We start from the raw sequence: 56,625 nt of genomic DNA, 5'->3' as shown, positions 1-56,625 counted from the left end.
GGAAATAGCTTTTGGAAGGAGACCATTATGGATATGGACAAGCTGCGCCGGGCGGTGCGGGACATACTGGAGGCCGTGGGGGAGGACCCGGACAGGGAGGGCCTGAAGGAGACCCCGGACCGGGTGGCGAGGATGTACGGGGAGATATTCTCGGGGCTCAGCTCGGACCCCGGGGAGCACCTGAAGATTTTTAAGGAGACCGGCAAGCATGACGAGCTGGTGTTTGTGAAGGATATCCCCCTTTACTCCGTATGCGAGCACCACTTGCTGCCATTTATCGGGCGGGCCCATATAGCCTATATCCCCAGGGACGGCAGGATAATCGGCCTCTCGAAGTTTGCCCGGATAGTGGACTGCTTTGCAAGGCGGCCCCAGGTCCAGGAGCGGCTCACCGGGCAGATAGCGGATTTCCTCTATGAAAACCTTGAGCCCCAGGGGGTGGCGGTGTTCATACAGGCCGAGCATTTGTGCATGACCATGAGGGGGGCGAGGGCCGCCGGGACGGTGACGGAGACCTCTGCCCTGAGGGGCTGCATGAGGTCCGACGCCCGCACCAGGTCCGAGGTCACCGCCCTGCTGAGAGGCAGGTAGGTATGGAGTTTACTGCAAGGGGAAAGGTTTTCCCGCTGGATAAGACATATGTGATGGGCATACTGAACGTCACCCCCGACTCCTTCTCCGACGGCGGCAGGTATCTTGACCCTGAGAGGGCCCTTGAGAGAGCCCTTGAGATGGAGGCCCAGGGGGCCGGGATAATAGACATAGGGGGCCAGTCCACCCGCCCGGGCTATGAGGCCGTGGACGCCGCGGAGGAGTGGGGGAGAATAGGCCCGGTGCTGAAGGCTGTGCTGAAGGGCACGAAGGCCGCCGTCTCCGTGGACACCTTCTATCCCCAGGTGGCACAGCGGGCCCTTGAAGCGGGGGCCCATATTATAAACGACGTGTCCGGCTTCGGGGACGATATGCTCCGGGCCGTGTGGGGCTCGGGCTGCGGGTGTGTTATAATGCACCCCCGGGGCGCCGGGTCCGGGGATATCCTTGGGGAGGTGCGGGCCTTCTTTGAGGAGAGGCTGGAGCGGGCAGAAAGGTTCGGGGTGGGCCCCGGGCAAATCTGCTTCGACCCGGGGGTAGGCTTTGGCAAGACCTATGAGGACAACCTGCGGCTTATAGCCCATGTGGGCAGGACAAAGATACCCGGCTGCGCCTATTTAATGGCGGCCTCCAGAAAGCGGGTCACAGGGGAGCCCTGCGGGAATCCGCCCTTTGAGGAGAGGTTGGCGGCGACCATAGCCGCCCATACTGCCGCGGCTCTGGGCGGCGCGGACTTGCTTCGGGCCCACGATGTGAGGGAGGCCGTGCAGGCCGCGCGCATGACCGACGCGCTCAAGGGCGTAATAAATTAGTACAGGGGGACAGGAATGGATAAGCTATACATCAGGGGCCTTGAGATATTCGCCTATCACGGCGTAAACCCTGAGGAGAAGCAGGACGGGCAGCACTTTTTCATGGACGTGACCATGTGGGCGGACCTTAGCAGGCCAAGGCAGACGGACCGCCTTGAGGATACCGTGAACTATGCCGCGGTGCGAAAGACCATACACCGGGCGTTCACGGCTGAGAGCTACGACCTTATCGAGCGGGCCGCCCAGGCCGTATGTGAGGCGGTGCTTAGGGAGCACCCAAAGGTCGAGAAGATTGGCCTGGTGCTCAAGAAGCCGGAGGCCCCCATGAACGCCAGTTTCGACTATGTGGCTGTGGAGGTGGAGCTCTCCCGCCGGGAGAATGGGGGGACAGGGCAATGAGGGCGCTCTTGGGCATAGGCACAAACCTCGGGGACCGGGAGGAAAACCTGGCGGGGGCCTTCTCAGGCCTTGAGAAGCTGCCGGGGACAAGGCTGCTGGCTATCTCAAACATATATGAGACCGCCCCCTTTGACGTGCTCTCGGAGCAGGGGGACTACCTCAACTGCTGCGTGCTCATAGAGACCGGGCTCACCCCCATAGAGCTCCTGCATAGCTGCCTGGAGCTTGAGGCCGGGCTGGGCCGGGTGCGCGGGGAGTACCACGGGGCAAGGACGATGGACATAGACCTGCTGGTCTGCGAGGGGGCAGAGAGCTGCACAGAGGAGCTGACCCTGCCTCACCCGGGGATACTGGAGCGGGCCTTTGTGATGGTGCCCATGTCCGATATCTTCCCCGGGCGCAATGCTCTTGGGCTGGACTTTGCCGGGGCATATGAGGCGGTGGACAAGAGCGGGGTGCGGCTGTATAAATAGCCTTTCCACGTATAATAATATACCGGCAATAAATAAGCGGACAGAGTAGAGGGCTCTGTCCGCTTGTTGCTTGTTTTATTACTGTTTATCGTCTCCGTGGAGTATCTCCCGAAGGAGCTCCGTGGTGTCCATCTGGCTTGGGGGTATTTTCGACGCCGGCTGCGGGCCCCTTGAGAGGGGCTTGGGTTTGGGCTGAGGCTGCGGAGCGGGCCGGGGCTGGGGGCGGGGAGGCGCAGACATCTCCTCGGGGAGGGTGAACTCCTCGGTGTACATGGAGGCCGCCGCGGGCATGACAGGGCCGCCGGGGGCGGGAGCCTGCCTTATGGGCTCAAACTCCTCGGTATACACAGAGGCCTCTGCCGGGGCCGCGGGCCCCGGCTGGTAGCCTGCCTCCTCAGGGGGCAGCTCGAACTCCTCGGTGTACATGCTGCCGTTTATGGGCACAGCCAAATCCTCGGGCTCGGGGCGGTGGAGGGAGGGGGCGGGCGCGTCGTAGCCCCGGGCATAGCCCTGGCCCGGCTGGCTGTAGTCCTCCTGCTCATATTCATAATCCTGCCCGCGGTCGTACTGGGCGTAGGGGTCGTCCTCATAGGCGGCCTGCTGGGGGGCGGGCCTGCGCACCGGCTGGCGCATGGCCTGGGCCGACTGCTCTATCTCGGCAAATATCTCCTCCCGGCCGTCCGCCCGCCGGCCCCGGATGATTAGCACCGCCAGCACCCCAAGGCCCAGTACCCCCGCGCCTATACAGGCCGCGCCGCCGTAGAACAGGGCCCTGGACATGGAGTTGCTCTTTTGGGTGACCCGGGCAAAGGTCACGTACTGGGGGCCGTCCTCTATGGGCTCCTGAGAGCCGGAGCTGCCGGAGACTGAGCCGGAGGAGCCGCCCTGCGAGCCGCTTACCGGCCTGCGGGAGCTGTTGTTGGGCTGTCGTATGCCGCCGCCCAGGTTTACAGGGGGCCGCGTGGCGGAGCCCGGGCTGTCGTCACCGCCGCCGGTATTTCCGCCGTTGTCTATGGGCGGCGCGGGGGTAGGTTCCTCCGTGGGCTCAGAGGTGGGCTCTTCCGTAGGCCCGTCAGTGGGCTCCTCGGTGGGGCCGGGGCCATCTGTAGGGGTATCGGTAGGGCCGGGCTCGTCGGTGGGCGTGTCCGTAGGGGCGGGGGGCTCCGTGGGGTCAACTACAGGCGGCTCCGTAGGGTCCACCACAGGCGGGTCAGTGGGCTCCACCACAGGAGGCTGCTCCTCGTCCCCCCCGGGGGACACGTCCATGGTCCCCTCCCCCTCGTTGGCAAGGGCCGGGACCACAAGAAGCAGCACCATCAGGGCCATGAGAATTGCTGTTATCAACCGTGTTTTTTTCATATTGCCTCCATTTTTCTGTCTATTGCTTTTCCTGAACGCTCCTAACCATCTCCGCTATCTCTTCGCCGGAGAGCCGCCTGCCGTCCACAACGGCGGGTACGCTGTATTCGAGCCTCAGGGTATAAGGGCCCTCATTGTCCCCGGGGCCGGTTATCTGGTGCAGGGCGAGCTCGGTCACCTCTCCCGCCTTCCAGCGCTGGGTATCGGGGTAGGCGGGCTCGCCGTACAGCTCAGAAACCGCGCTTATAAGGGCTTCCCGGGCGGCCCCGGCCTCCTCCTGGGTGTCAAACGATGCCTGGAAATACATACCATACAGCCCCTCGGGGCTGCCCACAGAGGTCAGCAGTATCTGCCTGAAGTCCGTGCCGTCTATGCTCCGGGAGCTTTTCAGGGGATAGGCACCGGCGCTGGTTAAGAACTCATAGCCGTCCCCTTCCGTATCCAGGTCTTTCTCAGAAAAGCCCAGCCCTTTAAGGGCGGTATCCCTGTCCGAAAGGTACAGGCTCTCAAGCTTTCCTATCTCGTCCTCTGTGAGCAGGCCCTGGGCGGGCTTAGGCCCGCCGCAGGCCGCCAGCGCTGTCACTGCAAGGAGCAGTACCGCCATCAGGCTTTTCCTCAACATAACCTTCACACCTCTCTGATAATTTATAGTATAGAATAGTATAGACTGTCTCTATACATATAGTCGGCTAAAATAAGGCGGCGGTTACAGCTTTTGTGGGAATATTTCAGAACTCCCCTATTTTCTCCTTAACATACCTCTCCAGGCCCTCAATGGGCACCCGCTCCTGGGCCATGGTGTCACGCTCCCTTACGGTGACGCAGTTGTCGGCGGGCTTCTCGCTGTCGCCTACGGTCTCAAAGTCGACGGTGACGCACAGGGGCGTGCCTATCTCGTCCTGCCTGCGGTAGCGTTTGCCGATGGAGCCGGTCTCGTCAAAGTCGGCCATTATGTGCTTTGAGAGCTGGCTGTAGACCTCAAGGGCCTTGGGGGAGAGCTTCTTTGAAAGGGGCAGCACCGCCGCCTTATAGGGGGCGATACAGGGCTTCAGGTGGAGCACTACCCTGGAGTCGTTCTTCGCCTCGTCCAGGACCTCCACGTCGTAGGCCTCCGAGAGCACAGCCAGCACAGTGCGGTCCAGGCCGTAGGTGCTCTCTATAATATAGGGGATGAACTTCTCGTTTGTCTCCGGGTCCAGGTAGTCCAGCTTTTGGCCGCTGTACTCCTGGTGGCGGGTCAGGTCAAAGTCCGTGCGGTTATGGGTGCCGTTTATCTCACCCCAGCCGAAGGGGAACAGGTACTCTATATCGCAGGCGGCCTTGGCGTAGTGGGCCAGCTTCTCGTGGTCGTGGAAGCGAAGGCGCTCCGGGGAGAGGCCCAAATCCTCAAAGTATTTCCTGCCGTACTCCTTGAAGTAGGCATAAAGCTCCTCGTCGTCACCCTTTTTGCAGAAGGTCTGGAACTCCATCTGCTCGAACTCGATGGTGCGGAAGGTGAAGTTGCCGGGGGTTATCTCGTTTCTGAAGGCCTTGCCTATCTGCCCGATGGAGAAGGGGAGCTTCGCCCGCATGGTGCGCTGGACGTTCAAAAAGTTCACATACTCCCCCTGGGCGTTCTCGGGGCGCAGGTATATGACGGACTTATTGTCATTGGTGACGCCCCGGAAGGTCTGGAACATCAGGTTGAACTCCCTGATATCCGTGAAGTTGTGCTTGCCGCAGTTGGGGCAGGGGATGTGGTGGTCCTTGATATACTGGAACATCTCCTCCTTGGTCATGCCGTCGGCGTGGGCCTCGGGATTGAAATCGTCAATAAGGTTGTCGGCCCTATGGCGCATTTTGCACTCCTTGCAGTCTAAAAGGGGGTCGGAGAAGCTCTGCACGTGACCGCTGGCCTCCCAGACCCTGGGGTGCATGAGGATGTCCGCGTCCACCTCAAAGGAGCTGCGGCGCTCCTGGATAAAGCGCTTGCGCCAGGTGTCCTTAATGTTGTTCTTAAGCCTTGCCCCGAGGGGGCCGTAGTCCCAGGTGTTGGCGAGGCCGCCGTAAATATCGCTGCCGGGGAAGATAAACCCCCGGGTCTTGCACAGGCCGGTTATCATGTCCATGGTCTTCTCAGTATGCTGCATAGCTAATACGTCCTTTCTCTGCTTCATAGTTAACGCGGTTCAAAAGAGGTATTTCACCTCTTTTGAACTGGGCAGCTTTGCTGCCCAGCTTAAAAATCGGCATATACCGATTTTTAAGTGCGTTTACTATAACATACCAGTATTTTACCAAACTCCAGGCAGATTTGCAAGGAAAACGTGAGGATTTTGCGTTTTTCCCTTATGGGGCGCGGTTGACAGGCAAAGGGGAAGGGGTTATAATAAAAAGGCTCCCGGGGGTTCTGCCGTGTGAGGGGGCTGAAAATATAACAAATAAATTTTATATATATAATTTTATATATAATTATATAATAGAATATAGATAGAACCACTGCTAAGGAGGCCCGCAATGGTCCAGGCTATCCAAAAGGACGGCACGTCCATATACTGTGTGAGCTTCGGCTCCGGCAGCAGGCCCCTGGTCATGCTCCCCGGGCTCAGCCTTCAGAGGGTGAAGGGGGCGGCCCTGGGGCTCCGGCTTATGTACAGGGAGTTCGGCAGGAGCCATAGGGTCTATGTGATAGACAAGAAGGACCAGGTGCCGGAGGGGTACACTATAAGGGACACAGCGGAGGATACTGCCTATGTGATGGAGAGGCTGGGCATTTTTGGGGCCGATGTGTTCGGGGTGTCCCAGGGGGGCATGACGGCCCAGTACCTTGCCATATACCATCCGGAGCTTGTGCACAGGCTGGCCCTGGGGGTCACGGCCTCAAGGGTAAACCCGGTGATGGAGGAGAGCATAAACACCTGGATAAAAATGGCCGGTGCCGGGGACTACGGCGCGCTTGTGGGGGACATGCTGAAAAGGATGTACTCCCCCGCCTATATCAAAAGGTACGGCTGGCTGTTCCCGGCGGCCTCAAGGCTGGGTAGGCCCGGACAGCAGGATATAAGGCGCTTTATAAACCTTGCCAAGGCCTGCCTGGAGTGTAATTCCTACCCTGAGCTCCACAGGATAAAATGCCCAGCCCTGGTGCTGGGGGGCAGGGAGGACAGGGTGCTCACTGGGGAGGCCTCAGAGGAGATAGCAGAGGCCCTCTGCTGCGAGCTGCACATGTACGAGGGCCTGGGCCACGCCGCCTATGAGGAGGCAGGGGACTTTAACCGGAGGATAAGGCTGTTTCTCAGCTAAAGATATAGAAGGAGAGTATAGATAATGGACAAGAGCAGGATAAGGAACTTCAGCATAGTGGCCCATATAGACCACGGCAAGAGCACCCTTGCGGACAGGATTCTGGAGCAGACCAGCGCGGTCCCCCTTCGGGAGATGGAGGACCAGCTGCTGGATAATATGGACCTGGAGCGGGAGCGGGGCATTACAATCAAGGCCCACGCCGTCACCCTGGTGTATACCGCAAAGGACGGCTTGGACTATGTCTTTAACCTGATTGATACCCCCGGGCACGTGGACTTTAACTACGAGGTCTCAAGGTCCCTTGCGGCCTGCGAGGGGGCGGTGCTGGTGGTGGACTCCTCCCAGGGGATAGAGGCGCAGACCTTAGCCAACACATACCTTGCGGTGGACGCGGGGCTTGAGATAGTGCCGGTGGTGAATAAGATAGACCTTATCAGCGCGGACCCCGAGAGGGTCTGCCAGGAGATAGAGGACGTTATAGGGATACCGGCTATGGACGCTCCAAGAATATCCGCAAAGAACGGCATAAATATAGACGAGGTCATGGAGCGGGTGGTAAAGGACATACCGCCTCCCCAGGGGGACGAGGGGGCCCCACTAAAGGCCCTTATCTTCGACTCCTACTACGACCCGTACAGGGGAGTAATAGTCTACGTGCGCCTGAAGGACGGCACCGTGAGGACCGGGGACACCATACGGATGATGGCTACCGGCGGGGAGTTCCAGGTGGTGGAGTGCGGCTTTTTAAGGGCCACCTCCCTTGAGCCCGCCGAGGCCCTGTATGCCGGGGAGGTGGGCTATATAGCCGCCAGCATAAAGGACGTGCGCCAGGCAAGGGTGGGCGATACGGTGACCCTCTCGGAGCGCCCTGCCGAGGAGCCCCTGCCGGGATACCGGGCGGTGCAGCCCATGGTGTACTGTGGAATATACCCTGCCGACGGCGCCCACTATACGGACCTGAGGGACGCCCTTGAGAAGCTGCAGCTCAACGACGCCTCCCTCACCTTCGAGCCGGAGACCTCCGTGGCCCTGGGCTTCGGATTTAGGTGCGGCTTTTTGGGGCTTCTGCATATGGAGATAATCCAGGAGAGGCTGGAGCGGGAGTATAACCTGGACATTATCACCACCGCCCCAAGCGTTGTGTATAAGATAAAGAAGACCGACGGCGAGGAGCTGACTATAGACAACCCCACAAACTACCCCGACCCCGCCACTATCGCCGGGGCCCAGGAGCCCATTACCAACGCCCATATATATTCCCCTGCGGAATACGTGGGGAGCATTATGGAGCTCTGCCAGGAGCGGCGGGGGACCTTTATGGACATGAAGTACCTTGACACCGACCGGGTGGACATACACTATGAGCTGCCCTTAAACGAGATAATCTATGACTTCTTCGATGCATTAAAGTCCCGCACCAGGGGCTATGCCAGCTTTGACTATGAGCTTTTGGGCTATAGGGAGTCAAAGCTTGTGAAGCTGGACATACTCTTAAACGGAGACACTGTGGACGCGCTCTCCTTTATACTCCATGCGGACAAGGCCTACCCCAGGGCCAGAAAGATGACCGAGAAGCTGAAGGAGAATATACCCCGCCAGCTATTTGAGGTGCCCATACAGGCCTGTATAGGCGGGAAGATAATCGCAAGGGAGACCGTGAAGGCCATGCGCAAGGACGTGCTTGCAAAGTGCTACGGCGGGGATATAACCCGCAAGAAGAAGCTCCTTGAGAAGCAGAAGGAGGGCAAGAAGCGTATGCGCCAGCTGGGTACGGTGGAGGTGCCCCAGGAGGCGTTTATGGCTGTGCTCAAGCTGGAGGAATGATGGGGTTAGGGCTCTATATACACGTGCCCTTCTGCATGGGGAAATGCCCGTACTGTGACTTTTACTCCGTCACCCCCGGGGAGGAGGCGGTGGACGGCTATATTAAGCGCACCCTTGAGCTTATGGCTGAGTACGGCAGGGACTGTCCTTACGAGGTGGGCACGGTGTACTTCGGCGGCGGCACGCCCGGTTTACTGGGAGCAAAGCGCCTTGGGGAGCTCCTGGAGAGTGTACTCCGGAGCTTCCCTGTGGCCGGGGGCGCGGAGATAACCTGCGAGCTGAACCCCGCCGGGCTGGAGGCGGGGTTCTTCCGGGAGCTGAAAAGCGCCGGGTTTAACCGGCTCTCCATGGGCATGCAGTCGGCAGATGAGGGCGAGCTCCGTATGCTTGGAAGACGGCACGGGCCCGGGGATGTGGAGCGCTCGGTGGAGCTGGCGCGGGCCGCGGGCTTTGGGAATATCTCCCTTGACCTTATGCTGGCCCTGCCCGGGAGCAGCCCTGAGAGCCTGCAGGGGAGCATAGACTTTGCGGCAAGGCTTTCCCCGGAGCATATCTCGGCCTATATATTAAAAATAGAGCCGGGCACTCCCTTTGCCTCCCAAGGGCTACAGCTGCCCGACGACGACAGCGCCGCCGACCAGTACCTGCTGACTGTAGAGCGCCTGTCCCGGCTGGGATACAGCCAGTATGAGATAAGCAATTTCTCCCGCCCGGGGTATGAGAGCAGGCATAACCTCTGCTACTGGCAGTGCGGGGAGTACCTGGGCCTGGGACCGGCGGCCCACTCCTTTTATAAGGGGCGGCGCTTCCACTGGGAGCGGGACCTTAACGGCTACCTCAGGGGGGAGGCCCCCGAAGACGACGGCCCCGGGGGGAGTATGGGGGAGTTTGCCATGCTGAACCTGCGGCTCTCCAGGGGGCTTATTGAAAGGGAATGTGTCCTTCGCTTTGGAGGGGAGGGGGGCGAAATGTTCTCCCGGGTCCGGGAGAGGGCCCTCTCACTGCCGGGGGCCCTTATAGCCGCGGGCCCGGGGAAAGTCGCCTTTACCCCCGAAGGATTTTTAGTGTCAAACGCCCTGCTCTCAAGGCTTTTGGAGGGCATGATATGAACTCTACGGGCCGAAGACCCCTGATTTTGCGCGGGTCTACGGCCCATGGGTTTTCTTTTTTCAGGGCCTGCCCTATACTTTTGTGTGAAGGAGGCGGTGAAGATGGAAGGGCCTCAGATTGGCTCATTGGACCAGGCGCGCACCGGCAGGTTTATCCAGCAGCTTAGAAAGGAGCTGGGCCTGACACAGCGGCAGCTTGGGGAGAAGCTGATGATAAGCGACAAGACGGTGAGCAAGTGGGAGTGCGGCTCAGGGCTCCCTGAGATATCCCTTTTAATGCCCCTTTGCCGGGAGCTTGGGGTAAACGTCAACGAGCTCCTGTCCGGGCAGAGGCTTTCCGCCGCCGACTACCAAAGAAAAGCGGAGGAAAATATCATGTCACTTATGAAGGAGCGGGAGGAGAACGTAAAGAAGATTCGCCTCTCGGTGTTCACCGGAGTCAGCACCACGGCGACCCTGATAATCCTGGTGCTGCTGGTAGGGTTTTATGCCGGGGTGATGTCCCTGCCGGTGAAGCTGCTGGTGATAGGCTTTGCCTGCCTTCAGTTCGGGGCGGGGCTCTACGTCACCATGTCCATGGATAAGGAGGCGGGGTACTTCAAGTGCAAAGCCTGCGGGGAGACCTTCAAGCCCACATGGAGGGCGTATCTCTGGGCACCGCACACTATCACCCGCCGCTGGCTCAGGTGCCCCAAATGCGGGAGGGTCACGGCGTGCAGACATGTAATGAGCAGGGGGGAGCCGGATGGGCAGGAGAGGTAAGATACTGGCGTTTCTGGGAGTAGAGTATGCCCTGGTGATAATTTTCACCCTGCCCCTGTTCCTGCTGGACGCGGAGCCCCTGGGCCCGCTGATGATGGGGATATCCGTGGCGTTCATGTTCCTCCCGGCTGCTTCGGCGCTCATAGTGAGGGCGCTGGCCCGGGACAGGTCAGGACTGTACCTTCGGCCCAATATACGCGGGGCAAAAAAGCAGTACCTTATGGCGGCTTTCCTGCCCGGGGCGCTGGCTTTAGCCGGGGCGGCGCTGTATTTTGTCCTGTTCCCCGGGGACTTGGATTTGTCCATGGGGTATATGTCCGGGGTCTTAGAGCTCTCCGGCGTGGAGGCGGGGGTGCCGGAGGTGACCCTGCCCCAGGCCATAGGCGGGGGGATTCTTCTGGCGGCTATAGCGCCGCTGGTGGCGGTGAACCATATTGCGGCATTCGGGGAGGAGGTGGGCTGGCGGGGCTTTCTCCTGCCGCTGCTCATTGAGGAGCTGGGGGAGAGAAGGGCAGTGTTTGTAAACGGTGTGCTCTGGGGCATAGCCCACGCCCCGCTGGTCTGCTTCGGGCTGAACTATACCGGGGAGTACCCCGGCGCCCCCTGGTCGGGCATACTTATGATGGTGGTCTTCGCCACGGTCCTGGGCATATTCATGTCGTACCTTACACTGCGCTCGGGGAGCATATGGCCCGCCTGCATAGCCCACGGCGCCGTCAATGCCGTGAGGGAGGCCCCGCTGCTTATCTGCGGGGCGGGGTATAACGTCCTTTTAGGGCCAAAGCCCTCGGGAATCATAGGCATGGCGGGCTTCATTATCCTGGGCGCGGCCCTTATGCTCAGGCTGGGAACATCTGAAAAGAGGCTATGGGACTAGCTTACACAATAAAATAGCAGGACAGGCGCAACAGCCTGCCCTGCTATTTTGTTTATACTCACATGAGCCTGAAGCCGGTCTCCAGCACGTCCATTTCTTCCATGCACCGCAGTATGTCCTCGCGCCCGGCAATAGCCGGGATACCCCCTGGCTTTGAGGCGCACATGGACCCGGCGGCGTTGGCGAAGCGGCAGAAGCCCGCAAGCTCCTCCTGACCCAGGGACTCCAGCTTCTCCGGGGTGTCGTAGCCGTTCTGGATGAGCTGGGATAAAAACGCCCCCCAGAAGCTGTCCCCTGAGCCGGTGGTGTCCACTACCTTCACATCATAGGTGGGGTGGTGCCGGAGCTGGCCCTTCAGGGAGGACACGCAGCCGTCGGGCCCCAGGGTCACCAGGGCCAGTATAACGCCCTTTTGGTGCAGGGCCTTTGTGCCCTCGGCAATACTGTCCGTGCCGGTGAGCAGGGACAGCTCCTCCTCGGATATCTTCAGCACATGGCAGAGCTCAAGGCCTATGCCCATGGCGGCTATGCCCTCCTCTGCGTCCTTCCAGAGGGCGGGGCGCCAGTTGGGGTCGTAGGATATCATCCTGCCAAGGCCCCGGGCCTCCTTTACCAGGTTCAGAGTGGTGGTGCGGCTGGGCTCGGTGGTGAGGGAGAGGGAGCCGAAGTGCAGGAGCTTGCAGCCGCTTATCAGGGACTTGTCAACCTCATTTTCACGAAGCTGGGTGTCGGCGCCGGGGTCCCGGTAGAAGGTGAAGCTGCGGTCGCCCTTGCTGTTCAGGTGCACGAAGGCAAGGGTGGTGCGCACGTCCCTGTCCACCACCACATTGCCCACGTCCACGCCGTTTTCCTCAAGGCAGTCTTTAAGGGTGTGCCCGAAGCTGTCGTCGCCCACCTTGCCGATAAACCCCGCCGAGGCTCCCAGTCTTGAGAGCTGTACGGCAACATTGCCGGGGGCTCCCCCGGGATTTGGGCAGACGGCGTTCTCCACGCCCGGGGCCTTCACCGGGCTGAAATCTATCAGAAGCTCTCCGGTTGTAATAATGTCCGGCATAGTATCAGTTTCCTTTCAAAATATATTTTTATTATTTTATCAGGCTTATCCCAGCCCGGGCGTTCCCCTTTATATCTATACTGGTATAGGGCTCTGTGGGGTACAGAAGCTGGGTAAAGGCCCGGGTGCCCCTGTCCCCGAATAGCTCGCAGATGGAGCGGTCGAAGGTGAGCTCCAGGGTCCAGGGGCCGTCAAAGAAGCGCGGAGCGGATATCCTGCCGTACTCGGGCTTTGCAAACTCGGGGTCAAAGTCCCTTGCCCCGGAACAGCTACGGTCTATGTAGATATTCCCGGTGCCGTCTACTCCAAAGAGGAAGGCTTCACCCAGGCTGTTTGACAGGGATATCTCAGCCTCCCCCTCCCCTGAGACGGTGAGCTTATATACCTCGCCTGGGAGACTGCCCGAGACAGGCACCGGCTCCCCGAACAGCCTATCGCTTACAGGGGCGCCCGCAAGCCTCGGTCCCCCGAGGGGGGTGTCTACAAGGGAGAGGACCCGGGGCAGGGTCATCTGCCCGCAGAAATCCCCGGTGGGCAGATTGTTTGCATAGACCCAGTTTGCCGCCCAGCCTACGAGTATCCGCTCCTCTGTGCCAAAGAAGGTGACTCCGGCGTAGTTGTCGAAGCCGCTGTCGATAAACTCCGGCTTTGTGAAGCTGCCGTCTGATGTGAAGGTCCTGCCGTCAAAATTCCCCAGGAAATACTGGGTGCGGCTGCCCAGGTTCTCCGGGCAGGCCCCCATGCTCACTATCAGCACCCATACCTCCCTGCCCCCGAGAGTGAGGGGGAACAGGTCCGGGCACTCCCAGACCCCTTTTGAAAGGTTGCCCCCGGGCCCGAAGCTGCCGGTCTGCCGCCAGCTAATAAGGTCCTTTGAGGCGTAGAACTCCACGTGGTCCCCGGCAGCCAGCACCACGGTCCAGCCGCCGTTAGGATTTTTGAGCACCTTCGGGTCCCTGAAGTCGGGCTTTTCCCTGTTTGGTATCACCGGGTTGCCGGGGTACTTTGTGAAGGAGACCCCGTCCTGGCTCACGGCAAGGCTCTGCTGCTCGTGGTCGCCGTGGGAGGTGTACATGGCAACTATAGGGGCACGGCCCCCGGCCCCCAGGCCCGAGGTGTTCCCGCTGTCGTACACCGCGCTGCCGGAGAAGACCATACCAAGGCTGTCGGGGGCAAGGGCCAGGGGCAGGTCCTGCCAGTGTATAAGGTCGCTGCTTACGGCGTGGGACCAGTGGATATCCCCCCACTGGGGCTCTGGGCCGTACTGGGCAAAGAGATGGTATTTCCCTCCGGCATAGACAAGGCCGTTGGGGTCGTTTATCCAGCCGGATTTCGGGGTGTAGTGCAGGTCGGGGCGGAAGTTCCGCAAAGCTTTGGTGCTCATTGGACAGGCCTCCTTGTGTTTTTGCGTACATTTTATCACATAAAATGTGAAAAGTAAAGAAGCTGCGGGTACTTGATTGACTTTCCCTTTCCTTTGGTCTATAATACAGTTTAACAGTAAAATTTATTAAAAATCTATTTTTTTGAAAGGGACAGCAAAATGAATGACGTCTTCGTTGAACGTATGGTAAAGAAAAAGTTTGAGACCGTGGACCTGCTGGTAATCGTGGGCATTATAGCGGCTATAATCGTGCTCAGCTTCGCGGGCTTCCTGGTGGGGGTTGGGATACTCATGTTCCCCATGCTCTCCCTGCTTGTGATGGCGGGGGCCGTGTTCGGGGGATATAAGCTTATCTCCATGCGGATGCTCGAGTATGAATACAGCCTGACCAACGGCTTTGTCACCGTGGACAAGATAATGAACCGGGCCACAAGGAAGCGCATGACCTCCTTTGAGTGCAGCTCCTGCGAGGATTTGGGGGTATACTCCGAGGCCGAGGCAAGGCTTAAGACCCGGTCCTTTGACAACAGGATTTTCGCCACACAGTTTTCGGACCACCGGGATTCCTGGTACATGATAGTGCACAGCGGCAAGACCGGGAAAACCCTGGTCGTCTTCGACCCGGACGGGGACATGCAGGAGGCAATCAAGAAGTTTATCCCCCGCTCGCTGAAGTTTGAGAAGTTCGGCAGGGGCTGAGGCTTAAAGCTCCAGCCTGTCGTACTCCACGCCGTCAAGGGACTTCCAGGCGAACAGGCCACCTTCAAGGGTCATATAGCTATGTGCGCTCCCCTCCTTTGGTATGGACACGGAGCCGGGGTTTAAGTACCACCACCCGGCCGGAGTTTTGACCTTGGCGGGTATATGGGTGTGCCCGTGGAGCAGCAGGTCCCCGGGGGACAGGGCAGGGGGATTATCCGTGTTGTACACATGACCGTGGGTGGCGAAGACGAGCCTGTCCGCCGACTCTATCAGGCAGTATTCGCCCAGCACCGGGAAGGGCAGGACCATCTGGTCCACCTCGGCCTCACAGTTGCCCCGCACGCAGAATATCTTCTCCTTCATGGCGCTGAGCATAGAGATGACCTCCTTGGGCGCGTAGCCCTCCGGCAGGTCGTTGCGGGGGCCGTGGTACAAAAGGTCCCCAAGGAGCAGAAGCCGGCCGGCCCCCTCCCTATTGTACGCCTCAAGCAGGGCGCGGCAGTATGGGGCCGAGCCGTGTATGTCGGACGCGATTAGCCATTTCATATCAATCAGCCTTTCGTAATATTATATATTAAGTATAGCCGAAAAGCTCCCGGGACGCAAGCCAATAGGGGGAGAGGGGATAAATTTTCCTGACTGGAGGTTTCTATGACTGAGATAATCCGGCGCACCTGGGCCGAGATAGACCTGGACGCCCTTGCGAATAACTACCGCATAGTGCGCGGCAGCACGGACCCCAGGGCTATGGTCTGCTGTGTTGTAAAGGCCGACTGCTACGGCCATGGGGCATTGAGGACAGCCGCTGAGCTCCAGAGCCTTGGGGCCGACTGGTTTGCCGTATCGAATCTTGAGGAGGCCCTTCAGTTGCGCCGGGGCGGGATAGTAAGGCCTGTGCTGGTGCTGGGCTTCACCCCGCCTGAGGAGGCCGGGGCGCTGGCGAAGGGGGATATCTCCCAGTGCGTGTACTCTATGGACTACGGGGAGAAGCTCTCCCTGTGCGCGGCGGCAATGGGCGTGAAGGTGAAGGTGCATTTGAAGATAGACACCGGCATGAGCCGCTTGGGATTTTACTTCCAGGATATTTTCAGGGACGAGGGGGCCATAGGTGAGGTAATAAAGGCCTGCTCCCTGCCGGGGCTTCTGCCCGAGGGGGTCTTCTCCCACTTCGCCGTGTCCGACGAGGGAGAGGAGGGGGACGCCTTTACCATGCGGCAGTTCGGCTGCTTTAAGGAGCTCTCTGAGGCCCTGGTACGGGCGGGGGTTGAAGGCGGGCAGCCGCTGCTCAGGCACTGTGCCAACTCGGCGGCGGTGTTTGACTATCCCCTTTCACACCTGGACATGGTGCGGGCGGGGGTGGTGCTCTACGGCCTCTATCCCTCGGCAAAGCTGAGGGCCAGGCCGGAGCTCAGGCCTGTTCTGGCCCTGCGCTCGGTGGTGTCCCATGTGAAGACAGTGCAGCCCGGGGCGACCATAAGCTACGGCAGGAAATTTACGGCAGAGCGGGAAATGCGGGTGGCGACAGTGCCGGTGGGCTACGCCGACGGCTACCCCAGAGCCCTTGGGACCGGCGGTGCGGCGGTGCTCATCAGGGGCAGGCGCTGCCCGGTGCTGGGGCGCATATGTATGGACCAGCTCATGGCGGACGTGACCGGGCTGCCGGAGGCGAGCATGGGCGACCGGGTGACCCTCATAGGCCGGGACGGCGGGGAGGAGATATCCGCCGGGGAGGTGGCGGGCTGGGAGGACACCATCAGCTATGAGGTGGTCTGCGCCCTGTCAAAGCGCGTGCCGAGGGTGTACCTGAAGGACGGCAGGGTGGAGAGCATATATAATCAGCTGCTTTCAGAGTAAATATCAGCGCCTTCAAAGGGCATAATAGCCCTTGGGAGGTGCTGTTTTATGGAAAAGCCAAAGAGAAAGATAGACTATAGGGAGCACGAGGAGCCGGCGGGGGAGCAGTTTCCGGACATATCAAATGTGGCCTCTGCCAATGAGTGCACCGGGCTGATGTACAAGACCCCGAAGGACGGGGAGGAGTGGGAGAGCTACCAGGAGCTCTCCTCCATGGCGATACCGAAAAAGAAGCGCCGGGAAAAGTGAAAGGGGCGGGGCGACCCGCTTCTTTTTTGTGGAAAAAACAGGTTGCAATATGCCCGGGCCGGTGATATACTGGTAATGTTTAAAAGCTCACCGAGTTTACAAAGAAGGAAGTGTCAGAAGCTATGAAAAAGCGTGTTCTCTCCCTGCTCATGGCTGTGGCAATGCTGGTATCAGTGCTGCCGGCTATGAGCGCCTCTGCTGCCAAGGGGCAGAAATTCTCCGATGTGTACCGGGGGAAATGATTTGCAAAGTATGTCTATCCGGTGTCCGAGGCCGGGATTATCAACGGCGACGGCAAGGGCAAGTTCAACCCCGGCAGCAAGCTCAAGCGCTGTGACGTTATCACCATGCTGTCTCTCTCGGCAAAGACTCCCGAGGAGCTCAAGGAGTATGAGGATATGGAGCTGTGCCCGGACTCCAAGCAGGGCCAGTGGTACACAAAGTCTGTAAACTGGGCCGCCCAGGAGGGGATTATCCCGGCGGGCGAGAACTTCAGGCCCAAGGACGATATCACCCGCATGGAGACAGTTGAGCTGGTATATTCCATGCACAAGGCACACCCCGAGGTGGTGCCACTTACCCCTGTGAGGGACCCCCTGACGTTCCCTGACACCGCCGGCCTGTCCTCTGAACAGAAGGAGGCCCTTGACGCCTGCACCAGCGGCAACGTCATCGACGGCACAGGCTCCGGCGCCTTTGACCCTTCAGGCCTTCTGCAGAGGGACCAGGCCTCCAGGATAATCTGCGATATGCTGGAGCTTGAGACCTGGGAGGACTCAAGGATTCCCGAGAAGCCGAAGCCGCAGTTTGTGGCCCCCACAACAGGGTATAAAAACGGCGCTACATATGTGGAGTTCGACCCCCAGTTCTTTAACGGGAAAATAGCCCTGGCTAACGGCAGGCTCGACTCGGCGGCCTCCTACAGCAGCATCCTCAGCGGCCAGAACGCCTATATCGCCGTGAACGGAGCGATGTTCAACCACCTTAACGGCGCAAATACCACCTACGGCTCCTTTGTGAGCAATGGCAAGGTGCTGCGCATTATGAGGCCTGATACCGCGGGCGTAAAGCGCGAGGCCGCTTTCGTAATTGATTCCAACGGCAAGGCCAGTATTCAGTGGATGAATATAAACCAGAAGATAGACCGGGTTGACTCCGGTACCAAGGCCATTGAGAGCGTGGGACTGAACACGACTGTGGGGAACAACGACGGCTCCCGCATGGTGTATACCAGCGAGTTTGCCTCAAAGGTCAGCGGCAAGGTGGCATACGCCTTTGCCGTTGACAGTAGCAACACTATCACGAAGGTTTATACCTCGGCTTCCGACGTGCCGGTGCCCAAGGGCGGCTATGTGCTGTTCACAAGGATGGCCCGTGACCCCTGGCCCGACAGGTTTTTCACCCTGGCCAAGGCCGGTGACAAGCTGAAGCGTACCTTTGAGTATGTGGGCTCCACAGTCCAGGATGTCCAGACACTTATCTCCTGCGGCCCCACCGTGCTGAAAAAGGGCGCAATCTTCACAAACTACGCCTCTGAGGGCAACTACGACGACCATGTGCTTGGCAGCGGGACCCATATGCTCCTAGGCGTGAAGGCGGACGGCAAGGCGGTCATAGCCTACGCCAGCGGCAGCCAGCAGAGCATGGGCAATATTATGAAGTCCCTGGGCTGCACAAGCGCCATAAATGTTGACGGCGGCGCATCCACCTATCTTAGCTGCAACGGAAAGACCTTTATAACGCCAGGCAGGAACCTTACAAATATGCTGGTCTTCACTAAAAAATAAGGAGCTAAATATTATGCAGAACATAGACCAAAGGCTCACTGCAGTGCGCCCAAGCCCCCGGCAGCTTGCCCTCCAGCAGATGGAGTTCTATGCCTTTGCCCACTTTACGGTGAACACCTACACCGGCCTTGAGTGGGGGGACGGCACCGAGGACCCGGGGATATTTAACCCCCTGGAGTTCGACGCCTCCCAGTGGGTCTCCGCCCTGAAAGCGGCGGGGATGAAGGGTCTGATACTCACCTGCAAGCACCACGACGGCTTCTGCCTGTGGCCCAGCAAATATACCCGGCACACCGTCGCCGCCAGCCCCTTCCGGGGCGGCAGGGGGGATGTGGTAAGGGAGGTCTCCGACGCGTGCAGGGAGGGGGGCATAAAGTTCGGGGTGTACCTGTCCCCCTGGGACAGGCACCAGCCCTGCTACGGCTCGGGCAAGGAGTACGACGACTATTTTGTGGGCCAGCTTACAGAGCTGCTCACAGGCTACGGCGAGATATTCGCCGTCTGGTTTGACGGGGCCTGCGGCGTGGGGCCCGGCGGAAAGAAGCAGGCCTATGACTGGGAGAGGTACTACGAGACGGTCAGGCGGCTGCAGCCGGGGGCCTGCATGAATGTGTGCGGGCCGGATATCCGCTGGTGCGGCAATGAGGCCGGGAGCACCCGGGAATCGGAGTGGAGCGTTGTGCCCAGGCGCATGAGGGACACGGAGAAGATAGCGGCGGACAGCCAGCAGGCGGACAGTGAGGAGTTCCGCCAGAGGGAGGTCAGCGCCACGGATATGGACCTTGGCAGCAGGGAGATACTCCGGGGGGAGACAGAGCTTATCTGGTATCCCGCCGAGGTGGACACGTCCATACGCCCCGGATGGTTTTACCACCCGGAGGAGGATGACAAGGTCAAGGGCCTTGAGGAGCTGTTCGACACGTACCTGCGCTCGGTGGGTGGCAACGCGACGCTGCTGCTGAATATACCCCCGGCAAAAAGCGGCCTGTTCCATGAAAACGACGTGTCGCGCCTTAGGGAGCTGGGGGAGCGCATAAATAAAGCCTTCGCCGATAACCTGCTTGTGGGCGCGGAGCTCTCTGCAGAGGGCGCGGAGCCCGGGCATGGGATAGACTGCGCCAGGGAGGACGGCTATGGGGAATATTTTAAGGGGAGCGGCAGCTCCTGCGAGATAACCGTCAGGTTCCCGAAAGAGACAGAGGTCTCCTATATCATGCTCAAGGAAAATATTACAGACAGCCAGAGAATCGAGCGCTTTAGGATATTTGACGGCGGCAGGCTGCTCTTTGAGGGCACGGTGGTGGGGTACAAGAAGATTGTACGCCTGCCCGAGCCTGTGAGGACCGGGCTGCTGCGCATATGTATAGACGACTCGCGGTGCTATCCCACGCTCTCATTTCTGGGCGTATACTGAAGACACAAAACCGGACCCTGTAAAAGGGGCCCGGTTTTTTTGTGTTTAGTGGGATTTTCAGCTCTTTTTTGGTGCGAAGCCGGGCTCTTTTCCCCTCTTCTGCAAAAGGGCGATTCCCGCGAACACCAGCCCCAGCATTACAAGTGAGGCGGCTATAGTCACAGGGGCGCTGCGGGAGAAGCCAGCCACTATGTAGCCCAGAAAGCACACCGCCGCCACTAAAGTGGCATAGGGCAGCTGGGTCTCAACGTGGCGCAGGTGGTCGCACTGGGCGCCGGTGGAGGCCAGTATGGTGGTGTCGGAGATGGGGGAGCAGTGGTCGCCGTAGACGGAGCCCGCCAGGGTTGCTCCCAGGGAGGGCATGAGCACGGCGGCTCCGGCGGGGCCTGAGCATATCATGGAGACGATGGGCAGGAGTATGCCGAAGGTGCCCCAGGCGGTGCCCATGGAGAAGCTTAAAAAGGCCGCGACCGCGAAGACGATGGCGGGTATCAGGCTCATGGAGATATGCCCGCCGGAGACTACGCTGCTCACAAAGTTCCCGGTGCCTATCATCTCGCGGCAAACGCCGCCCAGAGCCCAGGCCAGGATAAGTATGGTGAGGGCGGGTATCATGGTCTTGATACCGTCGATAATGCCGGACATGAACTCCTTCATGGTCATTATCCTCCTGGGCAGGTACATGACAAGGGCCACAAGCAGCCCCGCGAAGGTGCCCAGGGTGAGCCCGGCTACCGGGTTCTGGCCTATGGCCTCGGCAAAGCTCACGCCCTGGAAGAAGCCCCCCACATATGCCATGCCCAGGATGGCGGTGATAATAAGGGTGACGATGGGCAGCACCAGGTCCAGCACCGTGCCCTTGGGCTCTATGGCGCTCTCCATGGTGCCGGAAGCCTCAGGGGGGTACTGGGGTGACTCCTCTGCCTTCTTCATGGGCCCGAAGTCAAAGCTCGTGGCGCTGAGGAAGAACACCATTGCAATGGTGAGCAGGGCGTAGAGGTTAAAGGGGATGGTCTGCACAAAGGCCCCAAGCCCCCCGGCCTCCTCCACCTCCGAGGCCACGGCAACCGCCCAGCTTGAGATGGGGGCGATAATGCAGATTGGCGCGGCGGTGGCGTCCAGAAGGTATGAGAGCTTTTCCCGGGATATCTTATGCTTGTCGGTAATGGGGCGCATTACGGTGCCGACGGTAAGGCAGTTGAAGCCGTCGTCCAGGAAAATCATCAGGCCCAGCAGCGCGGTGGTGAGCTTGGCTGAGCGCCGGGTCCTAATGCGCCTGATGGCCCACTGGCCATAGGCGGCGGTGCCCCCTGAGCGGGTGACTGTAACCACCAGGGAGCCCAGCAGGACCAGGAAGATTATCATATAACCGTTGTCCCCGATTTTCACGGCCATCATGTCAAAGACGTATGTAACCGCCCGGAGCAGGCTGCTGCCGGTGGAGAAGCAGTACACGCACATGCCGGTGAATATCCCCAGGAACAGGGACGAGTACACCTCCTTGGTGAGCAGGGCCAGGGTGATGGCTACCACCGGCGGCAGTATTGAAAGCCAGCCGGCGTCTATCATTTCTAATCCCATAATTATCTCCTCCTGTTTTGCTTTTGAAAATTTTACTTTTGAAAAGTATACCATAATAGTATACTTCTTTGGGGGCATTTTGGCAAGGGGGAATCCTTTGATTTTTGGGGATATTTGTGATATAATCAAAATCAAAAGAAATCTGGAAGCTGTATGTCATATTTATGCCTGAAGGCTGTCTATATAGATGAGAGGAGGATTTCCAGGCCAACGACGATATTATAGGCGCGAAGGTCTATAAATTTGACGAAAATATTGTGGTGGATATAGACGGTAAGTATTGGCTCTATGAGCTGGTATACAACTATATGGACTAGGGGGAATTTTAAATGACGCTGTATCTTGCATATGGAAGCAACCTGAATCTAACTCAGATGGCAGAGCGCTGCCCGGGGGCGAAGGCCGTGGGGAAAGGGGAGCTTCCCGGCTGGCGGCTGGCCTTCCGGGGCGCACAGCGGGGGTACTACCTGACGCTGCTGCCGGAGCCGGAGGGGAAAGTGCCGGTAGGGGTGTGGGAGGTCACGCCGGAGGATGTAAGGAGGCTGGACGAGTACGAGGGGTATCCGGAGTTTTACTATAAAACGGAGCTGGAGGTGGAGTACAGTTCCGGCGGTGAGGAGCGCCGGGAGCGGGCGCTTATCTACATAATGAGAGAAGGCTATGGCCCGGGCGCGCCAACTGAGGCGTACTATCAAGGGTGTGTTGAGGGCTTCAGGTCCTTCGGCCTTGACACTGCCGGGCTGGAGGCGGCCTATAGGGAGGTAAGGTAGGGGTGCAACAGGCGGTTGCTTTTATTTCCCGGCTGGATATGCTATGATAATAGTACTATAGTATCGAAAGGTGGGATTTAGAATGGAGACTAAGGATATTATTGTGGATTTAAGGACTAAATCGGGCATGTCCCAGGAGGAGCTTGCGGAGAAGGTGTTCGTCACCCGCCAGGCGGTGAGCCGCTGGGAAAATGGGGAGACCACGCCGGGGACAGACACGCTGAAGCTGCTGTCAAAGCTCTTTGACGTGTCCATAAACACGCTGCTGGGCTCCCCGAGGCAGCTTATCTGCCAGTGCTGCGGTATGCCCCTTGACGACGGCTCCGTAAGCCGTGAGACTGACGGAAGCGTCAACGAGGACTACTGCAAGTGGTGCTATACGGACGGCAGGTTTGTGTATGAGGATATGGACTCCCTGCTGGATTTTCTTTCGGAGCATATGGCAAATGAGAGCTTTACAAAGGAGCAGGCCAGGGAGTATTTCAGTAAGGAGCTGCCGAAGCTCCGGCACTGGGCGAAGGGCTGAGATGAAATTTTGCAGGGCGGACCATTGTGGTCTGCCCTGTTTGCTTATGTTATGCTTATAGCTTAAGCTATTGCATAGCCCCCATGGAAATGAAGATTATTCCCGAATACGGTGCTTTTCATCAATTCCACGGAGATTTTCCCGGAAAAACATGGATTTATCCTTGCAGAAACCGCGGTTTTGCTGTAAAATAAAATTATGAATTTTTTGCGAACGAAAGGATTGTGGATTTATGCAGGAACAAAATGCGGGAGGCCTTTTCCCAAAGCGTCCCTTCAGGACCCACGGCGGCGCGCCGGTGCCGCACCATAAGAACACCTCCGGCGGGCAGTCGAAGACCATGCCGCCCCCACAGCGGGTGATACTGCCCATGCAGCAGCATATCGGCGCGCCCTGCAAGCCGGTGGTGAAAAAGGGAGACCATGTGTATCTCGGGCAGGTAGTGGGTGACAGCGAGGGGTATGTGAGCGCCCCTATACATGCCTCTGTGTCCGGGACGGTGGCGGAGATAAGGAACGTAATGCTCACAGGGGACAGGCCTGTGGAGGCGGTGGTAATCGACTCCGACGGGCTTATGGAGCCGGACCCCTCTATAAAGCCCCCGGAGCCCATCAAAGACAAGAAGTCCCTGGCTGAGGCGGCGCGGGCTTCGGGGCTTGTGGGCCTTGGGGGAGCTGGCTTCCCGGCCCATGTGAAGCTGAATGTGCCGGAGGGCAAGAATATTGACACGCTTATTATAAACGTGGCGGAGTGCGAGCCCTATGTGACCTCGGACCATAGGGAGGCCCTGGAGAACGGCAAAAACGTGCTGGACGGTATCTATAAGGTAAAGGAGATTCTGGACGTGCACAGGGTGCTGATAGCCGTCGAGGACAATAAGCCCGACGTCATAGCGGAGCTCCACCGGATTGCGGACAATGGGGAGATGGACCCGAAGGACGAGGTCAGGGTGCTGGCACTAAAGAGCCGCTACCCCCAGGGGGCCGAGAAGGTGCTGGTCCAGGCCTGTACCGGGAGGAAGGTCCCGGCTGGGGGACTGCCTGCGGACGTGGGGTGTCTGGTGATGAATATAGCCTCGGTGTCCTTCCTTGCAAGCTTTATGCGCACAGGAATGCCGCTGACGAAAAAGCGCGTGACCATAGACGGCTCGGCCGTAAAGGAGCCCCAAAATGTGATAGTGCCAATCGGCACGCCCATTAAAGACGTGATAGAGTTCTGCGGCGGCTATAAGTCCGAGCCCAGGAAAATGCTTATGGGCGGGCCTATGATGGGCATAGCGATAGTCGGCGACGAGCTGCCCATATTAAAGCAAAACAACGCTATTCTTGCCTTTGATGAGAACGAGGCGAAAATGTATGAGACCACCGACTGCATACGCTGCGGGCGGTGCGTGGCGGCGTGCCCCATGAACCTTATGCCTACAAAGCTTGAGAAGGCCGCCCAGAAGAAGGACACGGAGGCCCTTATGGAGCTGGACGTTATGACCTGCATGGAGTGCGGCTGCTGCGCCTTCTCGTGCCCTGCGGGGCGGCGGCTGGTGCAGAGTATCCGGCTTGGCAAGGCCTATGTGAGAAAGGCAGGGAAAAAGTAAATGGATAAGCTTATAGTATCGTCTTCCCCGCATTTTAACGGCAGGAAGACCACCCAGAATATTATGCTGGACGTGATAATCGGCCTTATGCCCGCGTCCGTGGCCTCTATAATCATCTTCGGGCCAAGGGCCTTTTTGGTAATTGCGGTGTGCATAGCCAGCTGTGTACTCAGCGAGTACCTGTCCCGAAAGGCAATGAAGCGGCCCCAGACCGTCATGGACCTGTCGTGTATTGTGACCGGCCTTTTGCTGGCCCTGAACCTGCCGGTTACTATCAACCCCTTAATAGCGGCCTTCGGCGGCGTGATAGCCATAGTTGTGGTAAAGCAGATGTTCGGCGGTATCGGGCAGAACTTTGTGAACCCGGCCCTCACCGCCAGGATAGTGCTGATGAACTCCTTCCCCGCCCGGATGACCCACTGGGCGGCGGCCTTTGACTACGGTGCCACCGCCGACGCGGTGACTACCGCCACGCCCCTTGCCACCTATGTGAGCTTTAGTGAGACTGGCGGGCATATCCCTTACCTGGACATGCTCCTGGGCACCCACGGCGGGTGCCTGGGGGAGACCTGCGCCCTGGCTATTTTAATCGGCGGGCTGTACCTTATTGTGCGCAATGTGATAAGCCCGGTGATACCCGTTACATATCTCGCCACTGTGGCGGTGTTCTCGGCAATACTGGGCCGGGACCCGCTGTTTGACCTGCTGGCGGGGGGCCTGATGCTGGGCGCGTTCTTTATGGCTACGGACTATACCACCAGCCCCCTGTACTTTAAGGCGCGGATAGTCTTCGCCATAGGCTGCGGGCTGATGACGATTATTATAAGGGAGTTCGGCTCCCTGCCCGAGGGCGTCAGCTACTCAATAGTGCTTATGAACATTATAACCCCCCTTATCGAGCGCTATGTGAAGCCCACATCCTTCGGCAGGCCGAAAGCGAAAAAGAATAAGGAGGGAGCGGCATGAACGGCTTGAACGCTAAATCCGTACTGGCCCCGGCGGCTGTCCTTTTGGTGATATGTATACTGGTCTCGGCGGCCCTGGCGGGGACTAACCTGCTCACCCGGGACCGTATAGCCCAGGCCCAGGCGAAGAAGGCCGAGGAATCAAGGATGGTGGTGCTCCCCGGTGCGGAGAGCTTTGAGGAGCTTGACGGCCACTATGTGGGAAAGGACGGCGGCGGAAACGCCGTAGGCTATGTCTTTGAGACCGAGGGCAAGGGCTACGGCGGCACCGTGAAGGTGATGACCGGTATTGGTACCGACGGAAGCATAACCGGCGTGGTGATACTCAGCCACAGCGAGACCCCGGGCCTTGGGGCCAACGCCGAGAAGGAGAGCTTCAGGGAGCAGTATAAGCAGCCTGTCGCAAATAACGTGGGCGGCATTAAGGTCGTGAAGTTCCAGGCCCCGAAGGATGGGGAGATACAGGCCATGACCGGGGCGACTATCACCAGCGCCGCCGTTACAAACGCGGTGAACAGCGCTGTAGAGCAGTACCAGAATGCCTACCAATCTGAGGGAGGTAACTAAAATGGACGGAAAAAAGAGCCTTTTACAGGAATTTACCAAGGGTATCATAAAGGAGAACCCGGTGCTGCGGCTGGTGCTGGGCTGCTGTGCAACCTTGGCGGTGACTACGGCTGCGAGCAACGCCATAGGCATGGGGGCGGCGACTACGTTTGTGCTGGTCTGCTCCAACGCGGTGATTTCACTGCTTCGGAATGTGATACCCAATAAGGTGCGCATACCGGCGTTTATCACGATTATTGCCGGCTTTGTGACCATAGTGCAGCTATTTATCAAGGCCTTCTCACCGGCGCTGGACACGGCCTTGGGGGTGTTCCTGCCCCTTATCGTTGTGAACTGCATTATTTTGGGCCGGGCCGAGATGTTCGCCAGCAAGAACAAGGTGCTGCCCTCTATTATAGACGGCCTGGGCATGGGCGTGGGCTTCACCGCCGCCATGCTGGCAATGGGCATAATCCGTGAGCTTTTCGGCGCGGGGACGGTCTTCGGGCTGCCTGTGCTCTCGGGCTTTATGGAGCCAATCATCATATTCCTGCTGCCTCCCGGGGGCTTCTTCGTGTTCGGTATGCTCATCGCTTTGTCGGGCAAGCTCTCGAAGGAGGGCAGGGCCCCCGAGTCTACCGGCTGCGCGGGCTGCCCCCTGGCGGCCTCATGCTCCAGGATAACCGAGAAGGAGGGTAAATAATGGACGCTCAAATGATACGCTCCCTGGTGGCTATATTTTTAGCGGCTATACTGACGGAGAACTATGTCTTAAACAAATTCCTGGGCATCTGCCCCTTTTTAGGCGTCTCCAAGAAGCTGGACACGGCCTTCGGCATGAGCTGCGCGGTGACTGTAGTTATGGTGATTGCCACGGCGGTGACCTGGCCCCTTTATACCTATGTGCTGGTGCCCCAGGGCCTGGAGTATTTGCAGACCCTGGTGTTTATCCTGGTGATAGCCGCCCTGGTGCAGCTTTTGGAGACGGCCCTTCGCAAGTATATGCCCCCCCTCTACAACTCCCTTGGCATATACCTGCCACTTATCACCACCAACTGCGCCGTGCTGGGCGTGACAATGCTGGTGCTGGAGAAGGGGGCCGCCGACCCCAGCTTCGGCTTTGTCCAGTCCCTGGTGAACGCCTTCGGCTCCGGCGTGGGCTTTTTAGTTGCCATGCTGCTTTTTGCCGGGGTGCGGGAGCGCCTGGAGGACTGCGATATCCCCGAGACCTTCCGCGGCCTGCCCATAACGCTGGTGGCGGCGTCCCTGGTGGCGGTGTCCTTCCTCGGGTTTAATGGGGTTGTGGACAGACTGGCGGGGTGAAAATATTTGAATAGAATGCGACCAAAGCACAGCAAGGAGAAATCACTATGAAACAAAACCGAGACCTCAGAAAAGCCCTGGCACTGATACTGGCAATGTTTATGCTTGCCTTTTCCGGATGCAGCCACAGCGCCCCGGAGAGCGGCGGGTCCTCTGAGGGCTCAAGCGAGCCCGCCAAAACGGAAAAGCAGACGGTGGCCGTCTGTATGGATATGGATATTGGCCATGAGGGTCAGAGCACTTCCATGCTCAAGGACATTATAAAAGACTGTGTCCCGGAGTTTATGGAGAGCTATAAGCTTGAAATAGAATCTGTCCCGGGTACTGGGAGCGACAGGGAGCCAGCCCTGGACCGTATAAGGGTGGAGATGATGGCCGGAGAGGGCCCGGATTTGTTCCTGTGCGTGAGCCCCCGGGCGGCAGACCCGGAGCTTATGCCGCCGAGAGAGCGGGAGACAGGGCTGTTCCCCTACCCCAGGGCGATGATGAAAAGGAAAATGTTCCTGCCTCTGGACGAGTATATCGAGGGAGCAGAATACATGGAATGGGACAAGCTGTACCCGGAAATCATGGCTGCCGGGAAGAACGATGAAGGCCAGCAGATACTGCCAATAAGCTGGAGCATGGACTTCACCCGCTTTGACGCTGAGAGCTACACTCCGCCGGAGGGCCTGCCCATGTCCTTTGATGAAATGCTTGAGAGTAATGACCCCGGGATAAAATATGCCATATTGTACTCCAGCTTCGGCGGCAGCCTGGGTATGCTGGCTGACTATGAGAATGACGCTCCAGCCTTTACAGAGGAGGAGCTCATGGCCCAGCTCGAGGGCCACCGTGAGCACCGTGAGCACCGCACCATGGAGCTCTCTGAGAGTCTGGGCCACCCGAGCGAGGTTACTTTAGGCCGTCTCAACGCGGCCCTCTTTACCCAGTACGACCCCGACAGCGTGCTCATACCCCAGTACAACAGGAACGGCGGCGCGACCGCTAATATCACGACCTTCGGAGCGGTGAACATCAACACGAAGGCGCCCGAGGGGGCATTCCGGATTTTAGATGTGCTCATGAGTAAGGAGGTGCAGAGGGATTCGGAGCTGTTCTCCATGGACAGGGGAGCGCCGGTGCATATGGAGCTGCTCAGCTCTGAGGAGAAGGTCAACGCGCCCTTTGAGCGGGCTAACGGCAAGACAGAGCCGAAATGGTGGCTCTCCGACTACAACTATGACAGGCTGCAGGAGCTCATAAAACAGATAAACGCTGTGGACTTCGTCACGCCCGTGCACCACGAGCTCACAGAGCTGTACCGGACGTATATGCAGGCCGAGACTCCTGAGGAGAGGGAGAAGCTGGCAGGCAAGGCCTATACTGAGGTAAAGATGATGCTGGCCGAGAGCTAGCCAGAGAAAATATCCTCCGGGGCCCTGCCCCAGAAAGGAATGTGACAAAAATGGAAATGCTGACACCAATAATGATTGTAGGGGTGATAGGCCTTCTGGCAGGGATAGTCCTGGCGGTGGCCTCCATCGTTATGGCCGTGCCCAAGGACGAGAGGGCCGAGGCCCTTGAGGCCATACTGCCCGGGGCAAACTGCGGGGCCTGCGGCTACTCAGGCTGCCCGGGCTATGCGGCGGCAATGGCAAAGGGCGAGGCCGTGCCGGGGCTCTGCTCTCCCGGTGGGGCCGACGTGGCGAAAAAGTGCGGGGAGATACTGGGCTCCGTGGACGTGGAGATGGAGCGCAGGGCCGCCTTTGTGCACTGTATGGGCAGTGCCGACAACACCACCGAGAAGATGGAGTACGACGGCCTTGAGGGCTGTACTGCCGCGTCCCTGCTGGGCGGCGGGGCCTCAAGCTGCCGCTTCGGGTGCCTGGGGCTTGGGGACTGCCTTAGGGTGTGCGACTACGGCGCCATTAAGATATGCAACGGCGTGGCGGTTATAGACGCCGAAAAATGCGTGGCCTGCGGCAAGTGTGAGAAGGCCTGCCCCAAGGGGCTCATAAAGCTGGCCCCGGTGAAGCAGATGGCTGTGGTGCGCTGCTCAAGCTGTGATAAGGGCAAGGACACCATGCAGAGCTGCAAGGTGGGCTGCATAGGCTGTATGAAGTGCCAGAAGATCTGCGAGGCGGGGGCTATAACCGTGGGGAGCGGCCTTGCCGTTGTGGACCCGGATAAGTGCACCGGCTGCGGCAAATGCGCCGAGGCCTGCCCAAGGCACATAATCACCATGTGCGGGGTGCAGTGAAATGCCCGGAATAACCAGGCAGGAGCTGAGGGAGAGGGTATCCTCAGGGAAGCTTGACTCCCTCTACGTCCTCTGGGGGGAGGAAAAGCTGCTGCTGAAGCCCGCCGCGGGGAAGCTGATAGACAGGGCCTCCGGGGAGGGCTTCCCTGAGTTTAACAGCGTCCGCTTTACAAACGACTCCGAGGCTGAGAAGATAGCCGCCGCAGTTGAGGCCCTGCCCTTTATGGCTGAGCATAAATGCGTTGCGGTGTCGGACTTTGACCCGGAGACAAAATCCTCCGAGGACCTGGAGCGTATCTGTTCGCTTATGGAGGACCTGCCGGACACGGCCACCCTGGTGTTCTACTACCCCACCATTGATATTCCCAAAAAGAGGCCCGCAAAGTGGAAAAAATTCCTGGACAGGGCGGAGAAGCACGGCTGTACGGTGGACTTCCAGAAGATGGGGGACGGGGATATGTACAGGATGATGAGAAAGGGTGCCCAGCGCCAGGGCTGCGAGCTGCCGGAAAAAAGCTTTTACAGGCTTATGGAGTATGCTGGAAAAGACCTTAACACCCTTAGCAGGGAGATTGAAAAGCTCTGCGCCTATACTCTGGGCATGGGCAGGGAGGAGATAACCCCGGAGTGTGTGGAGGAGCTGACCCCGAAGAGCGCCGAGATAAAGGTGTTTAAAATGGTGGGGGATTTGACAGCGGGAAGATATGAGGCGGCATATAATGGACTGGACCAGGTGCTCTCCCAGGGGGAGGACCCTGTGTCGGTGCTGGGAGCCATGGCCTCGGCCTATATCGATATGTACAGGGTGAAGACCGCTCTTGAGAGCGGGCTTACAAGCAGCGCCGTCACCGAATACGCCCCCGAGTATAAGGGAGGGGGCAGCTTCAGGCTGAGAAACGCCGAGCGCTCCTCAAGAAGGCTGAGCCTTAGGAGCATAAAGAAATGCCTGGAGCTGCTTGTGAATGCGGATATGTCCCTGAAGGGCTCGAGCCTTGACCCGAGGCTTGTGCTGGAGGGGCTTATGTCCAGGCTGCTGATGGCGGTGCAGGGCTCATGAGGGTGAAGGAAGCGGTTATAGTGGAGGGTCGCTGCGATAAGGCAAAGCTCAGCTCCCTTATAGAGGGCACGATAGTGGAGACCGGGGGCTTTGCCATATTTAACGACCGGGAGAAGCTGGAGCTGATACGGCGGCTGGCTGAGAGGCGGGGGGTCATAATCCTGACGGACAGCGACGGCGCGGGCTTCCTTATCCGAAGCAAGCTGAGCTCCTGCCTGCCCCCGGAGCAGGTGAAGCACGCCTATACCCCGGATGTCTACGGCAAGGAGCGCCGCAAGGCAAGGCCCTCCAAGGAGGGCAAGCTGGGGGTCGAGGGGATGGACCTTCCAGTATTGGAGGAGTGCCTGAGAAGGGCGGGGGCCACAATAGAGGACGCCCCAGCGGCAAAGGGGCATGACGGGCTCACAAAGGCCGACATGTACGAGCTGGGCCTCAGCGGGGGCGGGGGCTCGGCAGAGAGAAGGAGGGCCCTGCAAAAGCGGCTGGGCCTCCCGGAGAGGCTCTCGGCAAACGGGCTGTTGCAGGCGCTGAATTCACTATACACAAAACAGGAGCTTGAGAAGCTTTTATCACTGGAAGGAGAGGATACCCCATGAAAAAATACTTTCTCTTTGACCTGGACGGCACCCTTGCCGACACCGGGCAGGGCATAACCGAGTGCGTACAGTACGCCCTCTCTGAGCTGGGCTGGACGCCCCAGGAGGAGGGGTTCCTGCGGCAGTTTGTGGGGCCGCCCCTAATGGACTCCTTCCGGGAGTTTTGCGGCATGGGGGAGAACGAGGCAAAGCGGGCCATAAAAATTTACAGGGAGCGCTATAACGCGGCGGGGCTGTATAAGAGCCCATTATATCCCAATATTGACAGGCTCCTGGCCCGGCTGAGCTCCGGCGCCACCCTCTGCGTGGCTACCTCCAAGCGGGAGGAGGGGGCCAGGAAGATACTGGCTATGAGGGATATCGAGCGGTACTTCACCTATGTGGTGGGCGACGACGGCACAAGGCCCACCAAGGCCCATGTGATAGACCAGGCCCTAAGGCTCCTGGGGGAGCCGCCCCTTTCAGAGGTGGTGATGATAGGGGACAGGAGCTATGACATAGAGGGGGCAAAGTGCTGCGGCATAGAGAGCATAGGCGTGGGCTACGGCTACTCCGCCCCTGGGGAGCTGGAGGAGGCCGGGGCCGAGTATACGGCCGGGGACGTGGGGGAGCTCACAAGGCTCTGCACGGCGATGTCCGGGGCAAAGGACAATACCGCCGACGGCAGGGAGCGGGCCCAGCTGTTCCTGGACCTGTATAAGCAGGTTGAGGATGAGCTTGAGGACAAATTCAGGAACTCCCGAAGGCATTACACCAGCGCGGTGTATGAGTTTATAAAGGACTATGAGAGCGCCCCTATAAGGGATAAGCTGGACATATGCAGGCATATCAGGAACCTTATGGCCCACAGCGCCAATATGGACGGCGAGCCGGTGGTGGTGCCGTCGCAGCCGGTGGTGGAGGCTCTGAGGGAGGTGCTGGACTTTGTGCAGAGGCCGCCGCTGGCTATCGACTACGCCACCCGGGGGGACCGGGTGCTAAAGGTGGGGGCGGCACAGAAGGTCCTGCGGGTCATGGAGCTTATGGAGAAAAACGGCTACTCCCACGTGCCGGTCATGAAGGAGGACCGGTTCTATGGGGTGTTCAGCTCCGGCTCGGTTATGCGCTATCTCCTGAAAAACCGTGGCAGGGGCCTGACGCCGGAGACCACCATAAAGGACATGAGGGGGTACCTGGCGGTTGAGGAGCACGTGGAGAACTATGAGTTTGTGCCTGCCGACGCTACATATATCTATGTGCGGGGGCGCTTCGAGCAGGTGCGGGCCAGGAATAAGCGGGTTTCCGTCATATTCATCACCCGGGACGGCAAGCCCGACCAGCCCCTTCTGGGAATGCTGACCCCTTGGGACGTACTGGGGGAGAGCTGAAATATAAAACGTCCGGCCCCATTTGAAACCGGGGCCGGGCGCTCTGTTATATATTTTAAAATTACTTTTTTATTGTCTTCATCAGCAGGGTGATAAGGGTCTCCTTTTCCACGCCTGTGAGGGGGGCGGTCACCTCGTTGCCCCACTGGCCAAGGTATTTGCGGATGGTGGGGGTGAGGCCCTGCCCGCTCTCTGTGAGGTAGAGCTTATTCTGCCGCCGGTCGCTCTGGTCGGTCTCACGGTAGAGGTATCCAAGCTCCTCCAGCTTCTTTACCTTCCGGGCCACGCTGCACTTGTCAAGGTACAGGTGGCCTGAAACCGCGTCCTGGCTGGAGCCGGGGTGGCGGTCCACGTGGAGGAGTATCATGTACATCCCGCCGGAGAGGCCGTACTCCCTCAGCTTTTCCCCCATGAAGCGCTTGCGGCTGCGCATGAGGAAGGTGAGTGTGCGCCCAAGGTCCCGGCTGAAGCTGCTGCTCTCTCTGAGCTTTACCCGGCAGACCTCCTCAAACTTGAACTTTGCCGCCACGGTGATATGGTAGAGGGCGTCAAGTTCAGCGGCAAGCTCCCGGTCAGCTATGGCGGCTTCCCTGTCTTCGGACTCCAGCACCATTATAAGGTACTCGACCCCGAACAGGGTGGAGCCCACCCCGGTGGACCTGGCCCCGCCCCGCTTGTAGAAGTCTATGCGGCGGCGGGCGTAATCAGGGTCGGGGGCGGCCTCAGGGTCCTCCACCTCAAAGATTATCCTGCACCCCCGGCCCCTGAGCGCCTCCCGCATGAGCCTGAGGCATTCGGTGCCGACACCGGAGCCCCGGCGCTGGGGCTCCACGGCGAAGTAGTTGAGCAGGGCAGTCCTCGGGCTCTCCCCTCCGTCGGTGATGAACAGGGCATATGCCGCAAGGCCCTCACTGTCGAAGAAGCCCACCGAGTGCTGGAAGCCCTTGCGTATCAGCGGCTCCATCAGCTTCCAGGGCATTAGCTCGTCGGGAGGGAAGTCACGCTTTAGGCAGGGGGTATAGAGGCTGCCCATTTCTTCAATACTGAGGGTGCGAAGATACATAAAAGCCCGGTCCTTTCGATTAACAGTTTTACTATAGCTTTATATTATAACATAAAAATTCTTAAAGGGCAAGCTTTTGCTTAGTATCAGTTATTGCTTCGGGCTTTGATAATATAACGTAAGGCATGGCACTATTCCCCGGGGCTGTACATCTCAAAGCTGACAAGGCTGGCTATGGGAATGCGCTGTACAGCGTGGCGGTCCGGGCTGGCGGGAGCGCCTGACGCATACCCCACAGCTAGGATGTTGACCGGCTCCAGGCCCTGGGGGAGGGCAAATTCCCGGCGGATAATATCGGGCTTAAAATGGCATATCCATAATGTGCCCAGCCCCAGCTCCGTGGCCTCGAGCATCATATGGTCCGTCAGAATAGACGCGTCTATGTCCGAGGTGTTTTTGCCGTCCAGAGGGCGGGTCCAGGCCCTGGCGGGCTGGGAGCAGACAATTATAGCCAGGGGGGCGCCGTAAATATTCGCGGCTGTCCCTAGCTTGTCAAGGCCCTCCTGCTCCTGCACAACGATAAGCCGGACCGGCTGGAGGTTGGCGGCTGTGGGGGCCGCGTGTGCGGCTGACAGTATTTTCTCCAGCTTCTCAGGCTCCACTTTCCTGCCTGTGTACCCGCGGACTGAGCAGCGGGATTTTGCCATTTCCAAAAAGCTCATAAATAGTTCCTCCTGTTATTAAGCTTGAATCTTGGGTCTTTCTGTACTATAATTATAGCACAAACAAAAGCTATAGCAAGAATGCACTTTTAGGGTATATACTACCTGTTTGGAAAGTTAGGGGAGAAAATTATGATCGCTAAATGCAGGGGCGGGTACGACTGCCCGGTGGAGGCCACCATTGACCTGATAGGCGGGAAATATAAGTCTGTTATACTCTGGCACCTTATGGGCGGCACCCTGCGGTACAGCGAGCTGCACAGGCTGGTGCCCAGGGCCACGGACAAAATGCTGGCCCAGCAGCTCAGGGAGCTGGAGCGGGACGGGCTGGTGGACAGGAAGGTGTACCCTGTGGTGCCGCCGAGGACTGAGTATTCCCTGACGGACTTTGGCAGCAGCCTCGCCCCAATACTCTGCGCCATGTGCGACTGGGGCAGGGGCTATTTGGAAGGTCAGGGGCCCGGGCCCGCCCTTTGAACCGGCTAGGTATTTCCACCCTGACCCCCCTTGCCTTTTCGACAGTTTTCCTGTATAATAGGGAGAAATGAGACTCCAAGCCGAAAGGGATGACTATAATGAACGCCAGGCGTTCTCTGTTTATAACTATAACGGTGCTTTTAGTGGCGGTGATAGTGGCGGTATCCGCCCTCACACTGGCCCAGGGGCCCAGGACCAGCGCGGTGAATATGATAAGCCGCAACGGCTCCACCGCAGAGGTGGACGATATGTGGGAAGGCAAGATGACTATACGCTACTATGAGAATGTGGCAACCAGCAGATTTGGCCCGGGGGACTTTGCCGAGGAGGACGACACCGTGTCCTTTGTGGGCAGCGGCGACTCCTTTGTGGGCATATCCGTCAACGAGAAGAAGGGGGATATAGACTGGAACCAGGTTAAGGAAAGCGGCAATATAGACTTTGTAATGGTGCGCGTGGGGATTAGGGAGAAGAAGAAGGGCCGCATACGCGTGGACCAGAAGTTCCATGAGAACATGCAGGGCGCGGCCTCTGTGGGCCTGCCTGTGGGGGTGTACTTCTACTCAAAGGCCGTTGAGGACGCCGAGGCCAAGGAGGAGGCCAACTTTGTACTGGAGCAGATAAGGGAGTACGAGGTGAAATACCCCATTGGCATTTTCTGGGAGTACGACCTGAAGGAGGACGGCAGCCAGGACGAGACCTCCCGGACGGTGAGCCGCAACGGGGACCAGGTCACCGGGTACATAGACACCTTCTGCAGGATAATAAGCGTCGCGGGGCATACCCCCTGCTATTTCGCCGAGAAGGGCATGGCCTACACCAAGCTGGACCTGTCAAGGCTTGCGGGCTATGACCTGTGGTACGGCGAGTACAAGCCCTCCCCCAGCTTCTACTATGACTTTAAGATTTGGCAGTATACAGAGGAGGGGAAGGTGCCGGGCATACCTGAGCCGGTGCCGGTGAGCATTGCGCTTAAAAAATACGGCAGATAAGCTTTTGCCATGGAAAAGGGAGGCAGCTTTTGGATAGGGAAAATATAAAAAAGCTCTCGCTTATATGCGCGGGCGTGGCGCTTTTTGTGGTGGTGCTGACGGTGATAATCGCGTTTGTCACCGGCGGCTCCGATGGGGAGGAGCCGCCGGCTGAGCCGTCGCGGATTATCCCTGACGGTATGCGCCTTGTGGACGATATATACGACGGCGAGAAGATAATACCTGACTTTGACATCCCCGAGATGAAGTACGACCATGAGGGCTTCTCCACAGGCGAGGACGGCGTGACCAGGTATAAGAACGCCGCCGTGGGCATAGACGTGTCAGAGTTTCAGGGGGAGATTGACTGGTACGCGGTGAAGGCCGCGGGAATCGACTTTGCATTTATCAGGGCGGGCTACCGGGGCATGACCCAGGGGCTGCTGACCGAGGACAGCCGGTTTCAGGAGAACATGAAGAATGCCGAGAGCGCAGGGGTAAAGAGGGGCGTATATTTCTTCTCCCAGGCGGTGACCGAGAGCGAGGCCGCGGCGGAGGCCGACTTTATTATAGAGAAGCTGCAGGGGGAGAAGCTTGAGTACCCGATAGTATTTGACTGGGAGCCGCCGGTCCCCTCTGAGGAGCTGCCGGAGAGCAGCCTTCGGGCCCACGGCTGCACGGGGGAGACGGTGACGAAATGCGCCGCGGCCTTCTGCGAGCGGGTGAAGGAGGCGGGGTATATCCCGTGTGTCTACTTCAATAAGAACCAAGCATATAATTTTTATGATTTGGAAAAGCTCAGAAACTATGACTTCTGGTACGCTGAGTATAACCCCCTGCCGTCAATGGCGTACAGTTTCCGTATCTGGCAGTATACCGACGGCGGGAGCGTGCCGGGGATAGAGACCACTGTTGACCTGGATATCTGCATGGAGCCATACTAAGGAGTTTGTTTTAAGCGGTTAATTTTGGGCCGGGAAAAGGCCCTTTATGAGGTGAATACTGATGAAAACAATACGCAAAAAAATCACTGTCTGCCTTATGGCAACGGTCCTGGCAGCACTTGTGCTGGTGGGGTCGGCAAGCATAACCCTGAACTACCGCAGCACTCTTGCTACGGTGGAGCAGATGATGAGCCAGACCGCTACCCTGGCCGCAAGCCGGGTGGAGCAGGAGCTTTCGGCCTACAAGAACGTGGCTACGGACACGGGCCTTGTGAGCCAGCTGGCAGACCCTGATGTGCCGCTGGAGGAGAAGCAGGCGGTCATCGACGAGCGCGTGGCCCTGCACGACTTCCAGAGGGGCAATGTAATCGGCGCGGACGGTATCAGCATTTTCGACGGCAAGGACTACTCAGACCGTGAGTATGTGCAGGAGGCCCTGCAGGGGAAGACCTATGTTTCCGAGCCTCTTATCAGCAAGATAACCGGGGAGCTGTCCATTATGGTGGCGGCGCCGCTGTACTCGGCAGAGGGGAATATAGCCGGGGTGGTGTATTTTGTGCCCCATGAGACATTCCTCAACGACATAGTCTCCTCTATTAAGATAGGGGAAAACTGCCGGGCGTACATGATAAACAAGAACGGCGACACTATAGCCGACATAACACTCGAGACCATCACCACCCAGAACGTGGAGAACGAGGCTGCAAGCGACCCCTCCCTCAAGTCCCGCGCGGCCCTGCATGAGGCCATGCGCAGGGGTGAGAACGGCTTCGGGCGCATAAAGTCCGCCGACGGCCCAAGGTTCCTGGCCTATGCCCCGGTAGGAGGCACAGACGGCTGGAGCGTGGCGGTGGCCTCCCCGGAGATAAACTACCTTGCGGACACTTATTTCGGCATGTTCCTGAATGTGCTGGTGATTATCGTGTCAATTATGGCCTCCATAGTAGTGGCTCTGAAGCTCTCCAGCAATATCAGCAAGCCCATGCGGGCATGTGCCGCCAGGATGAAGCTTCTGGTGGAGGGCGACCTGGAGTCCCCGGCCCCTGAGGCTGTGGGCAGGGACGAGACAGCCGAGCTCACCCGCTCCACCGGGGAGATGGTGGCAGGGCTCAACACCATTATCCACGACATCGACTACCTCTTAAACCAGATGGCAAACCAGAACTTCGACATAGTTTCCGCCCATAGGGAGGCCTATGTGGGTGATTTCCAGAGCATATTAGGGTCCATGCGCAATCTGAAGACGGAGCTCAGCGGGACCATACGCCAGATAGACGCCTCGGCTGGGCAGGTGTCCAGCGCCAGCGGCCAGGTGTCGAACGGTGCCCAGACCTTGAGCCAGGGCTCCATGGAGCAGGCCAGCGCTACGCAGGAGCTGGCGGCAACTATAAACGAGATATCCGAGAGCGCCAAGCGCACCTCCCTGGCAGCCGAGGAGGCAGGACAGTTTGTGAACCAGGCCGGGGCGCAGCTGGGGGTGAGCGTGGGCTATGTTGGTGAGCTCAACACAGCAATGGGCAGGATATCCGAGTCCTCCCAGGAGATTAGCAAGATAATTGAGACCATTGAGAATATAGCCTTCCAGACCAATATACTTGCCCTGAACGCAGCTGTTGAGGCCGCAAGGGCAGGCACGGCGGGCAAGGGCTTCGCCGTGGTCGCGGACGAGGTGAGGAATCTTGCCAACAAGTCCGACCAGGCGGCAAAGGCCACAAAGAGCCTTATTGAGACGTCTATCGCCGCCGTCAGCGAGGGCAGCGAGGTGGTGGGCAAGGTCACCGGCTCCCTGGAGCAGACCAGCGTTTACGCCGGACATGTTACAGAACAGATGGACCTGGTGGTGGAGGCTGTGGAGAAGCAGACCGAGTCTATTGCCCAGATAACCGAGGGCGTGGAGCAGATATCCACGGTGGTGCAGAGCAACTCCGCCACTGCGGAGCAGAGCGCCGCTGCCAGCGAGGAGCTCTCGGCGGAGGCAAACGGCCTCAAGCAGCTGGTGGAGCACTTCACTCTGGCTTCGGAGTAAATCTGTGCAAGCCGCGCCAGGATTTATGCTGCCGGATATGGTATGATGTGTTCACATAAGGGGGCGGAAAATATGGCGACGGAATTTCTGCAGCAGGCTATAAACTTTATGGAGGCGCATATCCTGGAGGATATCAGCTATGTGGAGGCGGCTAAGGCCGTGGGCATGTCAGGGTACAGCTTCCACCGGGTGTTTAGCTTCACTGTGGGCATGACTGCCAACGAGTATATCCGTTCAAGGCGGCTGAGCCTTGCGGGGCAGGAGCTTCGAGAAGGGGGCATATCTGTTTTGGACGCGGCCTTAAAGTATGGCTACGAGTCCCCCGAGAGCTTCACGAAGGCCTTTGCAAAGTTCCACGGCTCCACGCCCAGGCAGGCAAAGAGCAAGGGAGCGGCGCTCCGGCTTTTCGACCCTCTTGTGATAAAAATTACCATAGGGGGCGGCAGTATGCTGGAGTACAGGATTGAGCACAGGGAGAGCATGAGGTTTGTTGTGGTGAAGCGCACTTTCGACAACGAGACACTTCTGGACGCCCAGGGGCGCAGTATCCCGGAGTTTTGGGCCGAGTGCACGGAGAAGGGGCTTATAGAGCCCATGAAGGACCTATGCCCGGCGGGCAGGAGGGACCTGTATGGTATTTGCGGCCCAATGCGGGCCAGTGAGACCGGGTTCTTCTACGGAATCGGCGTGCTGAACAGCGGGCGCATGGACGAGGGGGAATATGACCTCTGGGAGACGGAGCCCGCGGACTATGCGGTGTTCAAGTGCAAGGGCCCGGACGGGGAGTGTATTGGCGAGGCCTGGGACAGATTTTTTAAGGAGTTCTGTCCCCAGACAGGCTATACCCAGACAGACCAGCCGGACTTTGAGCTCTACTATGAGCAGGGAGAGCAGGGAGTTTTCTGCGAGCTATGGGTGCCGGTCAGAAAGGGCTGAGACAGCTAAATACCTGTTGGGAGGGGCCGTGTCCGCGGCCTCTCCTCTTTTTATGCTTTTATATAGAAATATAAAAATATTAAAAAACCCCTTGTGTTTTTATCCAAAATATGGGATGATATAGGGAGAAAGGGGTGTTGCCCAATGGCGAAAACCAATAAGATGAAATTTACAAAGCCCGAAAAAAGCTGGATAATGTACGACTGGGCCAATTCCGTGTATGCAACCAACATACTGGCGGTTATCTTCCCAATCTACTTTGGCTCGGTCTGCCAGGCGGCGGGGGCCGATAACCTGGTGCTCTGGAGCTACGGCACTTCTGTTTCCACCTTTGTGGTGGCGATACTGGCGCCGGTACTGGGAGCGCTGGCGGACCATAAGGGGCATAAGAAGAAGCTGTTTTTGGTATTCCTTGTAATGGGCGTACTGTTCACGCTTACAAGCGCCCTGTTTGATGAATACAGAATGCTCCTGGTGGGGTATGTGCTCTCCCATATAGGATTTTCAGGGTCCTGTCTGTTCTATGACTCGTTTTTAACCGACGTGACCACAAACGAGCGCATGGACCGGGTGTCCTCCTGGGGCTATGCCATGGGCTATATCGGCGGCAGCACTATCCCCTTTGTTATCAGCATTGTGATACTCTTCCTGATGGGCATGGAGAATATGCTGGCCTTTAAGCTGGTGATAGTGCTCACAAGCCTGTGGTGGGCGGTGTTCAGCATACCGTTTATTACAAACGTACATCAAACCCACTATATCGAGCCACAAAAGAACCTTGTGCGCTCAACCCTGCAGAACCTGGCCCATACCGCAAGGGATATCTTTAGGCAGAAGCATATCTTCCTGTTCATCCTGGCCTATTTCTTCTATATTGACGGCGTGGGCACGATTATCTCCGTGTCGACCTCCTACGGCTCAAAGCTTGGGCTGGACAATATCAGCATGATACTGGCGCTGCTGATGACCCAGATAGTGGCTGTGCCCTTCTCGATTATGTTCGGGCGGCTCTCTGAGAGGATAGGCGCGCTGAAGGCCCTGTGCGGGGCGGTGGGCATTTATTTCTTTATCTGCCTTGTGGGTTTCTATATGGGCTTCAACATTGAGAACAACCCCGGGGACAGCGGGGCACTGACCCTCTCCCTGGTGCTGTTCTGGTGCATGGCATTCTTAGTGGGCACGGTGCAGGGGGGCATACAGGCCATCTCCCGCTCCCATTTCGGGAAGCTGATACCCCCGGAGCGCTCCAACGAATACTTCGGCTTCTTCGATATCTTCGGCAAGTTCGCCGCGGTGATAGGCCCCCTGCTGGTGGCGCTATTTACCCAGCTCACCGGCCGGGACTCCATCGGGGTCATAAGCCTTGCCATACTGTTCCTGGTGGGCCTTGTGCTGCTGCTTCTGGGGCAGAGGAGGGCGAAGGCATGATACGCTTGGCAGCGCCAGAGGACGCAGGCCAGCTCTTTGGGCTCAACGAACGCTTTAACGGCCCCAGCGGCACAACGGTGGAGGACATGGCCCGGTCCCTTGGGGATAATCCCCGGGAGCTGGTTATAGTTGCCGACTGTGAGGGTACCCTTGCGGGGTTTGTGTGCGTGCAGGTGAAATACTCCTTCTGCTATGAGCGCCCTTCGGCTGAGATAACCGAGGTGTTTGTAGACGAGGAGTACCGCCGGGCCGGGCTTGGGCGGAAGCTGCTGGAGTTTGCTGAAAGAATGGCGGCGGAGCGCTTTGGGGTCAGTGAGCTGACAGTGCTCACCGGCGGGGATAATTTCCCGGCCCAGGGGCTCTATGAGGCGGCGGGGTTCGAGAGGGAGGATGAGGTACTCTTTTTTAAGGAAGGGAGAAGATAAAGAAGTGGAGATAAAGCTTGAACCGGGCGGGCCCTGGTACCACGGCTCGCCCATGGAGTTTTGGGAGCTTAAGAAGGGGAGTACCGTCACTCAATGGCGGGAGCTGGCTGAGGCCTTCTCCCATAAGCCCCGTATGCTGGGTTATGACGACGATGGCGTGATAACCCACAACGGCACAGCAAAGGGGTATCTGTATGTTATTGACGAGCCGGTGGAGGTGGGCAGGGAGCTATATCCCCATCCCCGCACCACCATGGACGAAAACGCGGTTTTTTGCTGTTTATTCCCATGTCCCGCGAAAACACTGGATTTATGCGGGATAAAGCCCTATTTTCTCCCTTTTGTCCCTTGTTTTGTCCCTTACCAGCTTCCCACAAGGGACAGTTTTATTCCCCGCTTGCCAACTTGTCCAGCAGCCTGGCGGTCGCTCTCTTGGAATCCCTTTCAGCATGGGCATAGACATTCATGGTTGTACGAATGTCAGCGTGCCCCAGCAGCTCTTGTACATCCTTGGGGGTCGCGCCGTTTGCCAGCAGGTTACTTGTATAAGTATGGCGAAGCTGATGGAAGTGGAAATGTCCCAGGCCAGACAGCGACTTACTCAAATCCTGGCAGAGACTTGTGATGGTGGATTGGCGCTGGTATTCGCCGTCATGCCGCACACAGACCAAGTTGACGGGGATATAACCCTCCGGTGGCACCTCATTCCGGTTTAGCGCCCGCAGGTCGTTGTACGTCCGGTTGCGGTCAACCGTCTTTTGGACGTAATTAACCTTGTACATAGCACCATACCGCAGGCTCTCCCGGGCCTGCGCCATTTTCGCCCGGCGGAGGATTTCGGCCAGCGTGTCGCCGAAGTCCACTGTCCGGGTTTTCTTTGTCTTTGTGGGGCCGAGAGAGGTGGCCTTGCGCGAACTGCTATAGCTTAGGCTCCGGCATATTGTCATACACTGCTTTTCCAGGTCGATGTCCTCCCAGGCAAGGCCCAAAACCTCTCCCAGCCGCAAGCCTGCGTAATACGAGATTTGCACCGCTAACAGACAGGGGTTACCCCGCTTGCGGAGATAATCTGTGAGGATTCGGTACTGCTCCAGGCTCAAGACCTGGCCTGCGTCCTGGCTTTCACCATTTTGGAAGATATCACAGTCTGCGGGCTTTGTGCGTTTCACAACGTAGTCCATAGGGTTTGCGGTCAAAATGCGCTTAGAGTAGATGGCGAATTTGAAAACCTTGTGGAGCATAGCCATGTACACATTCACCGTCCCGCTGGCTATGGGCTTCGCCTGTGCCCCGTTTGGGTCCGTCCCGCCAAAGCTGAGGAAGTCTATGTAGGCTTGCAGTTGGCTGGACGTGACAGCTTTCAGCTTGCGCTGGGCCAAAGGGTGCCGCTTGATTTTGTTCGCCTTGGTCATGTACTGATGCACGGTCCCGTTGGCAAGGGAGCTGGGCTTTAAGCCCTCTTCAAGCCACATGTCGATGACCTCTGCCAATGTCAGATTGGAATTCTGGGCTATGACCAATTTGCTCTCATATTCCTCCATGGCTTTGCGCAGCATCCGCTCCGTTTCCGCCTTGCTCTCTGTACCGGCCCTCTCAATCTGCTTCGGCTTGCCGTCCTCGCCGGTAATATAGAATCGATAGTACCATTTCTTGCGGCCCTTTTTCTTGCTTACAGAGCCCTTTGCCATATTAAAAACTCCTTTCATATGGCAAGCGGCGCTGCTGCGGTGGCTGGTTTCCAGTATACCGGAAATCCACGCCCCTGTCAACAGCGCCTCCTACCTCAATGGAATTTACAGCTTACTTACAACCTGGGCATATTGGGATTCACATCCGTATTCATCCGGGTCGAACTCTTCCTCTTCCTCGAATACTTCCCAAAAATCCGGGTCGGTTTCTTTCAGAGCCTTTTCAACAAAAAGCGTCATATTGTCATACCCGAAGTCCACAAAGCGGGGAACCCATATGCACACAAATTCCTGTATCCTGTCCATCACGCCCTCTTGGCTTTGTTCAAGAATTTCCTGGTCCAGCCGCACCCAAAGGTATGACGTCATGGAAGAAGCCGCCTGCATCAACTGAACGCTTTTTGGGAAAATAAGGAAAGCGTCACCCGTTACATGAAAGTCGGGGGGATACGCAATATTATATTCGTCGTCAGCTTTATAAAAGCCGTATTTTTCCCATAGAGTCTTCGGAATTTTTTTCAGAGCGTCATCCCAGGTAATTCCGTCTTGAGTATGGTGTGTTTGCTTGAGGTAGTCGGACGCCAGAGCTTTCATTTTGTCCATAAACTCCTCCATAGGAAAGCTGACGCGGAAATAGCGCTCGCTTACGTGTGCCGCCATATAGACGGCGAGAAAAATTAACGGCATGATTATGCCTCCATTCTTATCGAATTGGTAATTATAATTGGCCTTAGCCGATTTCTACTGCTGAATGGACTTGTATCCGGCTCTCATGCAGTTCCGTCTGCATCCGGTTCTCATGCAGTTCAACGGACTCCAAATTAGCCATATCAAGCAAGTCTTTCCCCCTGTTGATAAACAGGAAGTTCTCTAAATCTTGTACCAGGATAAGCTGCCGTGTTCCTACCAGGAGGCAGGGAATCTTTTTTTCCTTAATCAGATTTCTAAGAGTCTGTCTTCCAACGCTGGAATATTCAGCAGCCTCGTTTATTGAAAAACAACATTTGGAGGGCATAGTATTTCCTTTCTCATGTGCTTCCCACCGCATATGTTTTTATTTCACCCGTCATTCTTTAGTCCTGGGGCCACCCCGAAACCCATTTACATCAATCTATAGCATGCAATCCCCCCTTTCATTGGATGATTTTGCGTCAAATAACCAGTACCGCTTGCGTTCCCAAATGGGATATGTTATAATGTCGATACTTCCAATGATTATTCGTCGTTTCCATCGATAGTATAGCATAGATACGCGAGGAACGCAAGGAAAGTCATAATAATTTAACATTCCCGGAGGGAGGGACCGCAATGTTTTACGACTGCTTTGAAAAGCTGTGTAAAGAACGAGATAAAACCCCCGCGCAGGTGCGCAAGGAGCTTGGCATCAGCCAATCCACCATGGCGTCATGGAAGTCCCGGGGGCTGACGCCGAACGCGGCCACTTTGATGCAGCTGGCGGATTACTTTGAAACTACGGTGGATGTATTGCTGGGCAAGACAGAGGGCTCGGACAGTATCAAGTTCAGCAACGAGATTCTGTATCTGTTTAGGCTTTTGGATATGCCCGATTCCAGGGCTCTTACAACTGCCGCCACCCTAATCAGGGAAGCCCTTGAAATATTTTTGAAGGTAAATGGGAAAGTTGACGAAACCACAAAAGCGGAAGTTGACCCTGCTGTCTTTCGATGTTATGTGGCGGCGTTGTGTTTAAGGGAACAGAATATGGAGGAAAACATCTATACTCTGCGCGGAAGATACAGCGATATCACAGGCGATGTGAAGTCTGTCCTGGATTCATTCCAGCACCTGAACCCACAGGGTAAGCGGGCAGCCATCCAGCGCGTGAAGGAGCTTACTTATGTGCCGCAGTACCAGAAAGAAACAACGCCTTAAAGTGCAGGAGAGCCCCCTGGAATCCCCTCCAGAGGGCCCTTGCATACCTCTTAATTACGAGGCTGTCTCATGTCCAAAATAGTAGGAAACACAGTCGCAATTTTCGGGACATTCCACGTCATACCAGAAATGAACAAACCGCAGCTTTGGGAATTTCTCGGCCAGCGCGATAATGGCTTTATCGGGAACGCCGCCCTCCGTGGTAAAGGTCAAGTACGCGGCGCCGTCACGATAGTGGGAGTATGAACCATTTTCCGCCGTTCCCGCCACGCCCCAATAGTTTGCCAAAAAAGCCTTGAAAGCCTGTGAGGCCGGGCAAAAAGCCTGGTGGAACCGTTCTCTGCTTTCTTTCCATCTTGCCATGCTTATGGTGTTCCCACGCTCTTGCAGATAGGCTTTTTCGTGAGAAGTAATGAACGCAAGGAAGCGGTCCGCATCCTGGTGGAAGTGCTCGAAGATTTGCTCCAAGCACCAGGATGCCGCAAAGCTGGAAAATGGCTTTGTTTGACGGCAGAAGCCATAAAACTCTTCCGCCTGAACCTTGCTGAAGCTTTTAAGGAAGCTTTCCTTTCCACGCAAGTATGGGAAGGCTTTTGCTTCCCCGTGCCTCTCCAGGTATCTGCTTTCTTCCCGCAGCATTGCTTTCGTGTCCATCAGCTTATTGTCAAGAATGATTCGCAAACACAACAGGGCTGCGTACTCGCCGTATGGCTTCATGTCCGGCTCGTCCACCGGCAAATGGGCCGGAGGCGGCTTGATGCTGGCGAAGTTCAGACGTGAGTTTTCGTCCACGTTTTCCGCCACGGCCTTTCGTACATGATTCAGCCTGCCACACAAGTGGAGGCGATTTTGAAAGGTTCTCATGGACATATCGCTCTCCATGGTAAATCACTCCTATTTAAAGGTAAATTTAGCAAAGGCAAACCGGCTTTACACAGTCCCCATGGGCGAGAACACTTGATTCCCTACCCTAAACCCTCTTTGTTTGTATAATGTGCTTGATATCTGCATAGTTCGTTCGCCTTTGCTATGGTTATATTATACTATAAATAGGCAAAAAAGTCAAATTGGGCCCCTCTGAAACCCCTTTATTGACAATAGAAGTCAGAGGCAAAATTGTAAGATTTTTGTAAGAACTTGTTTGAGAGTCACGCCGCCTTCACCTGCATCGCGCTATGCCATTTAACGACAGCTCGTGCGAACCCCTCCGTAAACGCCCGCACCTCTTTGGGCGCGGAGCAGTCCCCAAAGCCGTACAGCTGGATAATCCTCCCGGTGTCCGTGTCGATTTCAGCGGTGAAGTAAGGCTTGTCAGGGGCCGAAACTTTGCGGATAAAGAACACCATCTGATGGCCCAGGATGTGCCTTTCAAAGTAGGCTTGCCCTCCCACACAGTGATTCAGGCACTGGCCCTCGGTGGTCAGGTCGCTTCGCTTCATGGGGTAGACCACGCGGTAGCTGTCATTGGCGTATTCCTGGGCCCACCCGTACAGGCCCTCGTCAACGGCCTGCTGGAAGCGTTCGTTGTCCGGCCTGGACTTCAGCTCGTTGACCCTTGCTGCCAGCAGGTCATGGCGCTCTTTCAGGTCCCGAGGCTCCAGGATGGCCCGCTGGCTCATGTCGCTTTTCAGGCTCTGGGCCATGTCGAGATAGTCCCGGTAGAGCCGCAGGAAGTAGGGGAGCTTGTTGCGCCGCATCCGGCCGGTGGAAGCCTCTTTCTGGGCCTGCACGTACCGCAGGGCGCGGCCTATGGCGTTAAAGTGGGCAATTCTCTCCAGCAGAATCAGGCAATCTCTGTCCAGGCGCAGGGCGCACAGCTGGCGCAGGTCCTCGGGGGCAGCGTTCCGCTGGGCAGCTATGGCCTTTATTTCCTGGAAGCTGGCCTGGCTCTCCCGCATGGCGGGGAGGAAGTGCTTGCCCAGCCCGGTCAGCTCCGGCAGGTTCTTCGCGCTGGCATCCGGCAGATTCCCCGCCGCAAGGACCGGCAGTCCGGCCTTCATCAGGTACTCGGCCTGGGGCACGTTCTTCAGGTTGTCTAACAGCCGCCGGAAGGAGATAGGGCGACGCAGGCCGGAGAGGCTGGCCTGCAAGTCCACGTTGTAATACTTCGGCCCGAACACGTCCCGCAGATTGGGAGTATACACATAGCTCTCGCCCAGGCACTCCGAACTGTTGCGAAGCCGGCGCCAGTCATAGCCGCAGTATGGGGCCTGGCACCAGGCGTAGGCGTACTCGGTGGGCTTGCCGTTGACGGTCAGAAACAGGGTCTTGAAGCAGTCGGAGAAGCGGTACTGGGGCTCCTTGCGGTCGGGGTAGATAATGCGCTCCACGTCCACATAGCGCAGGAGCAGCTGGCCGTCTACCTTGCAGGCGATGCAGATTTTGGCCTTGTGGGTAACTTCTTTTTCAAGCCAGCCGGCCCTATAGATTACCGGGTGGCCGCACTTGGGGCAGATTCCGGAGCCTCCAGGCTTGACCTCGCGCCCCACCTGAAACGACTTTCCGCAATGCCTGCACACGGCCCGCCGCTCACCGGAGACTTGGCCATTGGCCAATGTCTTTTTCAGCTTTGAAACATACAGCACCGAGGACTGGAAAACGCGGTCCTCGCAGAACGCCGCCAGGTCTGCGGGGTACTCGGGGAACATGGCAAAGTGGGCCTTTTGCAGCGCTCTTTTTCGCTCCCGGGCCCGGTCACGGCGCTCCTGATTTACACGGTATATAAACATCTGAATAGCGCAGCCAATCTTGCTATTATCGCCACGCCAGTCCGCAACACGGCCCAGTACCTCTTCCACCGCCGCGATACTCGCGGGATTCGCGGCAATATCGTCGGGCAAAGAATAGATATGGCTTTCTGTAGGATTACGCTTAGTCCAGCCGGGTTCTTTAAAGGTGCTGAAGGGGTGCTGGAGGCGGGTAATATAGTTCCTGCCGTCGGAGTAAAAGCGGTACAGGAGTTCCCGCTTGCGGCTGTATACGTCTACGGCCAGCACGTCGCCGCAGCGTCCGGCGTGGTGGACCGCCGCCCCAGCGCAGACGCCAGCGTGCCTGGGCAGGCGCTTGGGAGCGGGCGACAGAGGCAGGGCGGCCAGAATCTTCTTAATCAGCATAGATTTCCTCCTTAGAATAGTGACAGTTGGATGCTCTCGGGCTTGGCCGGGGCGGGCTTTGGGGCCGGAGCAGGCGCTGCCTTTTTGGCGGACACCTTCGGCGAGGGCTTCTCCGGGAGTTTCGCCATTTCTTCCTCGGAGGGGGCCGCGCCGTTTATCTCAATGTCCATCAGGAACCGGACGTCGGCGTTAGGGAAGTATGCCCGCACGATGCCGCGGTACACGTCAATGTCCGACACGCAGTTACCGGTGCCCTTCATGACTTCCGCGCAGCAGTCGGAGAGGGTGCGCCTGGTCTTGTAGACTACTTCTGCAAACAATGGCGATTCCTCACAGAAGTGGCACAGCTGGGAGGCGGCGAACTGGGAGATGGCTTTCTCTTTCTGCCCGCCGGTGAAGGTGGCCAGTTGGTTGGCAATCTTCTCTTTCGCCAAAGCAGGGTAGAGCCTGTCTTGGATGGTGATGATGTTTTCCATGTGAATCCTCCTTTTTTGGGCAGTAAAAAACAGCAGCCCACGCATAGGCGCATGGCTGCTGTTGGGCGTCAGAACGGCAGGTCATCGTCGGCGTCATAGTTTGGAAGCGCCGGGGCTGTAGCCGCATTTTTGGAGTTCCCCTTAGCACGCTTTTTAGGCTTTGGGCTGGCTTCCTGGCTGGCTCTGGGGCCGCAGAAGTCTACTTCGCGGGCGACAACCTCGGTAGCCTTGCGCGTGTTGCCGTTGCGGTCTTCATAGGTGCGGGTCTGGAGGCTGCCGACAAGGTTCATCTCCTGCCCTTTGGCGAAATACTTGCAGATAAACTCGGCTGTGCTGCGCCAGGCTACGCAGTCAACAAAAGACGCTTTCTGCTTATCGCCGTAGCCGGAGTTTACGGCAAGAGAGAAGCTGACAACAGCAATGTCGTTGGGGGTATGCCTGATTTCAGGGGCGGCGGTGAGACGGCCGTGGAGAGCTACTGTATTCATCATAGTTAGTCCATCCTTTTCGTGTTTTTGTCGGTCGGCCCATGCCGCCGGAGATTGTTTTTCAAGGATAAACTTGGCCGCATTTTGCGGCAAAAATTCACGCTGCCCATGGCGCGGACAAGGACAGTCGCAGGGACGACAACCGTGCGACCATGGTGCGACAGGTTGTGGGACATGGAAACATATTGCCAGAAAAGGAAAGCTGGAAGTTTGTCGCACTGTCTCACCTATTTTTGAAAACTTTTAAAAGTAAGGAAAAATAGGTAGGGTTACAGTATTGGGAAAAAGTTTTTTTGGCAGGCTGCGACGGTGCGACAATGCGACAGCCAATCCGCATATCATGGCTCTGGTGTTATCATCCTCCCCTTTGTCTGAATCCCCCATCGGACGAGGCAGGGAACCTAGACCCTGACGGAAGCAATAGCGGTTCCACCATGCCCTTATCGGAGATTGTCCAGCAAGTCGGTATCCGTGATGACATACAAGTTGGTTATGACCAGCCTGTGGACGGCTCCTTTGCCGTCACCCTTAACGATACCGACAACGGACATCTGGTCTTTGAGGATGGCAGGACTGGCACCAAGTGGTTCATGCCTGGTGATAAAGTCTATATCACCGGCGTGCCTGAGAATGAGACGTTTAGTCTCGTCGGGTTGAGTGTGAGCAGCGTTGTGGATGAGAATAATTCTGAATCTCATCGCGTGAAGACAGATATCGTTGACGGTTTTGTCGGTATGTTCAGAATGCAAGAGTTTTCTGTCAACGTAGATGCTCACTTCGGTCTGTCTGAATTGGATTCATCGTATTTGCCTGTGGCTGAAGTGGATGAATCGGAGAGTGTTGATTCTTTGAAGGATTACATTCTCGATAATATAGACTCAGAATACGTGACGCCTGACGGCAGCTTTGTGCTCAGTCATATCATGTACGGTAAGTATTCGTTCGCAGACGGTTCTATGGTGGGTCAGAACGCTACGATTGACGGTATTTATGGCACTGATGGTATGGGCGGTTATTGTTTGCTTGGTTTTGCTATGTCAAGTATGGGCGTTCAGGAGTCAATAGTTGTTCTGAAAATGCCCTGGAAGTGTGCACCCCAAGACGTATATGTAGAGATACAGAAAGAAATAGAGGGCAAATGCGCGGAAGGCAATCCGTTGTTTGATAACCTTAGCGGCATTAAGTTCTCTGTCATTAACAAAGATACAGGCAAGCAGGTAGCTACGCTCACAACAAACGAGAATGGTTATGCTAAGTCTGACAAGCTGAAGTACAGCAAGACAGGCTTTGATATTCAGGAAATCTCTATTCCTACTAATCTGCCTCTGATGCTGAATACTGAGAAGCAGACTATTGTTATAGACCCCAAAAAGGACGAAGGGTTTGGAGAAGGGGTTAAGCAGGTAGTCATAGCAGACAAAGTCAAGCGTGACCCTCTGTTGTTCAGTATTATCAAGAAGCTATCCGATGGTTCAAGAGGAAGCCTTGATGACTTAGCCAACGCAGGTATAAATGTAGTAGGTATACCCTTTAAGCTTGAGTATATACCAGACTTGAACTTTACCTGGTCGCAGGCTCAGGGTAACTACTCTAGTAAAGTACATTATTCGTTCCAGGCTAAGACAGTAAAGCTCGGTAATAGGGCTATAATAGATTTGAATGGTACGTCGGGTTGTTTGGACAGTGCCACTATTAGTGATTTGAAAGACAAAGGTTATTGGAATGATTCGGTTTTGGGTAGTTCGAATGATTATGCTGCTTTCCCACCTGGTTTTATTGTAGTCTCTGAGATGCCTCACGCAGGCGTTCAACTGCTTAAAACTAAGATGCTTTACAAGATACCTATGAATGGTACAGGTGGTTGGGTGAAGGATGACAGTGATGATATGATTTCCTTCAATACGGTTGGAGTCCCTGAAGTCACTGTTAATAACAAGTATAAGACTTTTATCATTGAGTTCCCTAAGGTTGATAAAGATACGGGTGAGAGCGAGGGCCAGGGTGACGCTGTTTTGGATGCTGAGAATTAAAAAATAGAGGTTGACATCTATAGAGATATGTGGTATAATACAGACATAGTAAAAAATAAGAAATACGCTTGGGCGCGTATTTCTTATTAGTGGTTTTAGTTGGAAGAGTATAAATCAGAAAACTATGATGGCGTGTGAGGGATGATACAGGCGCTTAATAAAGGGGGGCTATCTTTTTGTTGCAGGATGTGCAATGAGCGAAGTCAGGGCCGAGGTTACCGGAAGAGTAATCTTCTTCCCATTCGGGGTGGCGGCAGCCTGTCATCTCAACGTAAATTTGTTCATGAGTCTCAACGTTCTCAAAGTACTCAATTTCATTGTTGACACGGCGAGGATGATGAATGGTGTCAATCAAGGTGCCAGCAGGTTGGCCATACTCGTTCGCACCAGTAAGACGGAGCTCTTCATCCCAAGCCTCGGAGATGAGAACTTCCTTGGTATGGCGCTCCCAGACATTCTCGTCAGAGATGTTGTTGATTATACGAGTGGACACGCAGTCGCGTACGGCGTTGCACTTGGTGCAGGTCTCTTCGGAGGGCATGTCAGCCTTGTAAATCTTCTCAGACATGACGGGAAAAGTCAGAGGCAGGTTAAGGCCCCCGCCATGGTTCGCGCCGTGTAAACAAGGACATCCAGTTTCATCGCCGAGGATTTTCATAGCATCATCGAGTTCCTTAGGGCTAGAATACTTGTCTGCATTGTCACATAGCCATTGCTGTATATTCATATTGCAGCCGTTGCATGCGTCGATGTCCAGCGCGTCGGCGTGAGCCCACTCGCGGACAGTCTCAGTGAAGAGCGTGATATTCTCAGTCTTCGTCACTTCCCATTCATGGTCACAAGTGGTAGGGACGTCGGGCTTGTTGTTCTCGAGGTCGGTCTTGATTTCAATAAAGCGCTTGAAGATGGTCGCAATCTCAGCACGGGTGGCGGAGTAGCGGGGACGGAGCGTGCCATTGGCGTCGCCGCGCATCAGGGCAGCGGACGTGGCCCACTGCATGGCCTCTACAGCCCAGGAGCTGACGTTAATCTTGTCAGGAGCGTTGTTCAGAAACTCGTCGCTTACCGTCAGCGTGTAGTCCTTCTTCAGGTAGTTGAAGAGAATCACAGCGGCCTGCTCGCGGGTGACGTAGTTATTGGGGCCAAATCTATTGTCGCCTACACCGTTCACAATATTATTTTCAGCGGCCCAGGCAATGTAGGGCTCGGCCCAGTCCTTCTTCACGTCGCGGAACGTGCAGGTGCCTTTGTACTGGTTCTGGTCAATGCCGGCAATGCGGCCCAGCACCGTGACGAACATGGCGCGGGTGGTGGTCTGGTTGGGGCTGAACTTGTTGTCCCCGGTGCCGGACATGTAGCCGTTCTCGGCCATGTAGGTGACAGGCTCGTAGTACCAGGCGTTCTGGGGCACGTCCGTGAAGCTGCTGGCCGCCGCAAAGGCGGACATAGGGATGACGGACAGGATGGTGATGATGGCCAAGAGAGCGGCCAGGGTGGTCTTGATGGATTTCATAGGCTTATCCCTCCTCATTCAGTTTCCATAATGAACCCGGGGCGGCTTGACGCCCCCGAAAAGCACTAACGCCCCCTAACTATAACTATTTTGAGGCGGTATTCCCGGCGAGGCCCACAGAGGCCCCGCCATTTTTGTGGAATTTCCCGCCCAAGACAAACAAAAAAGCGGTGCAGGCTTATTACCTACACCGCATAAATTCAATATGCGAAACACAGCCCTATCCCGCGTCCCCGCCAGACAAAATTATTGCTTGCAAATTCACTGGGAATTCAGTATAATAGGGTTGGCGAAACCATGAGGTTTCTGTGTAGGAGGCCTTATCTCCTGCATAGGGTCCTGAGGGGACGGCAATCCCCTCAGACCTGCCCTTTATTTATCTTGGCATTTCTAATTATAGCACTTTCCCTGGCAAAATGCAAGAGAGAAATGCAAAAAGGCACAGGTTTTCAGCCTGGGCCTTTTTTGATGGTCTGGACGCCTTAGCAGACGCTCCCTCATATTGTATTCATATAGCTCTGTTGCGCTATTCACTTTCAAATTCAGTTGCGAAATCTTTTCGAAATTAGCTGCAAAGTCGTTTCGTATTCACTATAGTGCCAACTATGTTGGCCAATCAAATCATTAGTCAATTGGTTCTGTCTCAGGACGCGTCTTTTCCGGCAGGACATTATCTTCGGGTCTCGTTGCGTATTTTTCTTCTAAATCCTCGTTTTCCGGAACGCGTATGATTCCCCGGTATTTCTCTTTTTTAAAAAACCAGCATTTTATATCCACATTCCGGCCCGTATAGTTACCATTTGTCCAGGCATCCAACCCATACTCCACGATAAGAGGTTCGGTGAATTCCATATTTCCTTTTGAACGTACTTCCAGGTCCCTCCTGTTTTCATCCTGATGTAAGGTCCACGCAGGGAATGAAGGAAGGTTTCGCTTTAACTCTTCGATAAACTTTTTCCGCGACAGCGGCGATTTACCGGGAACATTTCTGCCATACCAGGATTTGTATAGGTCGTACAGGAACGTGTACGGCACCAAATCCCACACGAGCACACCCATGAGCTCATTCATGAATTGAAGCACCGGGTCGTTCATCTCTTTGGACTTGTCCAGCTCGCACTTACACGACTCCGGCTCTGGAAGCTGGTCATAATCCATGTTCAGGACCTTGAACAAAACGTACTGTAAAACTTCTTTCCTATGCACATAGTCAGCCTTGATGTACCTGCGTTCCTCGCCGGTGAAACATTTCGTCATAGGTACGCATAGCTGCCGCCGGTTCAGTGAATCCGATTTATCCCGATAGTTGGGATAGTCGTTCAAACACTGTAACATGAATCCCCGGAACCGGAATGTGATAGGGGGCTTGTACTTGCGGTTGAGCTGAATCTGGTCGCCCGTGATGATTGCTTTCAGATTCCCAACGGAGTCGACATACGTTCCCACATCGTTTTCGTCAGTCAAAATGGCGTTGACGTGGGTGAGCGGCTCCAGCATGAAATCTTTACCGAAGTTGGTGATAGGGATGTTGGCGTAGTTACCCTTTCCCAGCAGGCTTCGCAGCAACTCGCACAGCGTACCCTTGCCGTTGTTCCCCTTGGGGGAAATGAGAAATACCGCCTTATCCCACGGCACCAAATACCGCACCATGGCGCCGGTAATCTTCCACAACAGCTCCGCCATTTCCGCTTTGTCGGGAAGATGGTCCACCAGCGATTCCATCCAGGACACCACATCCCACTTTGTGCCGTCCGGATTGATAATGACGGGATTTGCCGCAATCGGGTTGTAATCCGTCCCGCATTTGGATGTAAATACATATTCCGGGCTGAAAGGGATTAGCCGCTTCTTTTTGTAATCAAAAATGCCGTTGTTTACCGGAATCAAATTCGGGTCGAGAAGCCGGCTGGCTATCGGCGCGGTATCCATCAAAACCGCCTTGATTTCGCTGATATCGCTCTTGCGCAGGGAACTGTTATAGCGCCGGCAAAGCGCGTTGATGGCGTCTTCATCAATGTTGTAGATACCACGGTTTGGGCCATCCCTTTCATAGATGCCAAGAACATAACTTTTCTCGTCATCCTCGTTATTAAGCTGAATCCGTTTGACATGATTCAGTTCTATGCAGCAAGCAGCAATCCGTGGGGGGTCAAGTGCGTCTAAAAATTTCCACTTTTCGTCTTTTTCCCCTTTAGGAAGATTGTTGTTTCTGCCTCTAATTGCCAAATTTATATCCTCTACGGCTCCCCCCGCGACCTCCTCGGGAGTTAGAGAAGCGTTCTTCTTTTTCAGTTCCCGCAAGTAATCAAGTAATATGTACTGCAAAAACTGGTCGCGAGTGCGCAGCGACGTTAAGATTGTTCCAGTGGCTGCGGCATTCTGAACATCTGTCGTGCTGCCATCAACGGCATTTTCAAGGTCAGGGTGAGGCTTCGGCTCCTTTCTTTCCTGGGCCTCTGGTTCCGCCCCCCACTGTGTCAAGTTGGTGCCCACTGGGTGCATAAAATCACACTCCTTTAAAATATTTGGTTGTATTTCCATGGGAGGAAATTCCGACCATTTTTATTCGTGCTCTGTTGTTTTATAGGCATCCTCTCCTTGCTTTTTTGCCATAACTTGGGCTATAATATAATTATACCATACCGAAATCGGGAAAATCAAGGTAAATTTGGTGGGAAAACTGTCCCAATCGAGGAAAAGCCGCGTCACCATTGCAAAGTCTCACGAAAAAAATTTTTTGCGGCTACTCTTGCCAATGATTGGTTTTTGACTAAGCGTATTTTCAATCATAACCTTATCGAAGTACCGCGCACAAGCCGGAAGCCCTTGCCCTTAAAACCGAAACGATTGGCAGCTTTATCGTTTCGGCTGTGGCGGCTGTGCCGCTTCAGGGCACCCTAAGAACAGTCCGGGGGACTGTTCTTAGGGCAAGCGTAGCGCAGTAAAAGCCTCGGAGCGAAGCGGAGAGGTTGCCCGCCATTGGCGGGCAACGGCGTCGGCTATGCCGACCGTCACCCCGTAGGGGTGGCGTCGCCGCTTTTATGCCCTTTTCCCTTTTTGGGCTTCTCGCGGGCCATAAGGCCCCGGAAGGCCAAGTTGGCCCATGAATAGCGGCATTTCGGGCGGTGACAAGCTGCAAAATTTGGCCAAAATTTTGTCATCCGCTGTCACCGTTGTCATCGGCGCCGCGAAAATTCCTCGTTTCATGGGCCTTCTGTGTCCTGTGTTGTCACCGAGAAATTTGAAAAAAAACGCGCCGGTGATAAGTCAAAAAATTGGGAGCAATCGCCCCGGCATTGCGACGGATAGTCGTGAGGGACCATCGTCCCGTTCGCAGCCTCGGGCAGTTTGCAAAACTGCAAAGCAGGCGGAGGCGTGCTGCGGGGTTGCAGGCGAGCAGCTTTGGATAGTTTGCTGATGGGCTGAGAACCTTGACGCGAGTTCCCACCCCTGGCTGTCGCTGGAATGGGGCTGCTGGCCCCCTATAAAAAAGAGAGGGCTCCCGGATGGGAGTCCTCTTAACATTCGTAAGCAGGCTTCAGCTTGGGCATTGGCGGGCAGGACAGAGGCAGGGATGACAACCGTGCGACCATGATGCGACAGGTTGTGGGACATGGAAGCATATTGCCAGAAAAGGAAAGCTGGAAGTTTGTCGCACTGTCTCACCTATTTTTGAAAACTTTTAAAAGTAAGGAAAAATAGGTAGGGTTACAGTATTGGGAAAAAGTTTTTTTGGCAGGCTGCGACGGTGCGACAATGCGACAGCCAATCCGCATATCATGGCTCTGCTGTTATCATCCTCCCCCTTTGTCCAAAGCCCGCATTGGGGGGCTGCCTCGGCGCTGGCCCATTCGTGGGCCTTTTCGGGGCCAATTTTGGGCCGAAAGTACCCGTGGGCCATTCGTGGGCCTTTTAGGGGTCATTTTTGGCCCTTTTAGGGGCCAATTTTGGGCTGAAAGTACCCGTGGCCCATTCGTGGGCCTTTTAGGGGCC

Annotated in this window: 55 protein-coding genes and 1 pseudogene (1 of these 56 only partly in view); 38 read left to right on the top strand and 18 right to left on the bottom strand. The window is 56.6% G+C overall.

Translation table 11 applies throughout. The features are described from left to right. The 5 genes in view from D5270_RS17160 to folK are tightly spaced (at most 16 nt apart) and all read left to right on the top strand, a layout consistent with a single transcriptional unit that may run on beyond the window. Positions 1–8, top strand: the final stretch of a protein-coding gene (locus D5270_RS17160; RefSeq protein WP_166544638.1) for a ComF family protein. 661 nt of this gene lie to the left of the window's left edge; 8 of the gene's 669 nt are visible here — the last part of the coding sequence; its start codon lies beyond the left edge, outside the window; it ends in the stop codon at positions 6–8. A 16-nt stretch (positions 9–24) separates the two neighbouring features. Continuing rightward, entirely contained in the window at positions 25–591 is a 567-nt protein-coding gene (folE, locus tag D5270_RS13765) for a GTP cyclohydrolase I FolE (protein WP_330587535.1), read from the top strand. Between the two features lie 2 nt (positions 592–593). Further along, positions 594–1,403 carry a dihydropteroate synthase gene (gene folP, locus D5270_RS13760; protein ID WP_166544636.1) on the top strand — a complete coding sequence of 270 codons (810 nt, stop codon included), beginning with the start codon at positions 594–596 and terminating at the stop codon, positions 1,401–1,403. A 15-nt stretch (positions 1,404–1,418) separates the two neighbouring features. Next, positions 1,419–1,802 (top strand): dihydroneopterin aldolase, encoded by a 384-nt coding sequence (gene folB / locus D5270_RS13755; protein ID WP_166544635.1) that lies wholly within the window; start codon positions 1,419–1,421, stop codon positions 1,800–1,802. Further along, complete coding sequence (gene folK / locus D5270_RS13750) at positions 1,799–2,275, top strand: 2-amino-4-hydroxy-6-hydroxymethyldihydropteridine diphosphokinase (protein WP_166544634.1); 477 nt, start codon at positions 1,799–1,801, stop codon at positions 2,273–2,275. Before folB ends, folK begins: the two co-directional genes overlap by 4 nt. 78 nt (positions 2,276–2,353) lie before the next feature. Here the strand turns inward: folK and D5270_RS13745 are convergent, their stop codons facing one another. The 3 genes from D5270_RS13745 to D5270_RS13735 form a co-directional block, all read right to left on the bottom strand. Beyond that, positions 2,354–3,619, bottom strand: a complete 1,266-nt coding sequence (locus D5270_RS13745; RefSeq protein ID WP_166544633.1) for a hypothetical protein — start codon at positions 3,617–3,619, stop codon at positions 2,354–2,356. Between the two features lie 34 nt (positions 3,620–3,653). Then, complete coding sequence (locus tag D5270_RS13740; RefSeq protein WP_166544632.1) at positions 3,654–4,256, bottom strand: hypothetical protein; 603 nt, start codon at positions 4,254–4,256, stop codon at positions 3,654–3,656. 106 nt (positions 4,257–4,362) lie between these two features. Continuing rightward, entirely contained in the window at positions 4,363–5,763 is a 1,401-nt protein-coding gene (locus tag D5270_RS13735) for a glycine--tRNA ligase (protein ID WP_166544664.1), read from the bottom strand. 62 nt (positions 5,764–5,825) lie between these two features. Here D5270_RS13735 and D5270_RS13730 point away from each other — a divergent pair, with 62 nt between their 5' ends. The 6 genes from D5270_RS13730 to D5270_RS13705 all read left to right on the top strand — a co-directional run bounded on the left by D5270_RS13730 (position 5,826) and on the right by D5270_RS13705 (position 11,491). Then, a complete protein-coding gene (locus D5270_RS13730; protein WP_166544631.1) occupies positions 5,826–6,107 on the top strand; it encodes a hypothetical protein in 282 nt (93 codons plus the stop codon). A 23-nt stretch (positions 6,108–6,130) separates the two neighbouring features. Next, positions 6,131–6,916 (top strand): alpha/beta fold hydrolase, encoded by a 786-nt coding sequence (locus D5270_RS13725; RefSeq protein ID WP_166544630.1) that lies wholly within the window; start codon positions 6,131–6,133, stop codon positions 6,914–6,916. Between the two features lie 24 nt (positions 6,917–6,940). Next, the gene (gene lepA, locus D5270_RS13720) at positions 6,941–8,743 is read left to right on the top strand and encodes a translation elongation factor 4 (RefSeq protein WP_166544629.1); all 1,803 of its coding nucleotides are present in this window, start codon (positions 6,941–6,943) and stop codon (positions 8,741–8,743) included. Next, positions 8,740–9,852 (top strand): radical SAM family heme chaperone HemW, encoded by a 1,113-nt coding sequence (gene hemW / locus D5270_RS13715; protein WP_166544628.1) that lies wholly within the window; start codon positions 8,740–8,742, stop codon positions 9,850–9,852. Before lepA ends, hemW begins: the two co-directional genes overlap by 4 nt. A 102-nt stretch (positions 9,853–9,954) precedes the next feature. Beyond that, positions 9,955–10,614 (top strand): helix-turn-helix domain-containing protein, encoded by a 660-nt coding sequence (locus D5270_RS13710; RefSeq protein ID WP_166544627.1) that lies wholly within the window; start codon positions 9,955–9,957, stop codon positions 10,612–10,614. Then, positions 10,598–11,491 (top strand): CPBP family intramembrane glutamic endopeptidase, encoded by an 894-nt coding sequence (locus tag D5270_RS13705; RefSeq protein ID WP_166544626.1) that lies wholly within the window; start codon positions 10,598–10,600, stop codon positions 11,489–11,491. The genes D5270_RS13710 and D5270_RS13705 overlap by 17 nt, the downstream gene beginning before the upstream one ends. A 58-nt stretch (positions 11,492–11,549) precedes the next feature. Here the strand turns inward: D5270_RS13705 and D5270_RS13700 are convergent, their stop codons facing one another. Together D5270_RS13700 and D5270_RS13695 are read right to left on the bottom strand one after the other, a co-directional pair. Then, positions 11,550–12,545, bottom strand: a complete 996-nt coding sequence (locus tag D5270_RS13700; protein ID WP_166544625.1) for a carbohydrate kinase family protein — start codon at positions 12,543–12,545, stop codon at positions 11,550–11,552. A gap of 31 nt (positions 12,546–12,576) precedes the next feature. Beyond that, a complete protein-coding gene (locus tag D5270_RS13695) occupies positions 12,577–13,929 on the bottom strand; it encodes a glycoside hydrolase family 32 protein (RefSeq protein WP_166544624.1) in 1,353 nt (450 codons plus the stop codon). 183 nt (positions 13,930–14,112) lie between these two features. Here D5270_RS13695 and D5270_RS13690 point away from each other — a divergent pair, with 183 nt between their 5' ends. After that, on the top strand, positions 14,113–14,628 hold the full coding sequence (locus D5270_RS13690; protein ID WP_166544623.1) for a DUF6106 family protein: 516 nt from the start codon (positions 14,113–14,115) through the stop codon (positions 14,626–14,628). 3 nt (positions 14,629–14,631) lie between these two features. On the opposite strand, the gene yfcE is transcribed toward D5270_RS13690, so the two are convergent. Next, positions 14,632–15,177 carry a phosphodiesterase gene (gene yfcE / locus D5270_RS13685; RefSeq protein ID WP_166544622.1) on the bottom strand — a complete coding sequence of 182 codons (546 nt, stop codon included), beginning with the start codon at positions 15,175–15,177 and terminating at the stop codon, positions 14,632–14,634. Positions 15,178–15,282: 105 nt separating this feature from the next. Here yfcE and alr point away from each other — a divergent pair, with 105 nt between their 5' ends. The 5 genes and pseudogenes from alr to D5270_RS13665 all read left to right on the top strand — a co-directional run bounded on the left by alr (position 15,283) and on the right by D5270_RS13665 (position 19,935). Beyond that, positions 15,283–16,485, top strand: a complete 1,203-nt coding sequence (gene alr, locus D5270_RS13680) for an alanine racemase (protein ID WP_166544621.1) — start codon at positions 15,283–15,285, stop codon at positions 16,483–16,485. A 48-nt stretch (positions 16,486–16,533) separates the two neighbouring features. Next, positions 16,534–16,734 (top strand): hypothetical protein, encoded by a 201-nt coding sequence (locus D5270_RS13675; protein WP_161473012.1) that lies wholly within the window; start codon positions 16,534–16,536, stop codon positions 16,732–16,734. A 257-nt stretch (positions 16,735–16,991) separates the two neighbouring features. Then, positions 16,992–17,054 (top strand): annotated as a pseudogene (locus D5270_RS17065) (hypothetical protein); the annotation flags it as partial. A 27-nt stretch (positions 17,055–17,081) separates the two neighbouring features. Next, complete coding sequence (locus D5270_RS13670; protein ID WP_330587534.1) at positions 17,082–18,521, top strand: phosphodiester glycosidase family protein; 1,440 nt, start codon at positions 17,082–17,084, stop codon at positions 18,519–18,521. Positions 18,522–18,534: 13 nt separating this feature from the next. Further along, the gene (locus D5270_RS13665) at positions 18,535–19,935 is read left to right on the top strand and encodes an alpha-L-fucosidase (protein ID WP_166544619.1); all 1,401 of its coding nucleotides are present in this window, start codon (positions 18,535–18,537) and stop codon (positions 19,933–19,935) included. A 57-nt stretch (positions 19,936–19,992) separates the two neighbouring features. Here D5270_RS13665 and D5270_RS13660 read toward each other — a convergent pair whose 3' ends face one another. Beyond that, complete coding sequence (locus D5270_RS13660) at positions 19,993–21,516, bottom strand: Na+/H+ antiporter NhaC family protein (RefSeq protein WP_166544618.1); 1,524 nt, start codon at positions 21,514–21,516, stop codon at positions 19,993–19,995. Between the two features lie 329 nt (positions 21,517–21,845). On the opposite strand from D5270_RS13660, the gene D5270_RS13655 reads away from it, so the two are divergent. The 12 genes from D5270_RS13655 (at position 21,846) to D5270_RS13600 (ending at position 32,499) form a co-directional block, all read left to right on the top strand. Beyond that, positions 21,846–22,286, top strand: a complete 441-nt coding sequence (locus D5270_RS13655; protein WP_166544617.1) for a gamma-glutamylcyclotransferase family protein — start codon at positions 21,846–21,848, stop codon at positions 22,284–22,286. An 82-nt stretch (positions 22,287–22,368) separates the two neighbouring features. Then, a complete protein-coding gene (locus tag D5270_RS13650) occupies positions 22,369–22,812 on the top strand; it encodes a zinc ribbon domain-containing protein (RefSeq protein WP_166544616.1) in 444 nt (147 codons plus the stop codon). A gap of 232 nt (positions 22,813–23,044) precedes the next feature. Further along, positions 23,045–24,403 (top strand): electron transport complex subunit RsxC, encoded by a 1,359-nt coding sequence (gene rsxC, locus D5270_RS13645; RefSeq protein WP_166544615.1) that lies wholly within the window; start codon positions 23,045–23,047, stop codon positions 24,401–24,403. Further along, the gene (locus D5270_RS13640; RefSeq protein WP_166544614.1) at positions 24,404–25,369 is read left to right on the top strand and encodes an RnfABCDGE type electron transport complex subunit D; all 966 of its coding nucleotides are present in this window, start codon (positions 24,404–24,406) and stop codon (positions 25,367–25,369) included. Continuing rightward, a complete protein-coding gene (locus tag D5270_RS13635; protein ID WP_166544613.1) occupies positions 25,366–25,935 on the top strand; it encodes an RnfABCDGE type electron transport complex subunit G in 570 nt (189 codons plus the stop codon). Before D5270_RS13640 ends, D5270_RS13635 begins: the two co-directional genes overlap by 4 nt. A gap of 1 nt (position 25,936) precedes the next feature. Next, positions 25,937–26,617 (top strand): electron transport complex subunit RsxE, encoded by a 681-nt coding sequence (gene rsxE, locus D5270_RS13630; protein WP_166544612.1) that lies wholly within the window; start codon positions 25,937–25,939, stop codon positions 26,615–26,617. Positions 26,618–26,628: 11 nt separating this feature from the next. Then, a complete protein-coding gene (locus D5270_RS13625; protein ID WP_207709391.1) occupies positions 26,629–27,237 on the top strand; it encodes an RnfABCDGE type electron transport complex subunit A in 609 nt (202 codons plus the stop codon). Positions 27,238–27,284: 47 nt separating this feature from the next. Further along, the gene (locus D5270_RS13620; protein WP_166544610.1) at positions 27,285–28,634 is read left to right on the top strand and encodes a hypothetical protein; all 1,350 of its coding nucleotides are present in this window, start codon (positions 27,285–27,287) and stop codon (positions 28,632–28,634) included. A gap of 56 nt (positions 28,635–28,690) precedes the next feature. Beyond that, positions 28,691–29,479 (top strand): RnfABCDGE type electron transport complex subunit B, encoded by a 789-nt coding sequence (locus D5270_RS13615; RefSeq protein WP_166544663.1) that lies wholly within the window; start codon positions 28,691–28,693, stop codon positions 29,477–29,479. Position 29,480: 1 nt separating this feature from the next. Next, a complete protein-coding gene (holA, locus tag D5270_RS13610; RefSeq protein WP_166544609.1) occupies positions 29,481–30,536 on the top strand; it encodes a DNA polymerase III subunit delta in 1,056 nt (351 codons plus the stop codon). Beyond that, entirely contained in the window at positions 30,533–31,132 is a 600-nt protein-coding gene (locus D5270_RS13605; protein ID WP_166544608.1) for a toprim domain-containing protein, read from the top strand. The genes holA and D5270_RS13605 overlap by 4 nt, the downstream gene beginning before the upstream one ends. Then, positions 31,129–32,499, top strand: coding sequence for an HAD-IA family hydrolase (locus D5270_RS13600; RefSeq protein ID WP_166544607.1), 1,371 nt, complete (start codon positions 31,129–31,131; stop codon positions 32,497–32,499). Before D5270_RS13605 ends, D5270_RS13600 begins: the two co-directional genes overlap by 4 nt. Positions 32,500–32,560: 61 nt before the next feature. Here the strand turns inward: D5270_RS13600 and D5270_RS13595 are convergent, their stop codons facing one another. After that, positions 32,561–33,562, bottom strand: a complete 1,002-nt coding sequence (locus D5270_RS13595; RefSeq protein ID WP_166544606.1) for a GNAT family N-acetyltransferase — start codon at positions 33,560–33,562, stop codon at positions 32,561–32,563. 131 nt (positions 33,563–33,693) lie between these two features. Further along, positions 33,694–34,224, bottom strand: coding sequence for a nitroreductase family protein (locus D5270_RS13590; protein WP_166544605.1), 531 nt, complete (start codon positions 34,222–34,224; stop codon positions 33,694–33,696). Positions 34,225–34,356: 132 nt separating this feature from the next. Here D5270_RS13590 and D5270_RS13585 point away from each other — a divergent pair, with 132 nt between their 5' ends. The 7 genes from D5270_RS13585 to D5270_RS13555 all read left to right on the top strand — a co-directional run bounded on the left by D5270_RS13585 (position 34,357) and on the right by D5270_RS13555 (position 41,431). Next, positions 34,357–34,701: a winged helix-turn-helix transcriptional regulator gene (locus D5270_RS13585; RefSeq protein ID WP_166544604.1), complete on the top strand. Its 345-nt coding sequence runs from the start codon at positions 34,357–34,359 to the stop codon at positions 34,699–34,701. 89 nt (positions 34,702–34,790) lie between these two features. Then, positions 34,791–35,693: a GH25 family lysozyme gene (locus tag D5270_RS13580; protein ID WP_166544603.1), complete on the top strand. Its 903-nt coding sequence runs from the start codon at positions 34,791–34,793 to the stop codon at positions 35,691–35,693. Between the two features lie 29 nt (positions 35,694–35,722). Beyond that, positions 35,723–36,616 (top strand): glycoside hydrolase family 25 protein, encoded by an 894-nt coding sequence (locus tag D5270_RS13575; protein ID WP_166544602.1) that lies wholly within the window; start codon positions 35,723–35,725, stop codon positions 36,614–36,616. A gap of 61 nt (positions 36,617–36,677) precedes the next feature. Further along, a complete protein-coding gene (locus D5270_RS13570) occupies positions 36,678–38,642 on the top strand; it encodes a methyl-accepting chemotaxis protein (protein WP_166544601.1) in 1,965 nt (654 codons plus the stop codon). Between the two features lie 72 nt (positions 38,643–38,714). Next, on the top strand, positions 38,715–39,578 hold the full coding sequence (locus D5270_RS13565; protein ID WP_166544600.1) for an AraC family transcriptional regulator: 864 nt from the start codon (positions 38,715–38,717) through the stop codon (positions 39,576–39,578). Between the two features lie 144 nt (positions 39,579–39,722). Beyond that, complete coding sequence (locus tag D5270_RS13560) at positions 39,723–41,006, top strand: MFS transporter (protein ID WP_243150373.1); 1,284 nt, start codon at positions 39,723–39,725, stop codon at positions 41,004–41,006. Beyond that, a complete protein-coding gene (locus D5270_RS13555) occupies positions 41,003–41,431 on the top strand; it encodes a GNAT family N-acetyltransferase (RefSeq protein WP_166544599.1) in 429 nt (142 codons plus the stop codon). Before D5270_RS13560 ends, D5270_RS13555 begins: the two co-directional genes overlap by 4 nt. A 386-nt stretch (positions 41,432–41,817) precedes the next feature. Here D5270_RS13555 and D5270_RS13550 read toward each other — a convergent pair whose 3' ends face one another. From D5270_RS13550 to D5270_RS13540, 3 genes are all read right to left on the bottom strand, one after another. After that, positions 41,818–43,119, bottom strand: a complete 1,302-nt coding sequence (locus tag D5270_RS13550) for a tyrosine-type recombinase/integrase (protein WP_166544598.1) — start codon at positions 43,117–43,119, stop codon at positions 41,818–41,820. Positions 43,120–43,224: 105 nt separating this feature from the next. After that, positions 43,225–43,806, bottom strand: coding sequence for a hypothetical protein (locus D5270_RS13545; RefSeq protein ID WP_166544597.1), 582 nt, complete (start codon positions 43,804–43,806; stop codon positions 43,225–43,227). A 43-nt stretch (positions 43,807–43,849) separates the two neighbouring features. Further along, positions 43,850–44,167, bottom strand: coding sequence for a helix-turn-helix domain-containing protein (locus D5270_RS13540; RefSeq protein ID WP_166544596.1), 318 nt, complete (start codon positions 44,165–44,167; stop codon positions 43,850–43,852). Between the two features lie 260 nt (positions 44,168–44,427). On the opposite strand from D5270_RS13540, the gene D5270_RS13535 reads away from it, so the two are divergent. Further along, the gene (locus tag D5270_RS13535) at positions 44,428–45,012 is read left to right on the top strand and encodes a helix-turn-helix domain-containing protein (protein ID WP_166544595.1); all 585 of its coding nucleotides are present in this window, start codon (positions 44,428–44,430) and stop codon (positions 45,010–45,012) included. Positions 45,013–45,066: 54 nt separating this feature from the next. Here the strand turns inward: D5270_RS13535 and D5270_RS13530 are convergent, their stop codons facing one another. From D5270_RS13530 to D5270_RS13515, 4 genes are all read right to left on the bottom strand, one after another. Beyond that, positions 45,067–45,894 (bottom strand): hypothetical protein, encoded by an 828-nt coding sequence (locus D5270_RS13530; protein ID WP_166544594.1) that lies wholly within the window; start codon positions 45,892–45,894, stop codon positions 45,067–45,069. A gap of 266 nt (positions 45,895–46,160) precedes the next feature. Then, the gene (locus tag D5270_RS13525; protein WP_166544593.1) at positions 46,161–48,125 is read right to left on the bottom strand and encodes a PcfJ domain-containing protein; all 1,965 of its coding nucleotides are present in this window, start codon (positions 48,123–48,125) and stop codon (positions 46,161–46,163) included. A gap of 11 nt (positions 48,126–48,136) precedes the next feature. Further along, positions 48,137–48,601 carry a Cas9 inhibitor AcrIIA9 family protein gene (locus D5270_RS13520; protein WP_160580076.1) on the bottom strand — a complete coding sequence of 155 codons (465 nt, stop codon included), beginning with the start codon at positions 48,599–48,601 and terminating at the stop codon, positions 48,137–48,139. 68 nt (positions 48,602–48,669) lie between these two features. Continuing rightward, the gene (locus tag D5270_RS13515; RefSeq protein ID WP_066541057.1) at positions 48,670–49,092 is read right to left on the bottom strand and encodes a single-stranded DNA-binding protein; all 423 of its coding nucleotides are present in this window, start codon (positions 49,090–49,092) and stop codon (positions 48,670–48,672) included. A 431-nt stretch (positions 49,093–49,523) separates the two neighbouring features. Here D5270_RS13515 and D5270_RS13510 point away from each other — a divergent pair, with 431 nt between their 5' ends. Then, entirely contained in the window at positions 49,524–51,119 is a 1,596-nt protein-coding gene (locus D5270_RS13510; RefSeq protein WP_166544592.1) for a prealbumin-like fold domain-containing protein, read from the top strand. A 154-nt stretch (positions 51,120–51,273) separates the two neighbouring features. Here the strand turns inward: D5270_RS13510 and D5270_RS13505 are convergent, their stop codons facing one another. Together D5270_RS13505 and D5270_RS13500 are read right to left on the bottom strand one after the other, a co-directional pair. Next, on the bottom strand, positions 51,274–52,632 hold the full coding sequence (locus D5270_RS13505) for an S-layer homology domain-containing protein (RefSeq protein ID WP_166544591.1): 1,359 nt from the start codon (positions 52,630–52,632) through the stop codon (positions 51,274–51,276). 624 nt (positions 52,633–53,256) lie between these two features. After that, on the bottom strand, positions 53,257–55,173 hold the full coding sequence (locus D5270_RS13500) for a DNA primase family protein (RefSeq protein WP_160580079.1): 1,917 nt from the start codon (positions 55,171–55,173) through the stop codon (positions 53,257–53,259). Positions 55,174–56,625 lie beyond the last annotated feature (1,452 nt).

It is taken from the genome of Acutalibacter sp. 1XD8-36 (genome assembly GCF_009917525.1).
Classification (GTDB): Bacteria; Bacillota; Clostridia; order Oscillospirales; family Acutalibacteraceae; genus Acutalibacter.
This window is presented reverse-complemented; position numbering and strand designations above follow the sequence as displayed.

Bases quoted from the DNA above. Each gene is read 5' to 3' on its own strand.
- folP (WP_166544636.1), top strand. From the start codon at position 594: ATGGAGTTTACTGCAAGGGGAAAGGTTTTCCCGCTGGATAAGACATAT.
- folB (WP_166544635.1), top strand. From the start codon at position 1,419: ATGGATAAGCTATACATCAGGGGCCTTGAGATATTCGCCTATCACGGC.
- folK (WP_166544634.1), top strand. From the start codon at position 1,799: ATGAGGGCGCTCTTGGGCATAGGCACAAACCTCGGGGACCGGGAGGAA.
- D5270_RS13740 (WP_166544632.1), bottom strand. From the start codon at position 4,256: ATGTTGAGGAAAAGCCTGATGGCGGTACTGCTCCTTGCAGTGACAGCG.
- D5270_RS13735 (WP_166544664.1), bottom strand. From the start codon at position 5,763: ATGCAGCATACTGAGAAGACCATGGACATGATAACCGGCCTGTGCAAG.
- D5270_RS13725 (WP_166544630.1), top strand. From the start codon at position 6,131: ATGGTCCAGGCTATCCAAAAGGACGGCACGTCCATATACTGTGTGAGC.
- lepA (WP_166544629.1), top strand. From the start codon at position 6,941: ATGGACAAGAGCAGGATAAGGAACTTCAGCATAGTGGCCCATATAGAC.
- hemW (WP_166544628.1), top strand. From the start codon at position 8,740: ATGATGGGGTTAGGGCTCTATATACACGTGCCCTTCTGCATGGGGAAA.
- D5270_RS13710 (WP_166544627.1), top strand. From the start codon at position 9,955: ATGGAAGGGCCTCAGATTGGCTCATTGGACCAGGCGCGCACCGGCAGG.
- D5270_RS13705 (WP_166544626.1), top strand. From the start codon at position 10,598: ATGGGCAGGAGAGGTAAGATACTGGCGTTTCTGGGAGTAGAGTATGCC.
- D5270_RS13700 (WP_166544625.1), bottom strand. From the start codon at position 12,545: ATGCCGGACATTATTACAACCGGAGAGCTTCTGATAGATTTCAGCCCG.
- D5270_RS13695 (WP_166544624.1), bottom strand. From the start codon at position 13,929: ATGAGCACCAAAGCTTTGCGGAACTTCCGCCCCGACCTGCACTACACC.
- D5270_RS13690 (WP_166544623.1), top strand. From the start codon at position 14,113: ATGGTAAAGAAAAAGTTTGAGACCGTGGACCTGCTGGTAATCGTGGGC.
- yfcE (WP_166544622.1), bottom strand. From the start codon at position 15,177: ATGAAATGGCTAATCGCGTCCGACATACACGGCTCGGCCCCATACTGC.
- alr (WP_166544621.1), top strand. From the start codon at position 15,283: ATGACTGAGATAATCCGGCGCACCTGGGCCGAGATAGACCTGGACGCC.
- D5270_RS13675 (WP_161473012.1), top strand. From the start codon at position 16,534: ATGGAAAAGCCAAAGAGAAAGATAGACTATAGGGAGCACGAGGAGCCG.
- D5270_RS13670 (WP_330587534.1), top strand. From the start codon at position 17,082: ATGCTGTCTCTCTCGGCAAAGACTCCCGAGGAGCTCAAGGAGTATGAG.
- D5270_RS13665 (WP_166544619.1), top strand. From the start codon at position 18,535: ATGCAGAACATAGACCAAAGGCTCACTGCAGTGCGCCCAAGCCCCCGG.
- D5270_RS13660 (WP_166544618.1), bottom strand. From the start codon at position 21,516: ATGGGATTAGAAATGATAGACGCCGGCTGGCTTTCAATACTGCCGCCG.
- D5270_RS13655 (WP_166544617.1), top strand. From the start codon at position 21,846: ATGACGCTGTATCTTGCATATGGAAGCAACCTGAATCTAACTCAGATG.
- D5270_RS13650 (WP_166544616.1), top strand. From the start codon at position 22,369: ATGGAGACTAAGGATATTATTGTGGATTTAAGGACTAAATCGGGCATG.
- rsxC (WP_166544615.1), top strand. From the start codon at position 23,045: ATGCAGGAACAAAATGCGGGAGGCCTTTTCCCAAAGCGTCCCTTCAGG.
- D5270_RS13640 (WP_166544614.1), top strand. From the start codon at position 24,404: ATGGATAAGCTTATAGTATCGTCTTCCCCGCATTTTAACGGCAGGAAG.
- D5270_RS13635 (WP_166544613.1), top strand. From the start codon at position 25,366: ATGAACGGCTTGAACGCTAAATCCGTACTGGCCCCGGCGGCTGTCCTT.
- rsxE (WP_166544612.1), top strand. From the start codon at position 25,937: ATGGACGGAAAAAAGAGCCTTTTACAGGAATTTACCAAGGGTATCATA.
- D5270_RS13625 (WP_207709391.1), top strand. From the start codon at position 26,629: ATGATACGCTCCCTGGTGGCTATATTTTTAGCGGCTATACTGACGGAG.
- D5270_RS13620 (WP_166544610.1), top strand. From the start codon at position 27,285: ATGAAACAAAACCGAGACCTCAGAAAAGCCCTGGCACTGATACTGGCA.
- D5270_RS13615 (WP_166544663.1), top strand. From the start codon at position 28,691: ATGCTGACACCAATAATGATTGTAGGGGTGATAGGCCTTCTGGCAGGG.
- holA (WP_166544609.1), top strand. From the start codon at position 29,481: ATGCCCGGAATAACCAGGCAGGAGCTGAGGGAGAGGGTATCCTCAGGG.
- D5270_RS13605 (WP_166544608.1), top strand. From the start codon at position 30,533: ATGAGGGTGAAGGAAGCGGTTATAGTGGAGGGTCGCTGCGATAAGGCA.
- D5270_RS13600 (WP_166544607.1), top strand. From the start codon at position 31,129: ATGAAAAAATACTTTCTCTTTGACCTGGACGGCACCCTTGCCGACACC.
- D5270_RS13595 (WP_166544606.1), bottom strand. From the start codon at position 33,562: ATGTATCTTCGCACCCTCAGTATTGAAGAAATGGGCAGCCTCTATACC.
- D5270_RS13590 (WP_166544605.1), bottom strand. From the start codon at position 34,224: ATGAGCTTTTTGGAAATGGCAAAATCCCGCTGCTCAGTCCGCGGGTAC.
- D5270_RS13585 (WP_166544604.1), top strand. From the start codon at position 34,357: ATGATCGCTAAATGCAGGGGCGGGTACGACTGCCCGGTGGAGGCCACC.
- D5270_RS13580 (WP_166544603.1), top strand. From the start codon at position 34,791: ATGACTATAATGAACGCCAGGCGTTCTCTGTTTATAACTATAACGGTG.
- D5270_RS13570 (WP_166544601.1), top strand. From the start codon at position 36,678: ATGAAAACAATACGCAAAAAAATCACTGTCTGCCTTATGGCAACGGTC.
- D5270_RS13565 (WP_166544600.1), top strand. From the start codon at position 38,715: ATGGCGACGGAATTTCTGCAGCAGGCTATAAACTTTATGGAGGCGCAT.
- D5270_RS13560 (WP_243150373.1), top strand. From the start codon at position 39,723: ATGGCGAAAACCAATAAGATGAAATTTACAAAGCCCGAAAAAAGCTGG.
- D5270_RS13555 (WP_166544599.1), top strand. From the start codon at position 41,003: ATGATACGCTTGGCAGCGCCAGAGGACGCAGGCCAGCTCTTTGGGCTC.
- D5270_RS13550 (WP_166544598.1), bottom strand. From the start codon at position 43,119: ATGGCAAAGGGCTCTGTAAGCAAGAAAAAGGGCCGCAAGAAATGGTAC.
- D5270_RS13545 (WP_166544597.1), bottom strand. From the start codon at position 43,806: ATGCCGTTAATTTTTCTCGCCGTCTATATGGCGGCACACGTAAGCGAG.
- D5270_RS13540 (WP_166544596.1), bottom strand. From the start codon at position 44,167: ATGCGGTGGGAAGCACATGAGAAAGGAAATACTATGCCCTCCAAATGT.
- D5270_RS13535 (WP_166544595.1), top strand. From the start codon at position 44,428: ATGTTTTACGACTGCTTTGAAAAGCTGTGTAAAGAACGAGATAAAACC.
- D5270_RS13530 (WP_166544594.1), bottom strand. From the start codon at position 45,894: ATGGAGAGCGATATGTCCATGAGAACCTTTCAAAATCGCCTCCACTTG.
- D5270_RS13525 (WP_166544593.1), bottom strand. From the start codon at position 48,125: ATGCTGATTAAGAAGATTCTGGCCGCCCTGCCTCTGTCGCCCGCTCCC.
- D5270_RS13520 (WP_160580076.1), bottom strand. From the start codon at position 48,601: ATGGAAAACATCATCACCATCCAAGACAGGCTCTACCCTGCTTTGGCG.
- D5270_RS13515 (WP_066541057.1), bottom strand. From the start codon at position 49,092: ATGATGAATACAGTAGCTCTCCACGGCCGTCTCACCGCCGCCCCTGAA.
- D5270_RS13510 (WP_166544592.1), top strand. From the start codon at position 49,524: ATGCCCTTATCGGAGATTGTCCAGCAAGTCGGTATCCGTGATGACATA.
- D5270_RS13505 (WP_166544591.1), bottom strand. From the start codon at position 52,632: ATGAAATCCATCAAGACCACCCTGGCCGCTCTCTTGGCCATCATCACC.
- D5270_RS13500 (WP_160580079.1), bottom strand. From the start codon at position 55,173: ATGGAAATACAACCAAATATTTTAAAGGAGTGTGATTTTATGCACCCA.